Annotated in this window: 41 protein-coding genes and 2 pseudogenes (1 of these 43 only partly in view); 18 read left to right on the top strand and 25 right to left on the bottom strand. The window is 60.0% G+C overall.

Translation table 11 applies throughout. From position 1 onward, the window contains the following. Window positions 1–153: 153 nt before the first annotated feature. The 12 genes and pseudogenes from AC1DE4_RS13240 to wrbA form a co-directional block, all read right to left on the bottom strand. Window positions 154–742 (bottom strand): annotated as a pseudogene (locus tag AC1DE4_RS13240) (amino acid permease); the annotation flags it as partial. A 208-nt stretch (window positions 743–950) separates the two neighbouring features. Next, window positions 951–1,157 carry a CsbD family protein gene (locus tag AC1DE4_RS13235; protein WP_018856970.1) on the bottom strand — a complete coding sequence of 69 codons (207 nt, stop codon included), beginning with the start codon at window positions 1,155–1,157 and terminating at the stop codon, window positions 951–953. A gap of 323 nt (window positions 1,158–1,480) precedes the next feature. Further along, window positions 1,481–3,460 (bottom strand): ABC transporter ATP-binding protein/permease, encoded by a 1,980-nt coding sequence (locus tag AC1DE4_RS13230; RefSeq protein WP_477881557.1) that lies wholly within the window; start codon window positions 3,458–3,460, stop codon window positions 1,481–1,483. Window positions 3,461–3,909: 449 nt separating this feature from the next. Next, window positions 3,910–4,851, bottom strand: a complete 942-nt coding sequence (locus AC1DE4_RS13225; RefSeq protein ID WP_025660003.1) for a LysR family transcriptional regulator — start codon at window positions 4,849–4,851, stop codon at window positions 3,910–3,912. A 189-nt stretch (window positions 4,852–5,040) separates the two neighbouring features. After that, the gene (locus AC1DE4_RS13220; RefSeq protein WP_025660002.1) at window positions 5,041–5,748 is read right to left on the bottom strand and encodes a class II aldolase/adducin family protein; all 708 of its coding nucleotides are present in this window, start codon (window positions 5,746–5,748) and stop codon (window positions 5,041–5,043) included. Window positions 5,749–5,755: 7 nt separating this feature from the next. Next, entirely contained in the window at window positions 5,756–6,745 is a 990-nt protein-coding gene (locus AC1DE4_RS13215; RefSeq protein WP_477881554.1) for an ABC transporter substrate-binding protein, read from the bottom strand. Window positions 6,746–6,787: 42 nt separating this feature from the next. Next, window positions 6,788–7,894, bottom strand: coding sequence for an ABC transporter ATP-binding protein (locus tag AC1DE4_RS13210; RefSeq protein ID WP_025660000.1), 1,107 nt, complete (start codon window positions 7,892–7,894; stop codon window positions 6,788–6,790). Between the two features lie 79 nt (window positions 7,895–7,973). Next, the gene (locus AC1DE4_RS13205; protein ID WP_477881552.1) at window positions 7,974–9,029 is read right to left on the bottom strand and encodes an ABC transporter substrate-binding protein; all 1,056 of its coding nucleotides are present in this window, start codon (window positions 9,027–9,029) and stop codon (window positions 7,974–7,976) included. Between the two features lie 38 nt (window positions 9,030–9,067). Continuing rightward, complete coding sequence (locus AC1DE4_RS13200; RefSeq protein WP_025659998.1) at window positions 9,068–10,129, bottom strand: ABC transporter substrate-binding protein; 1,062 nt, start codon at window positions 10,127–10,129, stop codon at window positions 9,068–9,070. A gap of 34 nt (window positions 10,130–10,163) precedes the next feature. Then, window positions 10,164–11,909, bottom strand: coding sequence for an ABC transporter permease (locus tag AC1DE4_RS13195; RefSeq protein ID WP_025659997.1), 1,746 nt, complete (start codon window positions 11,907–11,909; stop codon window positions 10,164–10,166). Between the two features lie 36 nt (window positions 11,910–11,945). Further along, the gene (locus AC1DE4_RS13190) at window positions 11,946–13,196 is read right to left on the bottom strand and encodes a flavin-dependent oxidoreductase (RefSeq protein WP_037215894.1); all 1,251 of its coding nucleotides are present in this window, start codon (window positions 13,194–13,196) and stop codon (window positions 11,946–11,948) included. 752 nt (window positions 13,197–13,948) lie between these two features. Further along, entirely contained in the window at window positions 13,949–14,545 is a 597-nt protein-coding gene (gene wrbA / locus AC1DE4_RS13185) for an NAD(P)H:quinone oxidoreductase type IV (protein ID WP_477881548.1), read from the bottom strand. A 216-nt stretch (window positions 14,546–14,761) separates the two neighbouring features. On the opposite strand from wrbA, the gene AC1DE4_RS13180 reads away from it, so the two are divergent. The 7 genes from AC1DE4_RS13180 to AC1DE4_RS13150 all read left to right on the top strand — a co-directional run bounded on the left by AC1DE4_RS13180 (window position 14,762) and on the right by AC1DE4_RS13150 (window position 25,014). Next, the gene (locus AC1DE4_RS13180) at window positions 14,762–15,538 is read left to right on the top strand and encodes a competence/damage-inducible protein A (protein WP_025659994.1); all 777 of its coding nucleotides are present in this window, start codon (window positions 14,762–14,764) and stop codon (window positions 15,536–15,538) included. A 109-nt stretch (window positions 15,539–15,647) separates the two neighbouring features. Continuing rightward, window positions 15,648–16,490 carry a universal stress protein gene (locus AC1DE4_RS13175; RefSeq protein ID WP_025659993.1) on the top strand — a complete coding sequence of 281 codons (843 nt, stop codon included), beginning with the start codon at window positions 15,648–15,650 and terminating at the stop codon, window positions 16,488–16,490. A 183-nt stretch (window positions 16,491–16,673) separates the two neighbouring features. Then, a complete protein-coding gene (gpt, locus tag AC1DE4_RS13170) occupies window positions 16,674–17,171 on the top strand; it encodes a xanthine phosphoribosyltransferase (protein ID WP_025659992.1) in 498 nt (165 codons plus the stop codon). A 197-nt stretch (window positions 17,172–17,368) separates the two neighbouring features. Then, on the top strand, window positions 17,369–17,956 hold the full coding sequence (locus tag AC1DE4_RS13165; protein ID WP_025659991.1) for a hypothetical protein: 588 nt from the start codon (window positions 17,369–17,371) through the stop codon (window positions 17,954–17,956). 591 nt (window positions 17,957–18,547) lie between these two features. Further along, window positions 18,548–22,369: a vitamin B12-dependent ribonucleotide reductase gene (locus AC1DE4_RS13160; protein WP_025659990.1), complete on the top strand. Its 3,822-nt coding sequence runs from the start codon at window positions 18,548–18,550 to the stop codon at window positions 22,367–22,369. A 761-nt stretch (window positions 22,370–23,130) separates the two neighbouring features. After that, window positions 23,131–23,961: an alpha/beta fold hydrolase gene (locus AC1DE4_RS13155; RefSeq protein ID WP_025659988.1), complete on the top strand. Its 831-nt coding sequence runs from the start codon at window positions 23,131–23,133 to the stop codon at window positions 23,959–23,961. A gap of 189 nt (window positions 23,962–24,150) precedes the next feature. Further along, window positions 24,151–25,014, top strand: a complete 864-nt coding sequence (locus AC1DE4_RS13150; RefSeq protein WP_477881564.1) for an MBL fold metallo-hydrolase — start codon at window positions 24,151–24,153, stop codon at window positions 25,012–25,014. A 10-nt stretch (window positions 25,015–25,024) separates the two neighbouring features. Here the strand turns inward: AC1DE4_RS13150 and AC1DE4_RS13145 are convergent, their stop codons facing one another. Continuing rightward, entirely contained in the window at window positions 25,025–25,198 is a 174-nt protein-coding gene (locus AC1DE4_RS13145; protein WP_477881544.1) for a hypothetical protein, read from the bottom strand. Window positions 25,199–25,410: 212 nt separating this feature from the next. Between AC1DE4_RS13145 and AC1DE4_RS13140 the strand changes: the two genes are divergently transcribed. Both AC1DE4_RS13140 and AC1DE4_RS13135 read left to right on the top strand, forming a co-directional pair. Then, window positions 25,411–25,665 carry a DUF2188 domain-containing protein gene (locus AC1DE4_RS13140; protein ID WP_025659986.1) on the top strand — a complete coding sequence of 85 codons (255 nt, stop codon included), beginning with the start codon at window positions 25,411–25,413 and terminating at the stop codon, window positions 25,663–25,665. A gap of 2 nt (window positions 25,666–25,667) precedes the next feature. Next, window positions 25,668–25,994: a hypothetical protein gene (locus tag AC1DE4_RS13135; RefSeq protein ID WP_477881542.1), complete on the top strand. Its 327-nt coding sequence runs from the start codon at window positions 25,668–25,670 to the stop codon at window positions 25,992–25,994. Between the two features lie 217 nt (window positions 25,995–26,211). Here the strand turns inward: AC1DE4_RS13135 and AC1DE4_RS13130 are convergent, their stop codons facing one another. The 3 genes and pseudogenes from AC1DE4_RS13130 to ftsZ form a co-directional block, all read right to left on the bottom strand. Further along, window positions 26,212–26,415, bottom strand: a complete 204-nt coding sequence (locus AC1DE4_RS13130; protein WP_018856994.1) for a hypothetical protein — start codon at window positions 26,413–26,415, stop codon at window positions 26,212–26,214. A 92-nt stretch (window positions 26,416–26,507) separates the two neighbouring features. Then, window positions 26,508–27,357, bottom strand: a pseudogene (locus tag AC1DE4_RS13125) (oxidoreductase). A 149-nt stretch (window positions 27,358–27,506) separates the two neighbouring features. After that, window positions 27,507–28,535, bottom strand: coding sequence for a cell division protein FtsZ (gene ftsZ, locus AC1DE4_RS13120; protein ID WP_025659984.1), 1,029 nt, complete (start codon window positions 28,533–28,535; stop codon window positions 27,507–27,509). Window positions 28,536–28,730: 195 nt separating this feature from the next. Between ftsZ and AC1DE4_RS13115 the strand changes: the two genes are divergently transcribed. Then, window positions 28,731–28,946, top strand: a complete 216-nt coding sequence (locus AC1DE4_RS13115; protein WP_029792471.1) for a hypothetical protein — start codon at window positions 28,731–28,733, stop codon at window positions 28,944–28,946. Between the two features lie 88 nt (window positions 28,947–29,034). After that, window positions 29,035–30,039, top strand: a complete 1,005-nt coding sequence (locus AC1DE4_RS13110; RefSeq protein ID WP_018856998.1) for a ketopantoate reductase family protein — start codon at window positions 29,035–29,037, stop codon at window positions 30,037–30,039. Window positions 30,040–30,117: 78 nt separating this feature from the next. Here the strand turns inward: AC1DE4_RS13110 and AC1DE4_RS13105 are convergent, their stop codons facing one another. Next, on the bottom strand, window positions 30,118–31,275 hold the full coding sequence (locus tag AC1DE4_RS13105) for a pyridoxal phosphate-dependent aminotransferase (RefSeq protein WP_477881539.1): 1,158 nt from the start codon (window positions 31,273–31,275) through the stop codon (window positions 30,118–30,120). Window positions 31,276–31,486: 211 nt separating this feature from the next. Between AC1DE4_RS13105 and AC1DE4_RS13100 the strand changes: the two genes are divergently transcribed. The 5 genes from AC1DE4_RS13100 to aat all read left to right on the top strand — a co-directional run bounded on the left by AC1DE4_RS13100 (window position 31,487) and on the right by aat (window position 35,304). Further along, a complete protein-coding gene (locus tag AC1DE4_RS13100) occupies window positions 31,487–32,245 on the top strand; it encodes a DsbA family protein (RefSeq protein WP_018857000.1) in 759 nt (252 codons plus the stop codon). Between the two features lie 144 nt (window positions 32,246–32,389). Then, window positions 32,390–32,827 (top strand): type II 3-dehydroquinate dehydratase, encoded by a 438-nt coding sequence (aroQ, locus tag AC1DE4_RS13095; RefSeq protein WP_018857001.1) that lies wholly within the window; start codon window positions 32,390–32,392, stop codon window positions 32,825–32,827. A 22-nt stretch (window positions 32,828–32,849) separates the two neighbouring features. Then, window positions 32,850–33,326: an acetyl-CoA carboxylase biotin carboxyl carrier protein gene (gene accB / locus AC1DE4_RS13090; protein ID WP_018857002.1), complete on the top strand. Its 477-nt coding sequence runs from the start codon at window positions 32,850–32,852 to the stop codon at window positions 33,324–33,326. Between the two features lie 10 nt (window positions 33,327–33,336). After that, a complete protein-coding gene (accC, locus tag AC1DE4_RS13085; RefSeq protein WP_018857003.1) occupies window positions 33,337–34,683 on the top strand; it encodes an acetyl-CoA carboxylase biotin carboxylase subunit in 1,347 nt (448 codons plus the stop codon). A 6-nt stretch (window positions 34,684–34,689) separates the two neighbouring features. Beyond that, window positions 34,690–35,304 carry a leucyl/phenylalanyl-tRNA--protein transferase gene (aat, locus tag AC1DE4_RS13080; RefSeq protein ID WP_018857004.1) on the top strand — a complete coding sequence of 205 codons (615 nt, stop codon included), beginning with the start codon at window positions 34,690–34,692 and terminating at the stop codon, window positions 35,302–35,304. A 3-nt stretch (window positions 35,305–35,307) separates the two neighbouring features. On the opposite strand, the gene AC1DE4_RS13075 is transcribed toward aat, so the two are convergent. The 5 genes from AC1DE4_RS13075 to gatB all read right to left on the bottom strand — a co-directional run bounded on the left by AC1DE4_RS13075 (window position 35,308) and on the right by gatB (window position 38,834). Beyond that, on the bottom strand, window positions 35,308–35,739 hold the full coding sequence (locus tag AC1DE4_RS13075) for a DUF2155 domain-containing protein (RefSeq protein ID WP_018857005.1): 432 nt from the start codon (window positions 35,737–35,739) through the stop codon (window positions 35,308–35,310). Between the two features lie 105 nt (window positions 35,740–35,844). Further along, entirely contained in the window at window positions 35,845–36,243 is a 399-nt protein-coding gene (locus AC1DE4_RS13070) for an NADH:ubiquinone oxidoreductase subunit NDUFA12 (RefSeq protein ID WP_007792741.1), read from the bottom strand. Between the two features lie 104 nt (window positions 36,244–36,347). Beyond that, window positions 36,348–36,809 (bottom strand): GNAT family N-acetyltransferase, encoded by a 462-nt coding sequence (locus AC1DE4_RS13065; protein WP_477881537.1) that lies wholly within the window; start codon window positions 36,807–36,809, stop codon window positions 36,348–36,350. Between the two features lie 14 nt (window positions 36,810–36,823). After that, window positions 36,824–37,327: a GNAT family N-acetyltransferase gene (locus AC1DE4_RS13060; protein ID WP_018857007.1), complete on the bottom strand. Its 504-nt coding sequence runs from the start codon at window positions 37,325–37,327 to the stop codon at window positions 36,824–36,826. Window positions 37,328–37,331: 4 nt separating this feature from the next. Further along, the gene (gatB, locus tag AC1DE4_RS13055) at window positions 37,332–38,834 is read right to left on the bottom strand and encodes an Asp-tRNA(Asn)/Glu-tRNA(Gln) amidotransferase subunit GatB (RefSeq protein ID WP_018857008.1); all 1,503 of its coding nucleotides are present in this window, start codon (window positions 38,832–38,834) and stop codon (window positions 37,332–37,334) included. A 139-nt stretch (window positions 38,835–38,973) separates the two neighbouring features. On the opposite strand from gatB, the gene AC1DE4_RS13050 reads away from it, so the two are divergent. Next, on the top strand, window positions 38,974–39,288 hold the full coding sequence (locus AC1DE4_RS13050) for a DUF1294 domain-containing protein (protein ID WP_018857009.1): 315 nt from the start codon (window positions 38,974–38,976) through the stop codon (window positions 39,286–39,288). On the opposite strand, the gene AC1DE4_RS13045 is transcribed toward AC1DE4_RS13050, so the two are convergent. Further along, window positions 39,280–39,786 carry a GNAT family N-acetyltransferase gene (locus tag AC1DE4_RS13045; protein WP_026371764.1) on the bottom strand — a complete coding sequence of 169 codons (507 nt, stop codon included), beginning with the start codon at window positions 39,784–39,786 and terminating at the stop codon, window positions 39,280–39,282. The genes AC1DE4_RS13050 and AC1DE4_RS13045 overlap by 9 nt on opposite strands. A gap of 293 nt (window positions 39,787–40,079) precedes the next feature. Between AC1DE4_RS13045 and AC1DE4_RS13040 the strand changes: the two genes are divergently transcribed. Then, complete coding sequence (locus tag AC1DE4_RS13040) at window positions 40,080–40,337, top strand: YjhX family toxin (RefSeq protein WP_007792755.1); 258 nt, start codon at window positions 40,080–40,082, stop codon at window positions 40,335–40,337. A 37-nt stretch (window positions 40,338–40,374) separates the two neighbouring features. Here the strand turns inward: AC1DE4_RS13040 and AC1DE4_RS13035 are convergent, their stop codons facing one another. Then, window positions 40,375–40,650 (bottom strand): hypothetical protein, encoded by a 276-nt coding sequence (locus AC1DE4_RS13035; protein WP_018857011.1) that lies wholly within the window; start codon window positions 40,648–40,650, stop codon window positions 40,375–40,377. Window positions 40,651–40,773: 123 nt separating this feature from the next. Further along, window positions 40,774–41,907, bottom strand: the 3' portion of a protein-coding gene (gene gatA / locus AC1DE4_RS13030) for an Asp-tRNA(Asn)/Glu-tRNA(Gln) amidotransferase subunit GatA (RefSeq protein ID WP_018857012.1). The gene runs 348 nt beyond the window's last position; the window shows 1,134 of its 1,482 coding nt (coding positions 349–1,482); its start codon lies off the right edge, out of view; its stop codon occupies window positions 40,774–40,776.

The following is a 41,907-nucleotide window of genomic DNA, read 5'->3' as shown; positions in this document are numbered from 1 at the left end:
GTCATCAACAACGCAACATGAAACAGCGGTCCGCACATCCACGGTTTAGTACTCGTCCCGGTCGAACGATGCTCGGCCGGGCGTTGTTGAGCATGTCAAAAAGAGTTTGACCAACGCAATGCGATTAGACAACACCATCTAGATCAGCGCCCTGGCAGTCGTCAGCACGGCGATGGAAGCCCGCAGAAGATCGCCCGTGTGACCCTCAGGGTCGCGATCGTAAGTTTCACCGGTCAGGGCCAGGCGGAGCCCGTAGGCCGCGACCAGGATATAGGGGACCAGGATCATCGAGCTCGTCAACTCAAGCGCCAGATGGAAAGCGTATTCTGCAAACAGCGTCAACACGAGAAAGATCTAGACGACGGCGTTGGTAAGCTACAGGGCCATCGAAGGAACGCCGCTCTTGTTTTCGTGGGAAAGAAAGCGCGGCATGGTGTCGTAGTTCGAGGCGGAATAGAGGATTTCCGCCGCGAGGAGCACCCACGAGAGATATGCCCCAGCGACCGAAATCAAGCAGGCCAATGCTGACGAAGACGGCGCCCCACGGGCCAACCACGGCCTGCAGCACGCCCGCCATCGAAGGATTGCAAAGGGCGGCGAGATCAGGGCGCAACAGCACGCCGTAGGACAGGATCGTGACCAGCACGAGCAGGCAGAGGACGCCGAGGAAGCCGAACACCGTGGCGACGCCGACATCCGACCGATTGCGGGCGTAGCGCGAGTAGACGCGCCGACGCTGTATGCGGAATTCGGATAACGGAGATCGTTGAAGTCCGGTACAGCCTAGCCCCTCTCGGACGGTCATCGCATCGGGCTGGGCCCTTGGTCGGCATGGCCGGGCTTCACCGTCGATTGCCGTCGGCAACTCGCGCTCGCCAAACGAGGCGAAAACGGTCGAGGCGTTGGCAAAGACTGGAGAGTTGGCCCGGAAGCCCCGGGCCTGCTAAAATCTAGTGCCAGGTCTGGTTTCCGTACCACTCATCGATGTCGCGGCGAACTCGGTCGCGTTCGATGCCGTAGCGCTCCTGGATCTTGCCCTCCAGTTGTTCGCGCTTACCGGCGATCTGATCAAGGTCGTCATTCGTAAGCTTGCCCCACTGCTCCTTGACCTTGCCTTTCATCTGCTTCCAGTTTCCTTCGACGCGATTCCAATCCATTGTATTTCCTCCTGTTGTGGATGAGGAAGTAACGGGCTTCACCGCCAAGTGTTCCCGAAGCGTCGATGAGGCAACCGGTAAGGATCAGTGCAGGCATGGGCGGGCCGTTGGTCTGCGCGTTGAGCGATCTACGGCTTCGGCCAACTTGTTGCACCGAAGATAACCTGGCCGCTCCACCACGCCGCACTCAACGGCCATGTCGGCAAAATGAGGTTTCGGGATGCCGTCAAGTTGAACTGGTGCCACAAGGCATCCTTGTCATATCGGGTCACAGACGCGAGTTCCCGCTCAGCGAGCTTATCTTGGAATGATCCCTGCCCTTGCTATCCGGGCGTCGCACTGCCTTTCGGCCGGGAGTGCCGGTTTTCGACAAGGCGCGAAAGCAAATTCCGCTTTCTCTTGCGCTGGAGAAGATCAATATCACTGACAAGTTTTGCGCCGCCCTCCCGCCGTTCCAATGTAATTTTGCGGCTGTGGAAGGCTTCCAGCTCAGCTCGATGCGCTACGCTTATGATCGTGATCTGCGGCAATTCATGGATGATCATCTCCATCATCTTGTCCTGGCTTTTCTCATCGAGTGCCGACGTTGCCTCATCCAGCACGATCGTATCCGGACTGTGTAGCAGGAGGCGCGCAAACGCGAGCCTCTGTTTTTCACCACCCGACAGCGTCTGGTCCCATGGCGCCTCTTCCTCGATCCTGTCGTTCAGATAGTCGAGTCCCACCTTGTCGAGAGCCGCTTTGATTTTATCGAGCGGCCAGCTATCGGCGGCGCCGGGATAGACAACCGCCCGGCGAAGCGTCCCGGACGGGATGTAAGGCCGCTGCGGCAACATGAACAGTCGTCTGTCGCCATGAAAATTGACGCTGCCGTCACCCCACGGCCAAAGGCCTGCGATGGCCCGCACCAGCGTGCTCTTGCCCGAACCGGACTCTCCGGCCACGAGGACCCGCTCGCCTGTTTCGACCGTGACCTGGGTCTCCTTGACGACGGCGGTACCGTCGTCAAGCGACACCGAGAGGTCATTGAGGCTGAGCATCGCATCGCCTTCAGTTTCACCGTGCTGGATGCGTCCCAAGGCATCGCTCTGTTCGGCGCGCTCCAACCCGTCGAGCGACATCATCAGCGAAGCGACGCGCCGTGCACAGGCGTGCCAATCGGCAAGACGCGGATAATTGTCGACCAGCCATCCAAACGCGCTCTGGACGATGGCGAAGGCAGAGGCAGCCTGCATCACCTGTCCAAGCGTCATGCTGCCTTCGAGATACTTTGGAGCGCAAAGGAGAAGGGGAACGACTGGCGCAAGCAGGCTCGACCCCTGGGACACGAGCGTTGTGCGCATGTGTTGGCGTGCAAGGAGCGCCCACTGGCGGAGGACATTGGTAAACGTCTTGTCGAGATCGTTACGCTCCTCCTCCTCCCCGCCCAGCAAGGCAATACTTTCGCCATTTTCCCGCACGTGCGTCAGCGTGTAGCGAAATTCGGCTTCCGCCTGATTCTTGACCTCGGAAACGTGGACGAAATGGCGACCGATGACGGCCATCGAGCTGGACGTGATAGCCGCATAGAGAACCGCGGTAATGACAAGGAAACCAGGAACAGTGACGGTCGACCCTGCAATTGTCAGGGTCAAGGCCCCGCCGATCGTCCAGAGCACCACGATGAAAGTCGAGGCCGACAGAAATGCGGAAACGACACCAGCGATGAAGTCGACGGGTGACTCGGTCGCAATTCGCAAATCCTCGGAAATGCGGGCTTCCGGGTTCTTGTGGTCACCGCCGATGAGATTCAACTGATAGTAACGGCCGTTGGCGAGCCAGCGCCCGATGAGCGCGGTCGTTAGCCAGGAACGCCAGCGGCGCTGGATCAGCATACGGAGGGATACTTGTGTTACGACAAGAGCGACGCTTCCGAGCGCGAGGGGCAGGAACACGGCGCTGAGGAAATATACGGTATGGGCATTGCGTTGCTCAATTGCGTCAAAGATTGCGCGATTCCAGATATTGATTCCATACTGGAAGCCGACATTCGTGACGATTAAGGCGAGCAGCCCAATTGAGCACGGCCACGCGAGCCATTCCCCGCCGCGGCCCCAGTAACCGCGCGCGCTGATCCAGAAGCGCGTCAGCAAATATCTCTTGCGCGCCCGCTCGGCCTCCTCGGGCGTCAGCTCTGGGTCGGGTTCAACGACTTCTGGGGGCAGCGCGCCCTCGTCAGTCGATGCCTTCTCTTGGCGCGATCTCTCGGCACTGTGCTGCTCGGAGCCGTCGACCGATTTCTGATCTAATTCAGCGTCTGACATACGCGCGACAACGGCTTAAAAATCAAAAGGTTTCATGATGCCAATCTCGAGCAGGGAAGAAGCTGAAGGTGCTGCCCGCCGCGAGCGCTTGCGTGTCGGGATGAAGGCCGGCGACGGTGGTGGATCTCGGTGAGGGAACCAATAGAGACGTCGCTCGCTTGACCTGGAGGAACAGCGATTTTCTTCCTGCCTCTCGTTTCGCAACTTTCAATTTCCAAGTGCCCCGCGTGTGCTGGCGGGCTTTTGGGGGACAGGACAATGGGAACAAAGTCCGCGACCGAGAGTTCCCTATATGCACGCGCGCCTGCCCTGCGACCGCGACAGCAGGGCTCTTTTTCTCGCGTTGACCGCGTCGTGGCAAGCGCAGTGATCGTCTCCGCGCATTCGGTGAGCCCGAGCTCGCATAGGGCGAAATCAGCCACGATTTCGTGTTATGCACGCAAGACAGCTTACACAGCTGGCGCTACTTCCTGCTCAACGATCTCGAAGGCCTCGTTCTTGGCAAGATGGCTGATGAAGCCCTGGATGATGTGCAGCGCCGAGCCGGCATGTGCGGGCTTTGGCCGGCCAGAGGGCTGGATCAGATAGAGCGTGCGCACGAGCGGCGGATTGACTATGCGCCGGGCGATCAGCGTGCCCGCCTCCACTTCGCGCGCCACGGTGCCATAGGGCAGCACGGCGCAGGCGTTGCCTTCGAGGATCAGACCCTTGATCGCATCCATGGATTCGATCTGGTAGGCAACCTTCAGCGGAAGGTGGAAGAATTCCATCGCATGTCTCAAGAGATTGATGATTTGGCCCTTCTCGGTCGGAATGACAAAGGTCGCTTTGGCAAGCTCGATCAAGTTGATCGGTCCATCCTGACCGAACTCGGATTTTCGGCCAGTGATGAAGAAGACGGATTCCCGGAGGACGGCCGTTTGCTTGATACCCTTGCGCGGCTCGACATTGAAAGCGAGTGCGAAATCGAGATCGCCGCGGGCGACGCGCTCGCCGAGCAGGTGGCTCATCTCCTCGACGATCTGGACCTTGGCGGACCAGTTCTGACGGCCGAACTCCTGTGCCAGCGGACCGGCGAGCAGCGCCGAGAGGCTGGAGGTGAGACCGATCGAGATGTGCTCTTCCTGTGCTGGGTCAAACTGCTTGATCGTACGGCGGATGGTGGCCAGTCGATCGAGGATTTCCTTGGCCTCTTCGAGGAAATACTGGCCGGCCGGCGTCGTCGTCGTGCCGCGCGGGCCGCGCTCCAGCAACTGCACGCCGAGCTCCTGCTCCAGTGCGTTGATCTGTGCGCCGAGCGCCGGCTGTACGATGTTCAGCGCGGCGGCGGCCTGCGTGATGCTGCCGATTTCGCAGACGCTGACAAAGGATTCGATTTGGCGAATTCGCAAGGGGCCATCTCCTCCACGGCCATGGGCTGACAACCGCAAGACGCTTCCGGTCTCGGGCTCTGGTCTTCCACGTTCCGTGAAGGTCGCCATCCCCTGGTATCCGGGCGCGATTCCGGCGGCAAGCTTTCAGTCTGGCAGGAAAGCCGCGGCTTGCAAATCACTAAATCGCCAGCCGCAGATCGCGTGGCTTCAGTGTCCGGCCCTCGTCGCCCAGTAATCCCAGGCGCGGGCGAGCACCGGCGGTTCGAGGTTCTTCGCGCCAGAAAGCGCGATTTCACCCGCCGTCAGCGGCGTCACGCCGCCGAAGGGCAGCGATCGCAGCAGCACATCACCGTTGCGGCAGAGCTGGATCGTGCGCATGGCGAGCTCGCGCAACGTACCGCCGACGACGACTGCGCCGTGACCGCGCAGGAAGACGGCATTGCTGTTTGCGAGCGCCCAGGCAAGCGATGCTGCCTGATCGGCGGTGGAAACCAGCATGTCGGTATCGCCGAATTCCGCCTGGCTGTCCCAGAGAGCGACGTCGGTACCGATCGTCGCGCCGAGATGTGTCACTGGTTTCCAGACGATATCGGCGACACAGAAGGGCATGATCGCCGGCGAGTGGAAATGCGCGACGGCCTTGACGTCCGGCCGCGCTTTGTAGATGCCGCCATGGATGACGCGTTCGATATAGCCACGTCGCTCGTCGTCGCCGAGAAGCTTCGAGTCGAGATCGTAGCGCTGCAGATCCTCGACCACGACCAGCTCGGGGCTGCGCGAGCGGGAGATGAAGTATTCGCCGTCGGCCTGCGGCGAGCGAAGGCTGACATGGCCGAAGGCATCGAGCACGTCCTCGCGGGCGAGGATGTGATTGGCGGTGACGAGTTCGGCGAGATCGCTGGCAAGTTCGCTCATGGCAGCCTCAGACGACAAACTTGGTCATGATGCCCGCCGGGAAGATCTCGTCCGGCGTCATCAGGCGGCTCGCGATGCCCTGCTGGTGGGTATAGAGCAGCATCTGCTCGAAAGTCTTGCGGTTCTTCTCGATACCGAACGGGAACGGATCGCTGCCGAAGATGTCGCGCATGCGCCGCGCATAGGTCGGCAGCCAGGCAAGCGGATAGCGCGAGACCGCCGGATCGAAGAGCCGTTCCAGGCTGCGGCGCTTGGATTCCTCGAAGGCGTTGTAGAGATTGCGGGCGATCCAGGGGCTCTCGTCGAGAAGATGCTTCTTTATGGCGATGATGTGCATGATCGGCCAGACGCCGCTCTCCTGGTAATAATCCTCCTCGATCTCCAGGAAATTCGGGAAGAGGCGTTCGACGCGCGGGTCCTCTTCGAGGAAGCAGGTCGGCGGGCGGGCGATGATGGCACAGTCGATCTCGCCGGAGGCCAGCATCTCCGACAGCGACTTGTCGGCGACGCGCGTCAGCGTTACGCCTTCCGGCAAGGCAAGATCGACCTTCTCCTCGCGGCCCGGCGCATTGGCGCCGGCCTGATACCAGTGGACGTCCTGCAGCTTGACGCCGCCTTCGTTATGCATCCAGCCGCGCATGTAGACGGCCGCCGAATGAGCCCATTCCGGCGAGCCGACGCGCTTGCCCTTAAGGTCGGCCACGCTTTTGATGTTGCTCGCCTTGTTGACGTAGAACGAGCTGAAGCGGAAGAGCCGCGAACAGATGACCGGCAGGCCGATGATGTCGCTGTCGGGGCGGCTCACCTGCGCCATGAACTTGGCGAAGGAAAGCTCGCTGACGTCCCACTCGCGATTGAAGGTGAAGCGGGCGAAGATCTCGTGATGGCTTAGCATTGACCAGGTGAGGTCGATGCCTTCGGGCACCACTGTCCCGAGCCGCAGATCGCGGAAATGGTCATAGTCGGTCGTGGCGATAGAAAGCTGCTTGCGGCTCATGGCATTGTCCTGGGATATGGCACTGGAAACAGGCGCTGGCATTCAGCGCAGGATAACGTTGACTTTCGCGGGCTTGATATTGACGAGGATCCGCCCGCCGATCGGCGTCCTGACGCTCGGATGGACGCGCGCCAGAAGCTTCGCCTTGCCGACATTGACGATGTAGTCGACGCATTCGCCGAGGAAGACCTTGCTGTCGACGATGCCGTCGAGGACATTGCCCGAAAGGCTCTCGCCCTTGTCCGGTTCGACGAGATGGATGTTCTCCGGGCGCACGGCGACCGTCAGATTGTCCTTGAGGTCAAGCGCCTCTTCGGCGCTGACATCGATCTTGCCGGCCGGCGTCTCGACGGCCCAGCTGCCGGTCTCCTGGCCGCGACCGAGCACCTTGCCCTCAAGGAAGTTGCTGGAGCCGATGAAGTCGGCGACGAAGCGGGCGGCGGGCGCCTCGTAGATTTCGCGCGGCGTGCCGAGCTGGACGACCTTGCCGGCATTCATCACCGCGATCTGGTGCGACAGCGCCAAGGCCTCCTGCTGATCATGCGTGACGTAGAGCGTTGTCAGGTTAAGTTCGCGCTGCAGCCGCTTCAGCTCGAAGCGCATCATCTCGCGCAGCTTGGCGTCGAGGTTCGACAGCGGCTCGTCGAGAAGCAGCAGGCGCGGCTCCATGATGAGGGCGCGGGCGAGCGCCAGGCGCTGCTGCTGACCGCCGGAAAGCCTGGTCGCTTCGCGGCCGGCGTAGTCGCCAAGAGCGACGGCGTTCAGCACGCGTTCGACTTTCTCCTCGATCTGCTTCTTGGAGAATTTCGTCTTGCCGACGTGCAATGGGAAGGCGGCGTTCTCGAAGACGCTCATATGCGGCCAGATAGCGTAGCTCTGGAAGACCATGCCGAAATTGCGATGGTTGGGCGCCATGAAGATGCCCTTGCCGGCGGCGAAGACCGGCTTGCCATCGACGGTGATCGCGCCCTTGACGGGACGTTCGAGGCCCGCGATCGAACGCAGGGTCGTGGTCTTGCCGCAGCCCGAGGGACCGAGCAGCGTAAAGAGCTTGCCCTGCGGCACCTCGAAGGACACGTCCTGGGCAGCCTTGACGACCTTGCCCTTGCCATCCGCATATTCCGTGCTCAGACCCTGCACACTCAGCATGGTATTCTCCTCACATTCCCTGCCGGTCGGATCATCGATCCGATAATTTCTATCAGGCCGGCGCTGGCGCCCTGCCCGTTCATTTTACTGTCGCATTGAAGGTATCGCGCCACTTGGCGAGCTGATCCAGCATCTTCGCCCCGTCGACGACCTGGACGTTCAGGCCTTCCGGCAGCGGCACCAGCTTAACATTCGTGGGCGTGAAGCCGCGATCGGCGAGAATCTTCTGGCCGTCGGTCAGCGTGAATTCCTGGAAGAGCAGCGCGGCGGCGGGATGCGTCGCCGTCTTGGCAACACCGAGGCCGTTGACACGGGCGACGGAGGGACCGAGCTTCAGCTTCTGGATCGGCGCGCCGTCCTTGTTCATCTGGTCGACCTTGTAGAGGTAATTCGTCAGCGACACCGGCACTTCGCCGGAGACGACAAAGTTGGTCAGCAGCGTATGACCCTTGCGGAGCGAAATGCCGTTGGTCTTGGCAAGCTTCTGGAAGAAGTCTAGACCCTGCTGCTCGCTCGGGAAGCTCTGGTCGATCGTCGCCAGCCAGTCATAGGCTTCGGCTTCGAGACCGATCTTGCCGGACCACTTGGGATCGAGCAGATCATCCCAGCTCTTCGGCACGTCGGCGTCGGAAACGAGCTGCGTGTTGTAGGAGGCAGTGATGATGTTCAGGCGGCTGCCGACCCACTCCTTGTGGGCAGGGACGGCCTGCGGGAAGATATCGGCCAGGGTGGCCGAATTGACCGGCTCGAAAACCTTCTCGCGATGCAGGGCCTCGAGTTCCGGCCCGTTCGTCTCAATGATGTCGGCATCATAGCGACCGGCCTTGATCTCGGTGACGGCACGGCGCAGCACGTCCTCCGAGCTGCCGCGCCAGGTGGTGACCTTGATACCGTATTTGGCGGTGAAGGCATCGGTGATGGCGGCGACGTCCTCGACCGGCGTTGCCGTATAGAGCGTCAGCTCGCCTTCCGCCTTGGCCGCCTCCGCTAGCTTCTCCAAGCGGTCGGGGCCGTTGTAATTGGCGAGGTCAGCAAGGCTCGACTGCGCATAAGCAGAGCCTGTGGCAACGGCTCCCAGCAGCGCCATTCCGCCAAGCAAGCGGATGGCCGAAGTCATTTTAAACGATCGCAACATTTTCTCCTCCCGAGTATTCGGTTTGATCGCCGATGGAATTACTTGAACGTCTTTTCGAATTCGCCGCGCCAATCGCCCAGGTTATCAAGGGCGGCACCCGGATTGATCACCTTGACCTGCATGCCTTCAGGCAGCGGCGCGATCTTGATATTGGTCGGCGTAAACTGTCTCTCCGCCAGGATCTTCTGTCCTTCAGTGAGGGTGAAATCCTGATACAGGATCGCGGCATTTGGATGGGGCGCTGTCCGCGCCACGCCGAGGCCATTGATGCGGGCAATAGCCGGGCCGATCATGAACCGCTTGATCGGAGCACCGTCCTTTTCCATTTGCGCGACCTTGTAGAGATAGACCGTCAGGCCGAGCGGCACCTCGCTGGAAACAACGAGATTGGTCAGCAGGGGATGGCCGTTGTAGAGTCCCGGATGATCGGTCTGCGATAGCTTGCGGAAGAATTCCATCCCCTTTTCTTTGGACGGAAAGGTTCCGGCGGCCGTCGCGAGCCAGTCATAGGCAACGGCCTCGACGCCGAGCTTGCCGGCCCATTTCGGATCAAGCAGTTCCTCCCATGTCTTCGGAAGGTCCGCTTCGCTGACTGCATTCGTGTTGTAGGCCGCGGTGATGATGTTCAGCCGGCTGCCGATCCATTCGTGATGAGGCGGCACGGCATCCGGAAAGATGTCCGCAAAGAGCGGCGACCGGATCGGTTGCAGTAGCTTTTCACGATGAAGCGCCTCGAGTTCCGGTCCGTTCGTCTCGATAACATCAACATCATGACGTCTGGCCTTCAACTCGCCGACGGCACGCCGCAGGACGTCTTCGGAACTGCCACGCCACAAGGTCACCGGTATGCCGTACTTGGCTTCGAATGCCTTGGTAATGACGGTCACGTCCTCGACGGGGGTGACGGTGTAGAGCGTTAGAGCGCCCTCCTGCTTTGCGGCGGCGACCAGCTTGTCCATCCGATCAGCGCCGGTATAGCCGGCGATCTGGTCGATGCTGGACTGGGCGTGGGCCCCAGTGGCCAAGGCGGCGGCAGCAATGGTTCCCAATAGCATCCCACAGCGCCAGAGCCGCTGCACATTCTTCATGAATTCAGGCATTTTCTCCTCCCATGCCAATCCTCGAGGCTTCTCCTCAAGCCTCCTTGACGCCGAAGCGTTTGCCGACCCACTGGGCCAGCATGACGATCGTGAACAACACCAGGATCATCATCACGCCGAAGGCCGAGAGTTCGACATACTGGCCGTTCTGCCAGAGCTCCCAGATCACCACCGAGACCACCTCAGAGCCGGGGCTGTAGAGAAGGACCGAGCTCGACAGTTCACGGATCGAGACGACTACGATGTAGATCCAGCCCGCCACCAGGCCTGGCTTCAGGAGCGGTAGGACGATGCGCCAGAAGCTCTGGCCCCAGGAGGCACCGCTCATGGCGGCGGATTCCTCAAGATCCTTGTGGATCTGCAGCATCGACGTCGTGTTGTAGCGAATGCCGTAGGGCATGAAGCGGGTGAGATAGGCGATCAGGATGATCCAGGTCGTGCCGTACACGCCGATATCCAGATAAAGATAGAAAATCATAATCGACAGGCCGAGCACGAGACCGGGGAAGACCATCGGCAGCGAGGCAAGGTTGTCGAGCAGCCAGCGGCCCGGCAGCTTGGTGCGAATGACGATCCATGAGATCACCGCTGTCAACAGCATCAGGCCGGTCGCCGCGCTGAAGGCAAGGATCGCACTGTTCCAGACCGCCTGGCCGACAGCCGGATAGTTGATGACGGTCACATAGGCATTCAAGGAAAGCCGGTGCATCGCGCTCCAGGAGGGCACGCTGTAATATTTGTTCAGGGACGACCAGAGAAGCACCAGGAACGGCAGGATAATCACCAGCACCATGTAGACGACGATCAGGACGGCGGCAGGAACGCGCCACGGGCCAAGATCGAACGGCCGCGGGCGAAAACCCTTTCCGGTGACTGTTGAATATTTGCTGCCCTTGGTCGACAGCCGCGACTGGAAATAAATGCCGAAGGAGGCAATCACCAGAAGAAGGATCGCATAGGACGAAGCGAGGCCGACATTGCTCGGATATTCGCGGATCGCGTCATAAATCGACGAGGTGAAGACCTCGATGCCGACGGGAGTGCCGAGCAGCGCAGGGACCTCGAAGGATTCGATCGAGCGCGTGAACATGATGAAGAAGGCTGCGACCAGCGCCGGCCAGACAAGCCTCAGCGTGATCCGGAAGAGGATCTGCCAGATCGAAGCACCGGACATCAGCGCCGATTCCTCGAGCGAAGGGTCCATGGCGCGGAAGGCCGCCGACATCAGCAGGAAGGCGACCGGCGAATAATGCAGGCCCTCGACCCAGATCATCCCGCCCATCGAGTAGATGTTGAAAACCGGCCCGGCGATGCCGAAGGTATTTTTCAGGATGAGATTGAAGAGGCCGATCTGCGGGCTCGCCATCATGATCCAGGAGACGGTGAAGAGGATCGACGGGATGACGAGCGGCACGATCGAAGCCGCATAGAAGAGCATCTTGAAGGGTGTGTTCGTTCGCTCGTTCAGCCACGCGAAGAGCGTGCCGATCGTCAGCGACAGACAGGCCGTGCCGGTCGCGAAAATCACCGAATTGCGGAACAGCGGCAGGATGCGGCTATCGCTGAAGGCCTTTGTGTAATTATCGAGGGTGAAGACGGCAGGCACATCGCCTGCCGCCGGGGTCATGAAGCTCTGCCAGATCAGAAAGACGAGCGGCACGAGGGCGAGCCACGCGACGGCGAGGATCACGGCCGCGATGACCAGCCATTTCGCGTTGATCCTCGCAAGGGGTCCATGGTTTTGCGCCATCTTGGTGTAAGTACTTTCCTGCAATGACATGAAGGCCTCCCAACCGACGTCTTTCCTCCGGGTCCGTCAGGACCCGGCCGGTACAGCGAGGTTATCCTTATGATAACCGGCAATGCGCTGATAGTTTGTGGAGAGCTGCTCGAGATCTTCACGGCTAATGACGTCGTCAATATGATCGAACGGCTTGTCCTCGGTGCGCAAGAAGACTTCGCGCAGGATCGCATCCGGCGGATTGGCGCGGTTTGTCAGCACGACCTTGGCGGTTGCCGGGCGGCGGATCGCCTCATAGGAATGCATGGCCTTGATCGGATCGCCTTCACGGACGAGCGCGTCGGTCAGCGCGCGGCAATCGAGGATCGCCTGGGCCGAGCCATTCGCGCCGCGCGGATACATCGGATGGGCGGCATCGCCGAGCAACGTCAGGCGACCGAAGGTCCACTGGTCCAGCGGGTCCTGGTCGACCATTGGATATTCGAGGATCGCATCGGCGGCCTTGAACATCGCCGGGCAATCGAGCCAGTCGAATTTCCAGTCCTTGACGACGTCGAAGAAGTCTTCGAGGCGACCCGGCTTGTTCCAGTCGCGCTGAGACTTGTACTTGTCGGTTTCGATGTCGACGACCCAGTTGATGAGCTGATTGCCTTCGGCGTCGATATCGTCGCGGATCGGGTAGATCAGCACCTTGGCGGTGTTGAGCCAGCCGACGCGCACCATGCTGGCGCCGGTCAGGAACGGCTTCCAGCGCGTGACGCCGCGCCACATGTTGATGCCGGAATAGCGCGGCGGACCTTCGTTCGGATAGAGCTGCTTGCGGATCCTGGAGTGGATTCCCTCGGCGCTGACGACCATTTCGGCCTTGACGGACGGCCGGGCCGAACCGTCGCGCGGATCGACGAAATGCAGGGTCACGCCGCTGTCGTCCTGGTCGAAGCCGGTGCAGGACCAGCCGGTCATCAGGCGGTCAGCGCCGATGCGCTGCTTGAAGGCCTCGACGAGGACCATGTGCAGGTCGCCGCGATGGATGGAGAATTGCGGCCATTCGTAGCCGGCATGGCGACCCGTCGATTCGGTGAAGATATGCTGGCCGTGGCGGTTGTAGAAACCGGACTCGCGGGTCGTGATGGCGACCTTCGCAAGCTCTTCCTCGAGGCCGAGCTGGCACAGTTCGCGGGAGGCATGCGGCAGAAGATTGATGCCGACGCCGAGCGCCTTCAGCTCGGGCGCGGCCTCGTAAACACGGGATGGGATCCCTTTTTCGTGCAGCATCAGAGCAAGCGCCAGCCCCCCGATCCCACCACCAACAATCGTGACTTCCATAGTCAACTCCAAATGTCCTGGCCGGGAAACCCGGCAAAGTTCGAGTAGGGCATCGTCCAACAGGATTGAAAAATGCCGATGTCGCTTCAGATGAAGGCTGCAGGCAATGGAAACCCGTTCGCCGAAGCAACGCTTCGACAGCGGCAGTTATTCCAGATTTTGCCGATCATCCTCCGATAGGCACCGGTTGCTCTTTCATCGCCCGAACCACTCGCGCGTCCTCACTCGAAAGAACCATCCGATGTTGGAAGGACCCTAGAAACAAAATTGACATTCATCAAATAGATAGATTTTTTGAGGTCATAGCGAAAACAGATGACTGAGGCCCCTCACCGTGAAGCACTCAAGTGCGGCTGGCCTGCCCCTTGCTATAGGGCACGTGGCTTCGATCCCGTCGCTCGCACTATCATGCCCGAGGGCACCGACTTCCGGCAGCAACGTCCATTGGCCTTTATCATCTCTTGCGAATGTGCTTGTATGCGCGCGCCAGAAGGACCGCGGTTGGGGCTGCGCATAGTTGTAAGCTAGTCTTGTGGGAGTATGGCAATGGTTTACGATTGGGATGGCACGAGAGCTCGACGTCTCAAATTGTTCAGGGCAGGAACGGCGTACATGATCGCGATTGCGGTCGTCGGAATACCGCTTCTTTTCTTCGCAGCAAAGCTGCACAACCTCTACGGCTGAATTGGCAAGTTCGTTGCCCGGTATAAGCAGGCGTGACCCAATGGCCGCGCCTGCTAGTGAGGACTGATTTAGCCGAGCTTTGCAGCGATCTTGGCGACGTGAGCGCCCTGATACTTGGCTGCCTCAAGCTCGATCGCGGAAGGCTGGCGGGATCCGTCGCCATCAGTAATGGTGGATGCGCCGTAGGGCGAACCGCCCTTGATTTCATCAACGCCCATCTGGCCCTGGAAGGCATAGGGAAGACCGGCAACGACCATGCCCTGGTGCAGGAAAGTGGGGATGAAGCCGAGGATGGTGGATTCCTGGCCGCCGTGCTGCGTGGCCGAGGACGTGAACACAGAGCCCACCTTTCCGACCAGCTTGCCGGTGAACCAGAGGCCGCCCGTCTGATCCCAGAAATTGCGCATCTGCGAAGCAACGGTTCCGAAGCGCGTACCCGCACCGACGATGATCGCGTCGTAATCGGCAAGTTCGTCGACCGTGGCGATCGTGGCAGACTGGTCCATCTTGTAGTGCGACGCCTTGGCAACCTCGGTAGGAACCAGTTCCGGAACGCGCTTGACGGTGACGTCCGCGCCGGCCGACTTTGCGCCTTCGGCGACGGCATATGCCATGGTTTCGATGTGGCCGTAAGCCGAGTAGTAGAGCACGAGTACCTTAGCCATTTATCTAACTCCATCAATTGCGTTTGAATTCGTGAACGTGCGGAGTTGTAGCAGCGGTGTGTGTCGAACATAGCCCCGTAGGGCAGAACGCACTGTTCAATGGTCATAGACGAAAACTTGCTTGCAGCCATTTCGCAAGTTGGCGGCAGCGACACGGTTTGCAAGACTGGAGAAGGGCACTACCTATGTGGGAACGCAAATGCTCGGAAATTTCCAATGACCAATGAGACGATTGTCACCGCCGCCATGCTTGCCATTGGCGACGAACTGTTATCCGGCCGCACCAAGGACAAGAATATCGGTCACCTGGCTGACATGCTGACGCTTTCCGGCATCGACCTCAAGGAAGTGCGCATCGTCGGCGACGAGGAGAATGCGATCGTCGAGGCACTCAACGCGCTGCGCACAAAATACGATTACATCTTCACCTCGGGAGGTATCGGACCGACCCATGACGACATCACCGCCGATGCCGTATCCGCAGCGTTCGGGGTGCCTTGCGAATACGATGCTGATGCAATGAACCTGCTCGGCGAGATGTACGCGCGCCGCGGGCTTGAGTTTACGGAAGCCCGAAAGAGAATGGCTCGCATGCCCAAACGGGCGCGCCATATCCCCAACCCGGTCTCGACCGCACCCGGGTTCGTGATCGGCAACGTTCATGTCATGGCTGGCGTGCCGCAGGTCTTCCAGGCCATGGTCGACGCGGTCATCCCGACATTGCGGACCGGCACGCGAGTGCTCTCGCTCGGTATCTCCTGCCCTTACGGGGAAGGCGACATCGGCACACCGCTTGCTGCCATCCAGAAAGCTCATCCGGAGACGAGCATCGGCTCCTATCCCCGCTATATTGGCCAGGCGTTCTCAACGGAAATCGTCGTCCGCGGACGCTCACAGGATGCGGTCGATGCAGCGGGAGATGATGTGCGCGCTATGATCGAGTCCATCCGCCAATCAAAGGAGGTGGCTGAAAACCGCTCGGCAGAGGCGTAGCATGGAGGAGATCCCGGCTCGCCGTTGATATGCATCAAAGAACCGGCGCCCTCGCCGGCGCATTCTCGTTGAAAATTAGTCGATTTCATCCGCCTAAGGAGAATTGCCGATGTCCTACAAAACCATACTTGCCATTCTCGATACCGTCGATAACGCCACCGCCGTGGCCGATTTTGCGTTTGCCATTGCCGCACAGACCAATGCCTACGTTATCGGACTTCATGCAGAGACCGTCGCGGTCGTGCCGCTCGTAGCACCGATGGAGATACCCGACCCGGTCGCCGTGCAGGCACTGCAGGACATGGCGCGTGCCCAAACGCTCGAAATCGAACGCATCTTCCGCAAGAAGGCGCAGGCTGAAGGTATTTCCCATGAATGGCGCAGCTTCGCCTCATCCACCGGCTACGGCTCGGCGCCGTTGATCGAAAGTGCCCGAAGCGCCGACTTGCTCATCGCCTCGCAGGCCGATCCGGTGAAGCCGTCCGACAGTCACGTAGACATCGACAACTATCTCTTCGAAAGCGGTCGCCCGGTTTTGATGATTCCTTTTGTGATGCGCCAGCCGAAACCGATCAAGCGTGTCCTCGTCGCATGGAACGGCTCAAGGGAGGCCGCGCGTGCGGCGTTCGATGCCTTGCCCATCCTGAGGGCCGCCGACGAAGTCGAGATTTTCTCCGTCGATCCAGTCGACAATGCACTCCAGTCTGCGGCCGTCGCAGGCGCCGACATCGCTGCGGCTCTTTCCCGTCACGGCGTCAAGGTAACTTTGGCAACAGCGCAAAGCGTTGATAAGTCCGCGTCGGCCGTCATCGAAAATCGCCTCTCCGACAGCAGCATCGACCTGCTCGTCATGGGCGCTTACACTCATTCGCGTCTCTGGCAGTTGATCTTCGGCGGCACCACGAGAACGCTGCTGCAGTCGATGACGGCCTTGACGCTGCTGTCGCGATAGGAATCGTGAAAGGCTTGCGTTTTGCCCACGGAATCCGTTAATTGCGGCGACCGATGACGAGCTCCGGCTTCGGTCCTCCTCTCGCGCAGTCTGGGCTGGGCGATTTGCGTTTGGCCGATCGCGGAATGCCTTGTCCGGCCGCCGACAAACGGCGTGTCATCATTCATGCCGCGGAGCAAACCCATGTCTCTTCCCGATAAAGCCTTTCCCGTTTCCTGGGACCAGTTCCACCGCGACGCGCGGGCGCTCGCTTGGCGTCTCGCTGGGCTCAAGCGCGATTTCAAGGCGATCGTCTGCATCACGCGCGGCGGTCTCGTACCCGCAGCAATCATCTCGCGCGAACTCAACATCCGGCTGATCGAAACTGTCTGCGTCGCCTCCTACCACGACTACGTGAACCAGGGCGAAATGATGCTCCTGAAGGGCATTGCGCCAGAGCTGACCGCTGACCAAGGCGAATCCGTCCTTGTCATCGACGATCTTACCGATACGGGCAAGACCGCCTCCGAAGTTCGTTCGATCCTTCCCAAAGCACACTTCGCCTGCGTTTATGCGAAGCCCCAGGGAGTGCCGACGATCGATACCTTCGTTACGGAAGTCAGCCAGGACACCTGGATCTACTTCCCGTGGGACATGGGGTTCACCTATCAGGAACCGATCTCCAAGGCCGGCCGCGGCTGAGCGCCATCCACGGCGCAACCCAACAGATTGGCGACAATTTCAGATTGTACAAATCTTTGTTTAACTAACCCATCGGATTCCGCTATCGCGTCGCCCGCGCTGACCTTATCCTTCAAAGCAATTCCCACGCGGCAACGGTGTCGCGTTGCGGACTTGCATTAGAGGTAAAGTCGCGGGGCGCGACCTTTGGAATGAACATGACGCGTTGGGGCTATGTCGAGATAGCGGCGGCTTTCGGTTTGTGTCTCTGTCTCTCGCCTTTGACCGCTTCGGCGGAGCCGGCCTATGTGTCGGTCGTGCGGAAATATGTCGAGACAACAGTCAAGCCGATGGTGAATGTCGCGATCGTCAGGAAGGCGATCGAAGCTCAGAATACCAAATTCAGCAAAATCAGCGACATGGACATCCAGGTGCTGGATAACACCTATCGGTCCGAAGTTCTGGCCGGCGGTTGGCAGATGGTGAGGCAACTGCTCAACAAACCGGTGTCGCGATACCTCAAATCCAAGCAGGATGATTCGCAGGGCGCCATCGTTGAATTCTTCGTGACCGATCGCCACGGACTAAATGTCGGCCAGGGCACGATAACCAGCGACTATTGGCAGGGCGACGAAGACAAGTTCCTGAAAACATTCGGAAGACAGTCCGACGACATATTCATCGATCGCGCCGAGCGCGACGAGCAGACACAATTGCTAGAAACGCAGGCAAGTTTCGTCATCAAGGATGAAAACGGACAGCCTATAGGCATCGCAACAGTGACGATTGCGATCGACGCATTGTGATTGAATTTAGCGTCAACGAATCGGCTGCCGCATTTGGCCGGCAAAAGCTGCAACCAAATCAACACGGTCGCAACTTTTCTTAGATTTTTTACGCTCCGGGACGACGAAAGCTCGCAACCCATTGAATTTCTTGGACGACTTTCTTTTCCCCATTCTCCACAGCCCGATCCACAATATGTTGTGGTGAACGCTTCATTAAAAACAACCTCTTGACGGAATCGCCCGATTCAAACTTAATAGGTTCCGATGTTGCGACGGCAGTTGGACCGGAATTAACGAGGCCGGTTCCCTCCAAAAATCGAGCGTAGAATCAGGGTGTTGTGTCCATGAAGGGCGACCGCCATGAGGGGTTTCGTGCGCGATTTTTATCTTCCGAAAAAGTGACATCCGGGGCTGGCGATAATAAGCTGTTAATACTATATTTAGTGTTTGCAGCCACGATCACTACAAGATACGGGAGAAGCATCTCCGGATGACACTCCTGTGAAAATACGGAAACGAGAACTGGCTGCGCTCCTCACGGCGCCGCCGGAGGTGGAAACTTGCGCCTTGGTCGACGGGGACGGGGCGCGCAAGCTAGAGGTTAGAGAAATGCGCATAGAACGCCGTTTCACGAAGGCAGGACAAAGCGCTTACGCGGACATCGAATTCCGCAAGGCGACGAGCGAGATCAAGAACCCAGACGGGTCGATCGTATTCCGCCTCGAGAACATCGACGTTCCGGCGCAGTTCTCCCAGGTCGCCGCCGACATCCTGGCGCAGAAGTATTTCCGCAAGGCCGGCGTTCCCGCCAAGCTGAAGAAGGTCGAGGAAAACGAGGTTCCTTCCTTCCTGTGGCGTTCGGTTGCCGATGACGCTGCCTTGAAGGATGTTGCGAAGGACCAGCAGTACGGTTCCGAAACCGACGCGCGCCAGGTCTTCGACCGTCTTGCCGGCACCTGGACCTACTGGGGCTGGAAGGGCGGCTACTTCTCGTCCGAGGAAGACGCCCTCGCCTTCAAGGACGAACTTGCCTACATGCTTGCCACCCAGCGTGTTGCCCCGAATTCCCCGCAGTGGTTCAACACCGGCATGCACTGGGCCTATGGCATCGACGGCCCCGGCCAGGGCCACTTCTATGTCGACCCCTTTACCGGCAAGCTGACGAAGTCGAAGTCGGCCTACGAACATCCGCAGCCGCACGCCTGCTTCATCCAGTCCGTTGAAGACGATCTTGTCAACGAAGGCGGCATCATGGACCTGTGGGTCCGCGAAGCCCGCCTCTTCAAGTACGGCTCCGGCACCGGCTCCAATTTCTCCTACCTGCGTGGCGAAGGCGAAAAGCTGTCCGGCGGCGGCCGTTCTTCCGGCCTGATGAGCTTCCTGAAGATCGGCGATCGGGCTGCCGGCGCAATCAAGTCGGGCGGCACGACGCGCCGTGCGGCCAAGATGGTGGTCGTCGACATCGATCACCCTGATATCGAGGAGTATATCAACTGGAAGGTGAAGGAAGAGCAGAAGGTTGCTGCTCTCGTCACCGGTTCCAAAGTTGTCGCCAAGCACCTCAAGGCAATCATGAAGGCTTGCGTCAACTGCGAAGCCGACAATGGCGACTGCTTCGACCCGAACAAGAACCCTGCCCTGAAGCGCGAAATCCGCGCTGCCAAGAAGGACCAGGTTCCTGAGAATTACATCGGTCGCGTCATCCAGTTTGCCCGCCAGGGCTACAAGGACATGGAATTCAAGACCTACGACACGGACTGGGATAGCGAAGCTTACCTGACCGTATCCGGCCAGAACTCCAACAACTCCGTCTCGATCAAGGACGACTTCCTGCACGCAGTTGAAAACGACGGCGACTGGGAACTGAAGGCCCGCAAGGACGGCAAGGTCATGAAGACCTTGAAGGCGCGCGACCTGTGGGAATCGATCTCCTACGCCGCATGGGCCTCGGCCGATCCGGGCCTGCACTTCAACACGACGATGAACGACTGGCACACCAGCCCGGCCGCCGGCCCGATCCGCGCATCCAACCCGTGCTCGGAATACATGTTCCTCGATGACACGGCCTGCAACCTTGCCTCGCTGAACCTCATGCAGTTCAAGGATGCCGCCACCAAGCGCATCAACATATCAGACTACGAGCATGCGGTTCGCCTGTGGAGCGTTGTTCTCGAAATCTCCGTGATGATGGCGCAGTTCCCGTCGAAGCGGATTGCCGAGCTCTCTTACGAATATCGCACGATCGGCCTCGGCTACGCCAACATCGGCGGCCTGCTGATGTCTTCCGGCATTCCCTATGACAGCGACGAAGCCCGTGCCATTGCCGGCTCCCTGACCGCGATCATGACCGGCATTTCCTACGCCACCTCGGCTGAGATCGCCTCCGAGCTCGGACCGTTCCCGATGTTCGCGCCGAACCGCGAAAACATGCTGCGCGTCATCCGCAACCATCGCCGCGCCGCTTACGGCGAGACGTCTGGYTATGAAGGCCTGTCGATCAACCCGGTCGCGCTCGTCCACTCCGAGAACCCCGACCAGGATCTGGCGGCTCATGCCAAGAGCGCCTGGGACAAGGCTCTCGAACTCGGCGAAAAGCACGGCTACCGCAACGCCCAGGCAACCGTCATCGCGCCGACCGGCACGATCGGCCTCGTCATGGATTGCGACACAACCGGTATCGAGCCTGACTTCGCACTGGTGAAATTCAAGAAGCTCGCCGGCGGCGGCTACTTCAAGATCATCAACCGCGCCGTTCCGGAAGCCCTGCGCACGCTCGGCTACTCCGAGAGCCAGATCGCCGAGATCGAAGCCTACGCTGTCGGCCACGGCAATCTGAACCAGGCGCCGGCCATCAACCCCTCGACGCTGAAGGCCAAGGGCTTCACCGACGATAAGGTGGAAGCCGTCAACGCCGCGCTGAAGTCGGCCTTCGACATCAAGTTCGTCTTCAACCAGTGGACGCTCGGCGCCGACTTCATGAAGACGACGCTGAAGGTTTCCGACGAACAGCTTGCCGACATGAGCTTCAACCTGCTCGAGTACCTCGGCTTTGCCAAGAAGGACATCGAAGCTGCCAACGTTCACGTCTGCGGCGCGATGACGCTGGAAGGCGCACCGTTCCTGAAGAACGAACACCTCGCCGTCTTCGATTGCGCCAACCCTTGCGGCAAGATCGGCAAGCGTTACCTCTCGGTCGACAGCCACATCCGCATGATGGCTGCTGCCCAGCCGTTCATCTCGGGTGCGATCTCCAAGACGATCAACATGCCGAACGACGCGACGGTCGACGATTGCAAGAGCGCCTACATGCTCTCATGGAAGCTCGGCCTGAAGGCAAACGCTCTCTACCGCGATGGCTCCAAGCTGTCGCAGCCGCTGAACGCCTCGCTGATCGAAGACGAAAGCGATGAGGACGCACTGGACGATCTGCTGCAGCAGCCGGTCGCCGCCCAGGCCGTCACCATCACCGAGAAGATCATCGAGCGTGTCGTCGAACGCGTCACCCGCGAGCGGGAGAAGCTCCCGAACCGCCGCCAGGGTTACACCCAGAAGGCCGCCGTCGGCGGACACAAGGTGTACCTGCGCACCGGCGAATTCGGCGACGGCCGTCTCGGCGAGATCTTCATCGACATGCACAAGGAAGGTGCGGCCTTCCGTGCGATGATGAACAACTTCGCGATCGCCATCTCGCTCGGCCTGCAATACGGCGTGCCGCTCGAAGAGTATGTGGAGGCCTTCACCTTCACCAAGTTCGAACCGGCCGGCATCGTCATCGGCAACGACGCGATCAAGAACGCCACGTCGATCCTCGACTACGTGTTCCGCGAACTCGCCGTCTCCTACCTCGGCCGCCACGATCTGGCGCATGTCGATACGTCCGACTTCTCCAACACGGCGCTCGGCAAGGGGATCCAGGAAGGCAAGACGAACCTCGTCTCAACCGGTTGGACCCGCGGCTACAAGCCGACCCTGGTAACGGGCAACGAGCGTCAGGCAGGCGGGGAGCCGAAGGGTGCCGCGACGGCAGCCCCGGCGCGCGCTTCCTCCGGCGCCACGGTGACCTCCTTTGCGGGTGCTGCCGCCCGCAAGATCGAGCCGACGCTTGCCGTCTCCTCCTCTGAAATCGTCGCCTTCAAGCGCGACTACGAGGAGCGGGCAAAGGAACTGGCCGAAGAGATCGCCGAGGAAGTGGCCGAGGAGATCGCAACCGAGACCCAGCAGCAGGCAACCGCCCTCTTCTCCGACAAGGCCGCCGCCGACGCGGCATCGGCCAAGACGGAGGCCAAGAAGGTCGAAGCCGAACGCCGCGCCCGCTCCATCATGCAGGGCTACACGGGCAACATGTGCTCCGAATGCCAGAACTTCACGATGGTCCGCAACGGCACCTGCGAGAAGTGCGACACCTGCGGCGCGACGAGCGGCTGCAGCTGATAACCGGCAATTCCGGCGGTTGGTGATGATGATAGCTTTCACCCCTCACCCGCCGGAACGTTGTCCGACCCAGGTCGGGAACTTGACGCGAAGACAAAAGTCAAAGAGCGGCCCTTGGCCGCTCTTCTGCTGTGATCAACGGCAACCTCGGCAAGTGACCGCCGGCGAAAGCGCCTTCTTCCCACGCGGCATTCCGCACCAGCTTATGAACCCGAGCGACAATCATTGCAGGCACGTCCTGATCGACACCCCTGCTCTCTTCGATCAGTTTATCAAGGAAGACGGACCTGACGAAGTCTTCGGGCCACCGACTGCGAAGGGAATTGAGCGTCTGCAGGCGGCCTGCCCCAGGTTCGGCATCACCCGCTCTCGAACTGCCCAACGCCTCAGTAAGTCAACGCCAGGCCCAACGGCATAACCAGGGCCCAGCTTAATGTTGAGGCCCAATTCGAGGGCTCCACGCCAGACCAGCCCTCGAAACCGAGTTGCTTCTATACGGGCGCGTTACCGGCGCTATCCGTCCGCAGGGGTGTTATACACGCAAGCATCACTGCCATTCTTCAACATGGCATCTTCCCTTCTTCTTGATTTTGGTCAAATTACCGTTGTCTCGCAGCGCCGCTAACGTCGCGTCATGACGAGGACGTAGAGGGGCGGCGACGCGAGTCAGGCTTTGCCCGACGCCCGACAATATGGGCACCGGCAGGATGCTTGCGTGCCTTTACCACCAAAGCAATCACATCCAGAAAGAGGACTTCATCATGCCATTCATCAAGACCACGGACGGAACCGAAATCTTCTACAAGGATTGGGGTCCAGCCACCGCCCAGCCTATTGTTTTCCATCACGGCTGGCCGCTCAGCGCTGACGATTGGGACGCGCAGATGATGTTCTTTCTGGACAAGGGCTATCGCGTGATTGCCCACGACCGGCGCGGCCATGGCCGTTCCAGCCAGACGTGGCAGGGCAACGAGATGGACACCTATGCCGCCGACGTCGCGGCCCTCACAGATGCGCTCGATCTCAAGAATGCAATCCATGTCGGCCATTCGACCGGCGGCGGTGAGGTTGCCCACTACGTCGCCCGCGCAAAGCCCGGACGCGTCGCCAAGGCGGTGCTGATCGGCGCCGTGCCGCCGATCATGGTCAAGTCGGACAAGAACCCCGGTGGCCTGCCGCTCGAGGTCTTCGATGGTTTCCGTGCCGCGCTCGTCGCCAACCGCGCGCAGTTCTTCCTCGACGTGCCCGCAGGCCCGTTCTATGGCTATAACCGCCCGGGTGCCAAGGTCAGCCAGGGTGTTATCGAGAACTGGTGGCGGCAAGGCATGATGGGTGGTGCAAAAGCGCATTACGATTGCATCAAGGCCTTCTCCGAAACTGATTTCACCGAGGATCTGAAGCAGATCACGGTGCCGACGCTCGTCATGCACGGCGACGACGATCAGATCGTTCCCTATGCCGACTCCGCACCGCTGTCCGTCAAGCTCTTGAAGCACGGCATACTGAAGACCTATGCCGGCCTCCCGCACGGCATGTGCACGACGCATCCGGATGTGATCAACGCCGATCTGCTGGAATTCTTCCTGGACTGAGATGTTGGCTCGACCGCCGGCCTTCTGATGGAACGGAGGCAAGACAACACTCGCAGGCGGGTCCTCTTCGCCCCGCCTGCGGCACGCCGGATTTTCTCTTCAAGGGAGGCGCTTGTGATAACGCGAGATACCATTTCGGACGGCTGGTCCCGCCGCGATCTGCTGAAGTTGACGGCCGCGGCAGCAGCGATGCTCGCGTCACGTAGCGCCGTCGCAGCCGACTTCCACCGCTTCAAGCATGGCACGTTCGACATCACGGTCGTCAGCGACGGTTTTCTCACGCTCCCAGTCGAGATCTTGTTGCCCGACGCCACGCCTGACGAGCGCAAGGCGATCATGCCTCGGCTGGGCGGAAGTTCGGCGGCCGCTCCGGTCCAGGCCAACATCCCGCTGATCCGCCATGGCGACGACCTGATCCTTATCGACACTGGCTCGGGTAACCGCTTCCAGGCCAGCGCGGGCAAATTGGCCGCAAACCTGCAATCGCTTGGGATCGCGCCCGAAGCGATCACCAAGGTGGTTTTCACCCATGCCCATCCGGACCACTCCGGTGCGACGACGACGGCCGATGGAAAGGTGCTTTATCCGAACGCCCAGTATTTTGTCAGCGAAGCCGAGTGGGACTTCTGGACCCACAAGGACTTTGAGATGCACATGCCGTCGGCGCTTCATGATTTTGCGCGAGGCGCGCAACGTGACCTGTTTTCGGTCAAGGACCGGCTGACGCTCTTGCGCCCGGATCAGGAGATCATTCCCGGAATGCGGATTTTGGAAACCCGCGGCCATACGCCGGRCCATGTCTCGATCGAACTGGCGGGCGACGGCGGCCTGCTGATCACAGGCGACGCCTGTACCAACGACGTGATTTTCTTCGAGCATCCCGCCTGGCATTTCGGCTTCGACACCGAACCTGAGATCGCGCTGAAAAACCGCCAGATGCTGCTCGATCGCGCCGCGAGCGAAAAGCTCAAGATGCTCGGCTATCACTGGACCTATCCGGCCGTCGGATATGCCGAGCGCAAGGATGCCTCCTACCGATTTCTGCCGGCTTAGGATCGCCGAATTATCGCGCCTCGGCGGTTTCCTCGAGCGCGGCAGATTGCTGCGGCAGTTCTTCCGCAATCTCCTCGGCAACGGCTGCAAGATCGAGGTTGCCCCAGATCGACGCTGACTGGCGACGTTCTGGGCGGCGGGAGGATTTGACTTCGACGACGAACGGCTTCGACTGAGCGCGCATGAGTTTCCTATGAAGAGGCGTTGAACGAATCCATCAACGCCCCAAGCCTATGAAGCGTTCCGCGCTTGCGCAAGGTCGCCATTCGCTTTGAATCCAGCCTCACACAGGCCAGACCGCGACGGAACAAGCATATGGCGAGCCGCGTTTCGGCCTTTCAATCTGCATGGAGCCTCTACGCAAATTCCTGCGAAAAGTCCTTGAAGGAACGATCGATGTCGATTACCTACCACGTCGCCGAACATGATGGCGCCTGGGCCTACCGCCTGGACGATGTCTGGTCGGAAACTTTCCCAACTCACGAAGAAGCATTGGCAGCGGCTAAACATGCCGCGGAGCGACAAAAGCTCGGTGGCCAGGATGCGGACATTACATATCAGCGTGCAGACGGCAGCTGGACAACGGAACGGTCGAACGGAGGCGACCGCCCCGAGGCCGATGTCGTCGATGACGCCAAGGAAAAAGACTAGGAATGACTATCAAAGAACGCTTTTTGAAGCAGCAGCATGCGTGGATGCTCGGCGCATGCTATTCCCGGAAACATCCCGACTTTCATCGCTTTGGCGGCGTCGATGTTTCGATCTCGCCTCGCTGGAAAGACAGCGTTGAAACCTTCGTCAATGATATGATCGACACCCTGCCGCGCAGCCTCTCCGAGCGCCGGATGGCACTGAGAAACCCGCGCCGCCCGTTCGAACCCGGGAATGTGGAATGGGTATTCGCAAGCAAGCATTACGGCCTTCGCGCTCCTGACGGCACACGGCCCGACATAGCGGACGCTCGCGCGCGCCGCGTATAAACCGCTATTTACTCGTTACAATCTTCGCCGGCGGAAACATGGCTAGGGCCTTCTTTCGCCGGCGAACTGTTTTATGGCGGCAGTAGTCACCCCGAAATCACCAGTTAGTGACGACATGCAAGCCGCTTGCATGACCATCCGTTCGGTGCCCCAGTCGTTGGCTGCCGCGCTTGACGACGTATGTTGCACTCCGGGCCAGTTCGCAGTGCCGCTGAATTCAGTGCGACCGGTGCCGCGCGTTCCTCGTCACCACAATCACAACAAGTCCGACGACGACAGCCAGCGCGCCCCAATAGACCCATGACGTCTGGTTGATCATAAAGCTTTCCGCCGGGTAGGGAAAATAGCCGCTACCCTGCCCCATCCAGACCAGCCCGATAAGGATCAGCACGCCGGCGATACAATAGGCGATCTTCACCATTCAATGTTCCTCCACCATACCAGTTGCGTAACGTCATGCACCCGTCGCGGACGCAGTGCTTCGAGGGAGCGCTCTGGCACGCCTTGACGACCTTACTCTTTCGGGAAATCGGCTCCCAGGCTCGTTTCGCGCCATTCCTCGATCTGCGCCAGCCGTTCGCGCAGCTTGTTGGTGACGTTGTTGTAGCCAAGTTCGCCAAGCACGACATGCCGCGGTGGGTTCTCCACTTCCGTGATCCGGATCATCGCCTCGCCAGCGCGCACGGGATCGCCGGCTTGCTTGCCGCTGTATTCAGCTGTTTGCCGCATGCGGGCTGCCGCGGTTTCGGCGTAGTCCGGAATTGTGCTCTTCGTCTGCCGGAGTGACCGGCCCGCCCAATCGGTGCGGAACGGACCGGGCGCGACGCAGGTCACCTTGATGCCGAGCGGCCTGCCCTCGGCGTGAAGTGCATCGGAAAAACCCTCCACCGCGTGCTTGCTAGCGGCATAGAAGCCGGAGCCAGGAAAGCCGATAAAGCCGGCAACCGAGGTGATGTTGATGATGTGGCCATGCCGGCGCCGCCGCATACCGGGCAGGACAGCGCGGGTTATCGCAAACAGGCCAAAGACGTTCGCCTCGAACTGATCGCGGATTTCCTGCTCTTCCGCCTCCTCTACCGTTGACTGGTAGCCATAGCCGGCATTGTTGACCAGCACGTCGATGCGGTCGAAACGCTGCTCGGCGGCCGCGACTGCCGCTTTGACCTGAGTCGGATCGGTCACATCGAGATCCAGCGCCAGCGTGTTCGCTTCATGAGCGGTTGCCAGATCGGCAACGCGCGCCTTGTCGCGCGCCCGTCACGACCGTCGGCCAGCCGCGGGCAATGGTGAGTTTCGCAAGCTCACGGCCGAAGCCGGTTGAGCAGCCGGTGATGAGCCAGACGGGAGACTTGTCCTGAGACATATGATTTTCCTGATGCTGTCGGGGACGCCTGAATGGGCGAGAGCGGATTTAGGGCCGCCGCCTGACATTTCCAGCGAATGACTACGCCGAAAACTGCGTGGATCAGGACAAGCCTGCGCGCCCGATCGGACGCGCAGGCGATAGGAGACTTACTGGAGTGTACGCGTGTGGATGTCCTGGCCGAGCGCGACGCTAGGACGGGCCTGCGTTCCAGCGGCCACGCCGTCGAGGCCCGTCGCCACTACGGAGACGCGGAACTTACCGTCCAGGTTGCGATCAAAGATCGCTCCAACAACGATATCGGCTTCATCCTGGACCTCGTCGCGGATACGGCTTGCCGCCTCGTCCACTTCGAAGAGCGTCATGTCGGAGCCGCCGGAAATCGAGATCAGCACGCCCCTGGCACCCTTCATGGAAATATCGTCGAGCAGCGGGTTGGCAATGGCAGCCTCCGCGGCCTTCATCGCGCGCCCCTCACCCGAAGCCTCGCCGGTGCCCATCATTGCCCGGCCCATGCCGCGCATGACGGACTTCACGTCAGCGAAATCGAGATTGATCAGGCCTTCCTTGACAATCAGGTCGGTGATGCAGCCAACACCGGCATAAAGCACGCGGTCGGCGGTCATGAAGGCATCGGCGAAGGTGGTCTTTGCATCGGCGATGCGGAAAAGGTTCTGGTTCGGGATGACGATCACCGTATCGGCCGCCTCGCGAAGCGCCTCGATACCGGCATCAGCGGTCTTCATGCGGCGATTGCCTTCGAACGTGAACGGCTTCGTCACGACTCCGACTGTCAGGATGCCAGCGTCGCGAGCAACCTTGGCAATAACAGGTGCAGCACCTGTGCCGGTGCCGCCGCCCATGCCTGCGGTGACGAAGCACATGTGGGAACCGGCCAGATGGTCCATGATCTCGTCGATCGATTCTTCTGCAGCTGCGCGGCCGACTTCCGGCAGTGAGCCGGCGCCCAACCCTTCGGTCACATGGGCGCCGAGCTGGATACGGCGGGGTGCCTTGGAGGTCGCCAATACCTGTGCATCGGTGTTGGCCGCAATGAAATCGACGCCTTCGAGATTTTCCGCTATCATGTTGTTGATGGCATTGCCGCCGCCGCCGCCGACACCAATTACTGTAATTCTGGGGCGCATTTCGGAAATTCCGTTCTTGGCGTTCGACATCGCAATCTCCTTCGTGCGTTTTCGTCGTGGCTCCACCTCTTATGGAGCCGAATCGAGCATTAGCGTAGTGGCGCAACAAGGCAGAGCCGGGGCGAAAGAACAAGATGAAGCGTCCTTGAAACTTTATCCGGAACCTTTTTTGCATTCGCGCTTTATTTTGAATCATCCCCTGTCAGAGAGAGGAGTACCGTGCAGATGATCACGCCAGCCACCCGCCACTCAGTTACCCCTCCCAACGAGCATATTCTTACGGCTCAAGAGGCCTTAGAACCACTGTTCCTCAAGATCGAAGAGGAGGCCGAAGTCCGGATGATCGCCGCGGCCATCCGTGCGGGCTGGTCTGCCGAAGATGCCGTGGCGGCCATCGACCAGCTTCGCCGGAACGAACTTATTCCCGGCAGCGGCCACTAAAACCTTTCGGCGGCTTCAAAATATCACTCGCCTTGAGAAATGGATGACCTAAGTTCAGCGCGACCACCAATCGCGGAAACAACGTCCCATGTCTTTCAGAAATATCTGCATCTTCGGCGCCGGTGCACTCGGCGGCGCCATCGCTGCCAAGCTTGCCTCTTCAATCGGCGCAGAGGCGACAGTTTCGGTCGTTGCCCGCGGCGCTCATCTCGACGCCATCCGACGCGATGGGTTGCGTCTCATGGAGGCGGACGTCGAAGCACCCCTCACCATAAACCTCACGGCGACCGACAATCCGAGGGAACTGCCGCCGCAGGATCTCCTCATCACCGGGCTAAAGGGCCACCAGCTCAGCGCCGCCGCAGAGGGAATCGGCCTTCTGCTGAAAGATGGCACACGCGTGATGATGATCCTCAACGGCATTCCGTGGTGGTATTTTCATCGCGATCAGGACAGTGGGCATGCGGAACTACAGTTCGATGAGCTCGATGAGGGCGGCAAACTATGGCGACTTGTCGGCCCGGAACGCGTCATCGGCTGCGTCGCCCATCAGGGCGCTGAAGTCAGCAAGCCCGGTGAGATCAGGCTCAGCAACAAAGGGCATTTCATCCTCGGCGAGCCCTCCGGCGACATCAGCAATGATTTGCGCAACGTCGAAGCGCTGCTGCAGCGCGCCGATATCGGCGTGAAGCTCTCGAGCCGAATTCGCGACGACATCTGGAGCAAGCTGATGGGCAACGCCTCCTTCAACCCGATAAGTGCGCTGACGCGATCTTTGATGTCCAACCTGATGGCCGATGCGGCAATCACCGACCAGATCGGCAAGGTCATGAAGGAGGTAAAGGCGGTCGGAGAGGCGCTCGGCGCGAATGTCGGGATGTCCGTCGAGCAGCGACTGGAACAGGCCCGACAGATCGGGCCCGTTCGCACCTCTATGCTCCAAGACCTCTTGGCGGGAAAGTCGCTCGAGACTACGCCGCTGGTGGGAATGGTCGTTTCACTGGGCCGCCTGACGGCAACGCCGACCCCGGTTTCAGAAACGATCCTGGCGCTGGTGTCGCAGCTCGACCGTGAGAATTGCCAAATCGGCTAACTAAGTAGGGCGGCCCGCCGCGAAGCCGCTCAGAAATTGCCTTAGCAAGTCTCCAGAGGACTCTCCATTAGAAGAAACTTATTTCAACCACGCTGCGATACGTTCGATTGCTTCGATGATCTCGGCTTCGGAACCGGCGTAGGACATGCGCATCGAGCGATTACCTTCCAGCGGGTCGAAATCCAGGCCCGGCGTCGCGGCGACGTTGATCTGCGCCAACATCCGCTTCGCGAAGGCCATGCTATCATTGGTAAAGCGCGTTACGTCGACATAGGCGTAGAAGGCGCCATCCATCGGCGATGCGATGGACAGGCCGATCTCCGGCAGACGCTTCAGCAGAAAATCGCGGTTGGCCGCGTAGCTCGCCTTGTAGACATCGAGTTCCGCGGCCGCGCCGAGAGCGGCCGTCGCGGCGATCTGCGAGAGTTCGGGCGGCGAGATGTAGAGGCTTTGCGCGACGCGCTCGATCGGGCGCACCAGCCGCTCGGGCAGCACCATCCAGCCGATCCGCCATCCCGTCATGCAATAATATTTGGAGAAGGAGTTGATGACGATCGCCTCGTCGGTCAATTCCAGCGCGCTGGTCTCTTCGCCGGCAAAGGTCAGTCCGTGGTAGATTTCGTCTGAAATGAACGCGATCGAATTGGCCGCGCAATAGTCGGCCAAGGACTTCAGCCCCTGGCGGCCGGTCACGGTACCTGTCGGGTTGGCGGGGCTCGCCAGCAGAACGCCCTTCAGCCTGACATTGTTTGCCGTTTGCGCGGCCTCGAGACTCTCGGGCGTCAACGTGAAGTGGGTTTCGGCCGTTACCGGCACCTCGATCACCCTCAACCCCAACGCGCCGAGGATGTTGCGGTAGGCGGGATAGCCCGGCCGGGCAATCGCGACCGCGTCGCCGGCATCGAACAGCGAGAGAAACGCCAAATTGAAGCCGGCGGAAGAACCCGTCGTTATCGCGATCCGTGCAGGATCGATTTTCAGCCCGTGACGGCCGCGATAATGGTCGGCCAGCGCTTGTTTCAGTCTCGTCGTACCAAGCGCGTCCGTGTAGCCGATCTTGCCCTCCACAAGCGCAGCCTGCGCTGCCTCCCGCGCGGCCCGCGGCGCCGGATGGGATGGCTGGCCGACGGCCATGGAAATGACCGGATGGCCGTTCGCTCGCCGCCTTGTCGCCTCCGCCAGAACATCCATGGCATGAAAGGGTTCGACTTCGCTGCGTTGGGAAATGGAAAACAAGATCGCTTCTCTCTAACTTTGCTTGCGGCCAGACAATTGCCGCAATAATCGGGTCATCACAATCCCGCGATTGAACCGCGGATGCGAAAATTCCTGTTTGAAGACGACCGGACGCACCGTAATTTGGCGGCAGCGGCGTGCCGCCGTTAACCGGGCAGTGTTATTCGACGCCTAGAACCGACGCATGTAAACTGCTGATGACGAGGATATAATGGCCATACTTCCGAAAATCTTCACCGCGCTCGCGCTCACTGCCTCGGTGGCAACTGCCTATCCGGCGGCAGCACTCGACGACGCGCAGAAGAAGGAGTTCGGCGAGTTCATCAAGCAATACCTGATCGAAAATCCAGAGATCATGCTCGATGTTCAGGATGCGCTGCAGAAGAAGCAGGAGCAGGCGCGCCTCGTTAAAGCCAACGCCGTGATTGCTGACAACAAGTCGACGATCTTCGATTCGAAGTATGACTTGGCGATCGGCAACCCGAAGGGCGACATCACGATCGTCGAATTCTTCGATTACAATTGCGGCTATTGCAGGCATGCGCTTTCGGACATGCAGACGATGCTCGAAAAAGACAAGAACGTCCGCTTCGTGCTCAAGGAATTCCCAATCCTCGGACCGGAATCGGTTGCCGCACACAAGGTATCCGACGCATTCCGCAAACTGGCGCCGCAGAAATATAGCCAGTTCCACATCGCATTGCTTGGCCGCGACGGCCGCGCCGACGAAGCGAGCGCTCTCGAAGTCGCAGAGTCCCTTGGCGTCAGCGAAAAGCAGATAAGGGATGAGATGGCCAAGAGCTCCAGCGATGCTTCCGTCAAGGAAACCTATGACCTTGCTCAGAGCCTCGGCATCACAGGCACACCGTCCTATGTGGTCGGCAACGAGCTCGTTCAAGGCGCGGTTGGCTTCGACGACCTTGAAGCCAAGGTGAAGAATATGCGCGCCTGCGGCAAGACGAGTTGCTGAGGCGACGCTCATCAAATCGCCAAAATCGAAGCGTTTCAGCCATGTGGACAAATATGGCGTGATTCGGGCTGCGCTTCCCAAAGGGCTTTCATTAGGCCCGTGGGGAGTCTATAGGTTGCCGTCCCGCACTTATTGGAACATTCGATGACGCAAACGATATTCGTCCTGAACGGCCCCAACCTGAACATGCTCGGCAAAAGAGAGCCCGGCATCTATGGTGGCAAGACCCTTCAGGATATCGAGGCGGACTGCAAGGCGGCCGGGCGTGAGCTCGGCTTCGATATTGATTTTCGCCAGAGCAATCACGAAGGCACGCTCGTTGATTGGTTCCATGAAGCGAACGACAAGGCCGTTGGTGTCGCGATCAATGCAGGTGCCTACACGCATACGTCGGTCGCGCTCCACGATGCAATTCGCGCTATTTCCATTCCGGTAATAGAGCTCCATATCTCCAACGTTCACGCGCGGGAAGAATTCCGCCACAAGTCGATGATTGCGCCAGCGGTGAAAGGCGTCATCTGCGGCTTCGGGCCTTACAGCTATATTCTGGCGCTCCAGGCGCTGAAGAATCTTACGGCATAAAAAGAAGACAGGGCAAACACTCATGGCTGAGAAGAAAAACGGTATCGACCAGGCGCTGATCCGCGACCTCGCGAACATCCTCAACGACACGGATCTGACGGAAATCGAAGTCGAGCAGGACGATCTGCGCATCCGCGTTTCGCGCGCCGGCAACACCCAGTACATTCAGGCTCCGATGGCTGCGCCCGCGTTCGCAGCGGCTCCGGCCGTAGCGGCCCCGGCAGCTGCAGCACCTGCGGCTCCGGCAGCGGCGGTACGCAACCCTGCCAACACTGTCAGCGCTCCGATGGTCGGCACCGCCTACATGGCTCCGGCTCCCGGTGCACGCGCCTTCATCGAGCTCGGCGCGACCGTGAAGGAAGGCCAGACGCTGCTCATCATCGAAGCGATGAAGACCATGAACCAGATTCCTTCGCCGAAATCCGGGAAGATCACCGAAATCCTCGTCGAGGACGGAAGCCCCGTCGAATACGGCCAAGCCCTCGTCGTCATCGAATAAGGCGGGCGTCATGGTCTCGAAAATCCTCATCGCCAATCGCGGGGAAATCGCGCTTCGCGTGCTGCGCGCTTGCAAAGAGCTCGGCATCCCGTGTGTCGTGGTCCATTCGACCGCCGACGCCGACGCCATGCATGTGCGCCTCGCCGACGAGAGCGTCTGCATTGGTCCTCCGCCCTCACGCGACAGCTATCTGAACATCCACCAGATCGTGGCCGCCTGCGAGATCACGGGCGCCGATGCTGTGCATCCTGGTTACGGCTTCCTCTCCGAAAACGCCAAGTTTGCGGAAATCCTGGAAGCGCACGGCATCACCTTTATCGGCCCGACGGCGGAACACATCCGGCTTATGGGTGACAAGATCACCGCCAAGACGACCGCCCAGGAGCTCGGCATTCCTGTCGTTCCGGGTTCGGACGGCGAGGTAAAGACCGAAGAAGATGCGGTGCGGACGGCTGCCGAAATCGGCTATCCGGTGCTGATCAAGGCAACCGCCGGCGGCGGTGGTCGCGGCATGAAGGTTGCCAAGTCCGAGGCCGACCTGATCGAAGCCTGGTCGACGGCCCGTACCGAAGCGGCGGCCGCCTTCGGCAACGATGCGGTCTACATGGAAAAGTACCTCGGCCAGCCGCGCCACATCGAAATCCAGGTGTTCGGTGACGGCGAAGGCAATGCGATCCATCTCGGCGAACGTGATTGCTCGCTGCAGCGCCGCCACCAGAAGGTCTGGGAAGAAGCCAATTCCCCGGCTTTGAACGTCGAGCAGCGCATGAAGATCGGCCAGATTTGTGCCGACGCCATGAGGAAGCTGAAGTATCGCGGTGCCGGTACGATCGAGTTCCTGTACGAGAACGGCGAGTTCTATTTCATCGAAATGAACACCCGTCTGCAGGTGGAACATCCGATCACCGAAGCCATCACCGGCATCGACCTTGTTCACGAGCAGATCCGCGTCGCTTCGGGCGGCGGGCTCTCCGTCAAGCAGGAAGAGATCAACTTCAACGGCCACGCCATCGAATGCCGGATCAACGCCGAGGACGCGCGGACCTTCGTACCCTCCCCGGGCACGATCACCCACTTCCACGCACCGGGTGGACTTGGTGTTCGCGTCGATAGCGGCGCGTACCAGGGCTACAAGATCCCGCCGTACTACGACAGCCTCATCGGCAAGCTCATCGTCTTCGGCCGTACGCGCGTCGAATGCATGATGCGTCTGCGCCGCGCGCTCGACGAGTTCGTCGTCGACGGTATCAAGACGACGCTTCCGTTGTTCCAGGATCTGGTGGACAATCAGGATATCGCCAACGGCGACTATGATATCCACTGGCTGGAAAAATATCTGGCCAAGAAACCGGCGTAACAAAGAATGGCAGGATCGCGCAGGAAGTCTCCAGGCATAACACCGGAAATCCTCCTGCGCGCCTACTCTATCGGTCTTTTCCCAATGGCCGAATCGGCTGACGATCCAGAAATATTCTGGGTCGAGCCCGACCTTCGCGGCGTCCTGCCGCTCGACGAATTCCACGTTTCCAAAAGCCTCGCCAAGACGATCCGGCGCAAGCCGTTCGATATCCGCTTCAATTACGATTTCGACGCGGTCATTGCGGCCTGTGCGGCAGAGACCGGGGACAGGCCCAGCACCTGGATCAATCAGACCATCAAGACGCTATATTCGACACTGCATCGTATCGGCCATGCTCACTCGGTCGAGGCCTGGGACGGCGACGAACTTGTCGGCGGATTATACGGAGTGTCGCTGGGCTCGGCATTCTTCGGCGAAAGCATGTTCTCGCGGCGGACCGACGCCTCGAAGATCTGCCTCGTTCATCTGGTGGAACGGCTGCGCGCCAAGGGTTTCACCTTGCTCGATACGCAGTTTACGACCGAGCACCTGAAGACGTTCGGGGCGATCGATGTTCCGAAGAATGAGTACGCCCACATCCTCACGGCGGCAATGGAATCGCCGCACCTTGAATTCTAGGAACTAGTTGGCTGCCTTGTCAGGCGCGGGAACGTCCGAGTTCTGCTTGCAGTCCTTTAGCCAGACGTCATAGATCGGATGCTCTACGGCATTGAGGCCGGGGCTGTCGGCAAACATCCAGCCGGTGAAGATGCGGCGGATCTTACGGTCGAGCGTGATCTCGTCGACTTCCACAAAACCATCGATCTTCTGCGCTTCCGCCTGATCGCGCGAATAGCAGGCCTTCGGCGTCACCTGCAGCGCACCGAACTGCACGGTCTCGTTGACATAGACGTCGAAGGTGGTGATACGGCCGGTGATCTTGTCGAGGCCGGAGAAAACCGCAACCGAGTTCTCAATGCGGGCAGCGGAGGCAGCCTGCGGCAGAAGGATCGAGCCAAGCACCAGGGAAAGCCCGGCGGCACGCAGGAGCTGGTTCCGCGTGATAAGCTTCATATCTGCCCGTCTCCACAGCGTCTGAAAATCGAAGGCCGCAATCGCTGCGGCCATTCTGCGGGTAATAGTCAATTGTGGCTAAAAGCAGGGTCGGCGACCAGCTGCTCAGTTGCCAGGCGTCCAGGCGTCGTAGTCGCCGGTAACCCGCGGACGTTCGCCGGGAACGACGAGCGAGCCCGGCGGACGATAAGCCTGCGGCGACCCGGTCGGGTTTGCGCGATGCGGCTTCTGCCATTCCTTGGCAACGTAGTTTTCCTGGCTCGGCGGGACATTCGTGCGATGATGCATCCAGCCATGCCAGCCCGGCGGAATTGCAGAGGCTTCGGCATAACCCTTGTAGATCACCCAACGCTTCGGAAGACCGTAGGATGACATACCGCCTTCGTAATAAACATTACCCAATTCGTCTTCACCGACGCGCTTGCCAAAACGCCAGGTCGCAAAACGCGTACCGATCGTCTGACCGTTCCACCAGGTGAAGATTTGCACGAGGAGATTCTTCATGTCTTTTCCTTGAGCTAGCCGGAAGGCAAGCGGGACCAGAATTTGATCCCTCGCTTATGCCGCCAGCGATCCGCATTGTCCAGTGATTCCGGTGCCACACCGGCTCATTTCAGCGCCATCTTGAAGCCGAGATGCGATTGCTTGAAACCAAGTCTTTCGTAGAAGCGGTGCGCATCCGTGCGGCTGGCATTCGACGTCAGTTGCACGAGCCGCAAACCGCGACGTTTTGCCTCCGCAATGGCAAACTCAATCATCTGGGCACCGATGCCCTGGCCACGCATGTCACCCCGCGTCTGCACCGCCTCAATGATCATCGACGAGGAGCCACGACCGATCAGCGACGTCAAGACCATGGTCTGAAATGTGCCTACGACCTGCCCGTCACACTCCGCGACGTAAAGCGTTTGGTCGGGCGATGAAGCAATCCGCTCGAAAGCCCGAAGATACTTGCCGAATATCTCGGGCGCGGTCGTGTCGCCGTGACCGCCGAGTTCATCAGCGGCAAAGATGGCAACCAGCGCGGCGACGTCGGAGCTGCGTGCCTCGCGAATCGTGGTTTGGCTCATGATCGTATTGCGGCCTAGCGCTGTTCGAGAAATTTTTCGAGGATCAGCGTCGGTATGCCGGATTGGCCCGGCCCGTCGTTTTCATTGCGGCCGACATCCTCGAAGCCGTGAGCATGGTAGAAAGCGATCGCCGTCTTGTTCCGCGGCTCGACCTCGAGGCGCATGATTTCGGCATCGGGAAAGCAGGTTTCCAACTCGGCAAAGATCTCCCGACCGATGCCCTGGCGATGCAGCGGCGGACGGACATAGAGCAGGTGCAGCATGACGGTTTTTGTCATCTCGTCGGACATGGCGGCATAACCGATGCCGCCGATGTCCTTGCCGTTGTCGGCAACGAGGAACTCCGCATTCTTCTTCGCCAGCCGCGCCTGAAGCGCAGCTGGCGAAAAAAGGTGAGCAATGATCTCATTCACCTTTGCTTCGCCGTAGAGGCCCGCGTAGGTTGCGCGAAAACCCTCATCTAGCAAAGTGCGCATCTTGCTGAGATCACCCTCGCTGGCAGTGCGCACGAAATACACGGTCTTACTCCTCGATGCCGAGCTTCGCTTTCACGAGAGCCTGGACGGCCTGCGGGTTGGCCTTGCCGCCGGTGGCCTTCATGACCTGACCAACGAACCATCCCGCAAGCGTTGGCTTGGCCTGGACCTTTGCGACCTGATCGGGGTTGGCGGCGATGATCTCGTCCACGGCCCGTTCGATCGCGCCGGTATCGGTCACCTGCTTCATGCCTCTGGTTTCGACGATCTCGGCCGGATCGCCACCCTCGTTCAGCACGATTTCGAACAGGTCCTTCGCGATCTTTCCGGAAATAGTCTCCGCTTTGATGAGGTCAATGATCGCACCAAGCTGAGCCGGCGAAACGGATGTTTCCTCGATGCTCTTGCCCGTGCGGTTCAGGGCGCCGAGCAGATCGTTGATGACCCAGTTGGCAGCCGTCTTGCCGTCGCGGCCTTCCGCCACGGCTTCGAAATAGTCGGCGATCGCCTTTTCCGAGACCAGGACGGAAGCATCGTAGATCGAAAGACCGAGTTCGCGCACGAAGCGCTCCTTCTTGTCATCAGGCAATTCCGGTAGGTCGGCTTCGAGCGCCTTGACGAAGGCATCGTCGAACTCCAGCGGCAGCAGGTCCGGATCCGGGAAGTAGCGGTAGTCGTGCGCATCTTCCTTGGAACGCATCGAACGCGTCTCGCCCTTGTTCGGGTCGAAGAGACGGGTCTCCTGCTCGATCTGCCCCCCGTCCTCAAGAACGCCGATCTGGCGCCGGGCTTCATATTCGATTGCCTGGCCAATGAAGCGGATGGAGTTGACGTTCTTGATCTCGCAACGCGTGCCGAAGCCTTCGCCCGGACGACGGACGGAGACGTTGACGTCAGCGCGCATCGAGCCTTCGTCCATGTTACCGTCGCAGGTGCCGAGATAGCGGACGATCGAGCGCAGCTTCGTCATGTAAGCCTTGGCTTCATCCGACGAGCGCATATCCGGCTTGGAGACGATCTCCATCAGCGCGACGCCCGAGCGGTTCAAGTCGACGTAGGACATGGTGGCATGCTGGTCGTGCAACGACTTGCCGGCGTCCTGCTCCAGATGCAGACGCTCGATGCCGATCTCGATATCCTCGAACTGACCCTGGCGATCGGGGCCGAGCGAGATGATGATCTTGCCCTCGCCGACGATCGGATCCTTGTACTGCGAGATCTGATAGCCCTGCGGCAGGTCGGGATAGAAGTAGTTCTTGCGATCAAACAGCGAGCGCTTGTTGATCTGCGCCTTCAGGCCCAGGCCAGTTCGGACGGCCTGCCTGACACATTCCTCGTTGATAACGGGCAACATGCCGGGCATGGCCGCATCGACGAGGGACACGTTGGAATTCTGCGGCTTGCCGAATTCCGTTGCTGCACCCGAGAACAGCTTCGAATTCGACAGCACCTGCGCATGGACTTCCATGCCGATGATGACTTCCCAATCGCCAGTGGCGCCGGGAATGAAGCGTTTCGGATCGGGCGTGCGAACGTCGACAATGGTCATTGAGATGCTCTTTTCAGGCTGTTCTGTTCAACTGGTGAGGTAACGGAAATGGCTTGCCGGTGCAAGGCTTTCGGCTATTCCGCGGCGGGGAGCCAACCGGTTTGGGGCGTGTTAACTCAATGTCGCTAGCGTGACCCGCATGATGGCAACCGATATCCTCAAGTTCATCGCGCTTTTCCTGGCACTGAATGCCTTCGTGTTCTCGATCTATTTCCTCGACAAGCAAGCCTCTCGCCACCATGGCACGCGGATCAGCGAGAGGACCTTGCTGACGCTTGCATTCGTCGGCGGCAGCCTCGGCGCTGTTTGCGCGCAACGGCTCCTGCGCCACAAGACCCGGAAGGAACCCTTCCGATCGAACCTCAGAGCGATCGTCGTCTTTCATGTGGTGGCCACGCTTCTGCTATCGGGCGCTCTCGGCTACTTCACGCTGGAAGGTCAGTTGCTAGACTAGCCCGTAAGTGCCATCGTCCGCAGATTCCAATGACTTTGACAGGCCGACGGACGGCACATCACGATCGAGCTTGGGATTGTAGGCAATTGATAGCCAATGAATTGCGTATCCATGCTTCTGGAAAAAGCTGATCGCTTCGGAGTTCCCTGAGTGCGTCTGCATCATCGCCGTATCGAACCCCTGCGCTGCGATGTCTTCTTCGATATTCTGCAAGAGTGCCGTTCCGAGACCATGACCGACAAAGGCAGGATCAATCCAGAAATCCGAAATCTTCTCGTCGAGGCTCTCGCGTGCTGCCCATCCTGCCGGATGTCCGTTCCATTCGATGACAGTGGCGGTGATCCAGCTACTTGCGACGAAATTGAAAAACGCACTTCGGGCGGCATCGACCATGGCATCTCCTTCGCCGATGGCCGCCATGGCCTTCTGCCAGGCTCTTACTCCGATCTCGCTCAAGAGCTCCGCTTCGTCTTCGCGGGCATTGCGAATATGGATCAACACTACCTCCGCGTTTCCACGAAAGTAAATCACCGAATCACCCCGTTCTCCAAGCCTTGCGTTTCGTGCGCGAGGCGCGGCAGAAAGATCCTCTATCGGTTGCAAATCTTGACGCGATGTCGCCTAGCCAGTATCAAGGCCGCATGTTGAATTCGTCTTCTCAGACCCGGTAGAGGCCCTGCCCGCAGGTTTTCCTTGCGCGCACGGGCCCGAAAAAAGCGAAGCCCTGACGCCTCTTCGGGCGCCAGATCGTTTTTGCGCGCCTTCATGGCGCAAGACCGGATCAACATTCCATGGATATTTCACGCACGGAGCAGCGCATCCTGCACCTATTGGCCCAAGGTGGCCGCATTGAAATCGAACGCGACGACAACCGGAAAATCGAGGCCGTAAAATGCTTCACTCGCGACGGCTGGGTCTATCCCGGCTTCGGCCTCGAGCTGTTTCGGAAACTGAAGCAGAAGCGGGCCATCAAATCGTCGGGCGGCAAGCCTTACCGGATCACCGAACGAGGACTGGTTCTCGTAAGAGCAGAACAGGACAACAGATAGCTGTCCAAGCCGCGCGTCGCATGGCGCGCGGCTCCCTTCAAAGGTGTTTGGAAAGCGCCGCCTTCATCACCGACCATTCTTCGGCAACCGTACCGCTTCCGCGGCGTTTGCCTGCGCGGCGATACCAATAATCGGCATTCCAGTCGTCGCCCTCGATGCGGTGGCAAATGGCATGCCCCCAGTCGAAAGGTGCCTCGCCCTCATGCGCCTGGCAGACTTCATGCACGGCTTGCCATTCAGGACCCACGGTGAAACCTGCCGCCGATAGGCGGTCGAATGCTTCGATCATCAGCGTGATATCTGACGCCGACATGAGCCTCCTCCTGGGTGTCACCAGCGATGGACAAACGCGAAATCCGCGACCCCTGAGGTAGCGGACTCAATCACCCGACAACGAAGCGGCCGCCTCTTGGGCGGCTGATACCGATGCGACTCGTTACCACCACTTGGCGGGCGTGAACTTGCCTGCGGCCTGTTCGATCACATGCGCCGTCTTGAAGAGCGTTTCTTCATCGAACGGCTTGCCGATCAGCTGCAGACCGAGCGGCAGGCCGCCATGGTCCAGACCAGCAGGAACGGCGATACCCGGCAGGCCGGCCATGTTCACCGTCACCGTGAAGATGTCGTTCAGGTACATCTTGACCGGATCGGAGGCGAGATTCTCATCGGCGACGCCGAAGGCGGACGAGGGGGTTGCGGGCGTCAGGATCGCGTCGACGCCGGCGTTGAACGCCAGTTCGAAGTCGCGCTTGATCAGCGTGCGGACCTTCTGGGCCTTGATGTAATAGGCGTCATAGTAGCCGGCCGAGAGGACGTAGGTACCGATCATGATGCGACGCTTGACTTCCTTGCCGAAGCCCGCTGCGCGCGTCTTTTCGTACATGTCGACGATGTCCTTGCCATCGACGCGCAGGCCGTAGCGGACGCCGTCATAGCGGGCGAGGTTCGACGAGGCTTCGGCCGGGGCGACGATGTAGTAGGCCGGCAGGGCATATTTGGTGTGCGGCAGCGAGATGTTGACGATCTCGGCGCCGGCGTCTTTCAGCCAGGCAATTCCCTGCTGCCAGAGCGTTTCGATTTCCTCCGGCATGCCATCGACACGGTACTCGTTCGGAATGCCGATCTTCATGCCCTTCAGCGACTGGCCGAGGGCTGCCTCATAGTCCGGAACCGGCAGATCGACGGAGGTCGTATCCTTGGGATCGACTGAGGCCATCGACTTCAGGAGGATTGCGGCGTCGCGCACATCGCGCGCGATCGGGCCAGCCTGATCGAGCGACGACGCGAAGGCCACCGTGCCCCAGCGCGAGCAGCGGCCGTAGGTCGGCTTGATGCCGACCGTGCCGGTGAAGGCTGCGGGCTGGCGGATCGACCCGCCGGTATCGGTTGCCGTGGCGCCGGCGCAGAGGTGAGCTGCAACGGCTGCTGCCGAGCCGCCGGAGGATCCGCCGGGCACCAGCTGCTGGTTGGAGCCGGCCGAACGCCAGGGGTTGATCACTGCGCCGTAGTAGGAGGTCTCGTTGGAGGAGCCCATCGCGAACTCGTCCATGTTGAGTTTGCCGAGCATCAC

It is taken from the genome of Rhizobium sp. 10N414 (assembly GCF_056394785.1).
The sequence above is the reverse complement of the archived record's forward strand: the minus strand, read 5'-3'. Positions and strand labels throughout refer to the sequence as shown.

Bases quoted from the DNA above. Each gene is read 5' to 3' on its own strand.
- AC1DE4_RS13235 (WP_018856970.1), bottom strand. From the start codon at position 1,157: ATGGATTGGAATCGCGTCGAAGGAAACTGGAAGCAGATGAAAGGCAAG.
- AC1DE4_RS13230 (WP_477881557.1), bottom strand. From the start codon at position 3,460: ATGTCAGACGCTGAATTAGATCAGAAATCGGTCGACGGCTCCGAGCAG.
- AC1DE4_RS13220 (WP_025660002.1), bottom strand. From the start codon at position 5,748: ATGAGCGAACTTGCCAGCGATCTCGCCGAACTCGTCACCGCCAATCAC.
- AC1DE4_RS13215 (WP_477881554.1), bottom strand. From the start codon at position 6,745: ATGAGCCGCAAGCAGCTTTCTATCGCCACGACCGACTATGACCATTTC.
- AC1DE4_RS13210 (WP_025660000.1), bottom strand. From the start codon at position 7,894: ATGCTGAGTGTGCAGGGTCTGAGCACGGAATATGCGGATGGCAAGGGC.
- AC1DE4_RS13205 (WP_477881552.1), bottom strand. From the start codon at position 9,029: ATGTTGCGATCGTTTAAAATGACTTCGGCCATCCGCTTGCTTGGCGGA.
- AC1DE4_RS13200 (WP_025659998.1), bottom strand. From the start codon at position 10,129: ATGCCTGAATTCATGAAGAATGTGCAGCGGCTCTGGCGCTGTGGGATG.
- AC1DE4_RS13195 (WP_025659997.1), bottom strand. From the start codon at position 11,909: ATGTCATTGCAGGAAAGTACTTACACCAAGATGGCGCAAAACCATGGA.
- AC1DE4_RS13190 (WP_037215894.1), bottom strand. From the start codon at position 13,196: ATGGAAGTCACGATTGTTGGTGGTGGGATCGGGGGGCTGGCGCTTGCT.
- wrbA (WP_477881548.1), bottom strand. From the start codon at position 14,545: ATGGCTAAGGTACTCGTGCTCTACTACTCGGCTTACGGCCACATCGAA.
- AC1DE4_RS13180 (WP_025659994.1), top strand. From the start codon at position 14,762: ATGACCAATGAGACGATTGTCACCGCCGCCATGCTTGCCATTGGCGAC.
- AC1DE4_RS13175 (WP_025659993.1), top strand. From the start codon at position 15,648: ATGTCCTACAAAACCATACTTGCCATTCTCGATACCGTCGATAACGCC.
- gpt (WP_025659992.1), top strand. From the start codon at position 16,674: ATGTCTCTTCCCGATAAAGCCTTTCCCGTTTCCTGGGACCAGTTCCAC.
- AC1DE4_RS13165 (WP_025659991.1), top strand. From the start codon at position 17,369: ATGACGCGTTGGGGCTATGTCGAGATAGCGGCGGCTTTCGGTTTGTGT.
- AC1DE4_RS13155 (WP_025659988.1), top strand. From the start codon at position 23,131: ATGCCATTCATCAAGACCACGGACGGAACCGAAATCTTCTACAAGGAT.
- AC1DE4_RS13145 (WP_477881544.1), bottom strand. From the start codon at position 25,198: ATGCGCGCTCAGTCGAAGCCGTTCGTCGTCGAAGTCAAATCCTCCCGC.
- AC1DE4_RS13140 (WP_025659986.1), top strand. From the start codon at position 25,411: ATGTCGATTACCTACCACGTCGCCGAACATGATGGCGCCTGGGCCTAC.
- AC1DE4_RS13135 (WP_477881542.1), top strand. From the start codon at position 25,668: ATGACTATCAAAGAACGCTTTTTGAAGCAGCAGCATGCGTGGATGCTC.
- AC1DE4_RS13130 (WP_018856994.1), bottom strand. From the start codon at position 26,415: ATGGTGAAGATCGCCTATTGTATCGCCGGCGTGCTGATCCTTATCGGG.
- ftsZ (WP_025659984.1), bottom strand. From the start codon at position 28,535: ATGTCGAACGCCAAGAACGGAATTTCCGAAATGCGCCCCAGAATTACA.
- AC1DE4_RS13115 (WP_029792471.1), top strand. From the start codon at position 28,731: ATGATCACGCCAGCCACCCGCCACTCAGTTACCCCTCCCAACGAGCAT.
- AC1DE4_RS13110 (WP_018856998.1), top strand. From the start codon at position 29,035: ATGTCTTTCAGAAATATCTGCATCTTCGGCGCCGGTGCACTCGGCGGC.
- AC1DE4_RS13100 (WP_018857000.1), top strand. From the start codon at position 31,487: ATGGCCATACTTCCGAAAATCTTCACCGCGCTCGCGCTCACTGCCTCG.
- aroQ (WP_018857001.1), top strand. From the start codon at position 32,390: ATGACGCAAACGATATTCGTCCTGAACGGCCCCAACCTGAACATGCTC.
- accB (WP_018857002.1), top strand. From the start codon at position 32,850: ATGGCTGAGAAGAAAAACGGTATCGACCAGGCGCTGATCCGCGACCTC.
- accC (WP_018857003.1), top strand. From the start codon at position 33,337: ATGGTCTCGAAAATCCTCATCGCCAATCGCGGGGAAATCGCGCTTCGC.
- aat (WP_018857004.1), top strand. From the start codon at position 34,690: ATGGCAGGATCGCGCAGGAAGTCTCCAGGCATAACACCGGAAATCCTC.
- AC1DE4_RS13075 (WP_018857005.1), bottom strand. From the start codon at position 35,739: ATGAAGCTTATCACGCGGAACCAGCTCCTGCGTGCCGCCGGGCTTTCC.
- AC1DE4_RS13070 (WP_007792741.1), bottom strand. From the start codon at position 36,243: ATGAAGAATCTCCTCGTGCAAATCTTCACCTGGTGGAACGGTCAGACG.
- AC1DE4_RS13065 (WP_477881537.1), bottom strand. From the start codon at position 36,809: ATGAGCCAAACCACGATTCGCGAGGCACGCAGCTCCGACGTCGCCGCG.
- gatB (WP_018857008.1), bottom strand. From the start codon at position 38,834: ATGACCATTGTCGACGTTCGCACGCCCGATCCGAAACGCTTCATTCCC.
- AC1DE4_RS13050 (WP_018857009.1), top strand. From the start codon at position 38,974: ATGATGGCAACCGATATCCTCAAGTTCATCGCGCTTTTCCTGGCACTG.
- AC1DE4_RS13040 (WP_007792755.1), top strand. From the start codon at position 40,080: ATGGATATTTCACGCACGGAGCAGCGCATCCTGCACCTATTGGCCCAA.
- AC1DE4_RS13035 (WP_018857011.1), bottom strand. From the start codon at position 40,650: ATGTCGGCGTCAGATATCACGCTGATGATCGAAGCATTCGACCGCCTA.